The 56,303-nt window shown below is 70.0% G+C and carries 52 protein-coding genes and 1 pseudogene (1 of these 53 running past the window's edge); 30 read left to right on the top strand and 23 right to left on the bottom strand.

What is annotated here, in order from left to right:
• On the bottom strand, positions 1 to 205 hold a 205-nt coding region (locus VXC91_RS07310), incomplete at its 3' end, for an NAD(P)H-dependent oxidoreductase (protein ID WP_329506024.1).
• Positions 206 to 327: 122 nt separating this feature from the next.
• On the opposite strand from VXC91_RS07310, the gene VXC91_RS07315 reads away from it, so the two are divergent.
• On the top strand, positions 328 to 720 hold the full coding sequence (locus VXC91_RS07315; RefSeq protein WP_329506026.1) for a winged helix-turn-helix transcriptional regulator: 393 nt from the start codon (positions 328 to 330) through the stop codon (positions 718 to 720).
• A 118-nt stretch (positions 721 to 838) separates the two neighbouring features.
• Here the strand turns inward: VXC91_RS07315 and VXC91_RS07320 are convergent, their stop codons facing one another.
• On the bottom strand, positions 839 to 2,146 hold the full coding sequence (locus VXC91_RS07320) for an FAD-binding oxidoreductase (protein WP_329506029.1): 1,308 nt from the start codon (positions 2,144 to 2,146) through the stop codon (positions 839 to 841).
• Entirely contained in the window at positions 2,143 to 3,042 is a 900-nt protein-coding gene (locus VXC91_RS07325) for an LLM class flavin-dependent oxidoreductase (protein ID WP_329506030.1), read from the bottom strand. Before VXC91_RS07325 ends, VXC91_RS07320 begins: the two co-directional genes overlap by 4 nt.
• 65 nt (positions 3,043 to 3,107) lie before the next feature.
• Here VXC91_RS07325 and VXC91_RS07330 point away from each other — a divergent pair, with 65 nt between their 5' ends.
• Positions 3,108 to 3,497, top strand: coding sequence for a winged helix-turn-helix transcriptional regulator (locus tag VXC91_RS07330; RefSeq protein ID WP_329506031.1), 390 nt, complete (start codon positions 3,108 to 3,110; stop codon positions 3,495 to 3,497).
• A gap of 54 nt (positions 3,498 to 3,551) precedes the next feature.
• Here the strand turns inward: VXC91_RS07330 and VXC91_RS07335 are convergent, their stop codons facing one another.
• Both VXC91_RS07335 and VXC91_RS07340 read right to left on the bottom strand, forming a co-directional pair.
• On the bottom strand, positions 3,552 to 4,430 hold the full coding sequence (locus VXC91_RS07335) for a YegS/Rv2252/BmrU family lipid kinase (RefSeq protein WP_329506032.1): 879 nt from the start codon (positions 4,428 to 4,430) through the stop codon (positions 3,552 to 3,554).
• Between the two features lie 65 nt (positions 4,431 to 4,495).
• Positions 4,496 to 6,091, bottom strand: a complete 1,596-nt coding sequence (locus VXC91_RS07340; protein WP_329506033.1) for an FAD-binding oxidoreductase — start codon at positions 6,089 to 6,091, stop codon at positions 4,496 to 4,498.
• Positions 6,092 to 6,165: 74 nt separating this feature from the next.
• Here VXC91_RS07340 and VXC91_RS07345 point away from each other — a divergent pair, with 74 nt between their 5' ends.
• Together VXC91_RS07345 and VXC91_RS07350 are read left to right on the top strand one after the other, a co-directional pair.
• Positions 6,166 to 6,765 carry a TetR/AcrR family transcriptional regulator gene (locus VXC91_RS07345; RefSeq protein ID WP_329506035.1) on the top strand — a complete coding sequence of 200 codons (600 nt, stop codon included), beginning with the start codon at positions 6,166 to 6,168 and terminating at the stop codon, positions 6,763 to 6,765.
• Entirely contained in the window at positions 6,762 to 8,363 is a 1,602-nt protein-coding gene (locus tag VXC91_RS07350; RefSeq protein ID WP_329506036.1) for a glycerol-3-phosphate dehydrogenase/oxidase, read from the top strand. The genes VXC91_RS07345 and VXC91_RS07350 overlap by 4 nt, the downstream gene beginning before the upstream one ends.
• Before the next feature lies 1 nt (position 8,364).
• Here the strand turns inward: VXC91_RS07350 and VXC91_RS07355 are convergent, their stop codons facing one another.
• Positions 8,365 to 8,538 carry a hypothetical protein gene (locus tag VXC91_RS07355; RefSeq protein WP_329506037.1) on the bottom strand — a complete coding sequence of 58 codons (174 nt, stop codon included), beginning with the start codon at positions 8,536 to 8,538 and terminating at the stop codon, positions 8,365 to 8,367.
• A gap of 249 nt (positions 8,539 to 8,787) precedes the next feature.
• Between VXC91_RS07355 and VXC91_RS07360 the strand changes: the two genes are divergently transcribed.
• Together VXC91_RS07360 and VXC91_RS07365 are read left to right on the top strand one after the other, a co-directional pair.
• Positions 8,788 to 9,312, top strand: a complete 525-nt coding sequence (locus tag VXC91_RS07360; RefSeq protein ID WP_329506038.1) for a hypothetical protein — start codon at positions 8,788 to 8,790, stop codon at positions 9,310 to 9,312.
• 168 nt (positions 9,313 to 9,480) lie between these two features.
• A complete protein-coding gene (locus tag VXC91_RS07365; RefSeq protein WP_329506039.1) occupies positions 9,481 to 11,715 on the top strand; it encodes an FUSC family protein in 2,235 nt (744 codons plus the stop codon).
• A gap of 558 nt (positions 11,716 to 12,273) precedes the next feature.
• Here VXC91_RS07365 and VXC91_RS07370 read toward each other — a convergent pair.
• Positions 12,274 to 12,945, bottom strand: coding sequence for an enoyl-CoA hydratase-related protein (locus tag VXC91_RS07370; protein WP_329506040.1), 672 nt, complete (start codon positions 12,943 to 12,945; stop codon positions 12,274 to 12,276).
• A 552-nt stretch (positions 12,946 to 13,497) separates the two neighbouring features.
• Between VXC91_RS07370 and mgrA the strand changes: the two genes are divergently transcribed.
• Positions 13,498 to 14,541 carry an L-glyceraldehyde 3-phosphate reductase gene (gene mgrA / locus VXC91_RS07375; protein ID WP_329506041.1) on the top strand — a complete coding sequence of 348 codons (1,044 nt, stop codon included), beginning with the start codon at positions 13,498 to 13,500 and terminating at the stop codon, positions 14,539 to 14,541.
• A gap of 89 nt (positions 14,542 to 14,630) precedes the next feature.
• Here mgrA and VXC91_RS07380 read toward each other — a convergent pair whose 3' ends face one another.
• The 3 genes from VXC91_RS07380 to VXC91_RS07390 all read right to left on the bottom strand — a co-directional run bounded on the left by VXC91_RS07380 (position 14,631) and on the right by VXC91_RS07390 (position 16,264).
• Complete coding sequence (locus VXC91_RS07380; protein WP_329506042.1) at positions 14,631 to 15,464, bottom strand: maleylpyruvate isomerase family mycothiol-dependent enzyme; 834 nt, start codon at positions 15,462 to 15,464, stop codon at positions 14,631 to 14,633.
• 223 nt (positions 15,465 to 15,687) lie between these two features.
• The gene (locus tag VXC91_RS07385; protein ID WP_329506043.1) at positions 15,688 to 15,978 is read right to left on the bottom strand and encodes a hypothetical protein; all 291 of its coding nucleotides are present in this window, start codon (positions 15,976 to 15,978) and stop codon (positions 15,688 to 15,690) included.
• Between the two features lie 28 nt (positions 15,979 to 16,006).
• Complete coding sequence (locus VXC91_RS07390) at positions 16,007 to 16,264, bottom strand: hypothetical protein (protein WP_329506045.1); 258 nt, start codon at positions 16,262 to 16,264, stop codon at positions 16,007 to 16,009.
• Positions 16,265 to 16,567: 303 nt separating this feature from the next.
• On the opposite strand from VXC91_RS07390, the gene VXC91_RS07395 reads away from it, so the two are divergent.
• Positions 16,568 to 17,437: an AraC family transcriptional regulator gene (locus VXC91_RS07395; protein ID WP_329506046.1), complete on the top strand. Its 870-nt coding sequence runs from the start codon at positions 16,568 to 16,570 to the stop codon at positions 17,435 to 17,437.
• A 32-nt stretch (positions 17,438 to 17,469) separates the two neighbouring features.
• On the opposite strand, the gene VXC91_RS07400 is transcribed toward VXC91_RS07395, so the two are convergent.
• Genes VXC91_RS07400 through VXC91_RS07420 form a run of 5 tightly spaced genes read right to left on the bottom strand, consistent with a single transcriptional unit; the run spans position 17,470 to position 23,832 of the window.
• Positions 17,470 to 18,660, bottom strand: a complete 1,191-nt coding sequence (locus VXC91_RS07400; protein WP_329506048.1) for a thiolase family protein — start codon at positions 18,658 to 18,660, stop codon at positions 17,470 to 17,472.
• A gap of 18 nt (positions 18,661 to 18,678) precedes the next feature.
• A complete protein-coding gene (locus VXC91_RS07405; RefSeq protein WP_329506049.1) occupies positions 18,679 to 19,308 on the bottom strand; it encodes a CoA transferase subunit B in 630 nt (209 codons plus the stop codon).
• A gap of 49 nt (positions 19,309 to 19,357) precedes the next feature.
• Positions 19,358 to 20,110, bottom strand: a complete 753-nt coding sequence (locus VXC91_RS07410) for a CoA transferase subunit A (RefSeq protein WP_329506051.1) — start codon at positions 20,108 to 20,110, stop codon at positions 19,358 to 19,360.
• 9 nt (positions 20,111 to 20,119) lie between these two features.
• Positions 20,120 to 21,883 (bottom strand): FAD-dependent oxidoreductase, encoded by a 1,764-nt coding sequence (locus VXC91_RS07415; protein WP_329506052.1) that lies wholly within the window; start codon positions 21,881 to 21,883, stop codon positions 20,120 to 20,122.
• A gap of 17 nt (positions 21,884 to 21,900) precedes the next feature.
• The gene (locus VXC91_RS07420; RefSeq protein ID WP_329506054.1) at positions 21,901 to 23,832 is read right to left on the bottom strand and encodes a maleylacetate reductase and hydroxyquinol 1,2-dioxygenase domain-containing protein; all 1,932 of its coding nucleotides are present in this window, start codon (positions 23,830 to 23,832) and stop codon (positions 21,901 to 21,903) included.
• 832 nt (positions 23,833 to 24,664) lie between these two features.
• Here VXC91_RS07420 and VXC91_RS07425 point away from each other — a divergent pair.
• From VXC91_RS07425 to VXC91_RS07445, 5 genes are all read left to right on the top strand, one after another.
• Positions 24,665 to 24,859, top strand: coding sequence for a hypothetical protein (locus VXC91_RS07425; protein WP_329506055.1), 195 nt, complete (start codon positions 24,665 to 24,667; stop codon positions 24,857 to 24,859).
• 212 nt (positions 24,860 to 25,071) lie between these two features.
• Complete coding sequence (locus VXC91_RS07430) at positions 25,072 to 26,565, top strand: alpha/beta hydrolase (protein WP_329506056.1); 1,494 nt, start codon at positions 25,072 to 25,074, stop codon at positions 26,563 to 26,565.
• Positions 26,566 to 26,817: 252 nt separating this feature from the next.
• Entirely contained in the window at positions 26,818 to 27,171 is a 354-nt protein-coding gene (locus tag VXC91_RS07435) for a VOC family protein (protein WP_329506057.1), read from the top strand.
• 504 nt (positions 27,172 to 27,675) lie between these two features.
• A complete protein-coding gene (locus VXC91_RS07440; protein WP_408057344.1) occupies positions 27,676 to 28,680 on the top strand; it encodes a Dyp-type peroxidase in 1,005 nt (334 codons plus the stop codon).
• A 5-nt stretch (positions 28,681 to 28,685) separates the two neighbouring features.
• Entirely contained in the window at positions 28,686 to 29,525 is an 840-nt protein-coding gene (locus VXC91_RS07445; protein ID WP_329506059.1) for a family 1 encapsulin nanocompartment shell protein, read from the top strand.
• 5 nt (positions 29,526 to 29,530) lie between these two features.
• Here the strand turns inward: VXC91_RS07445 and VXC91_RS07450 are convergent, their stop codons facing one another.
• Positions 29,531 to 29,770, bottom strand: coding sequence for a hypothetical protein (locus tag VXC91_RS07450; RefSeq protein WP_329506061.1), 240 nt, complete (start codon positions 29,768 to 29,770; stop codon positions 29,531 to 29,533).
• Positions 29,771 to 29,779: 9 nt separating this feature from the next.
• Here VXC91_RS07450 and VXC91_RS07455 point away from each other — a divergent pair, with 9 nt between their 5' ends.
• The gene (locus VXC91_RS07455) at positions 29,780 to 29,974 is read left to right on the top strand and encodes a hypothetical protein (protein ID WP_329506063.1); all 195 of its coding nucleotides are present in this window, start codon (positions 29,780 to 29,782) and stop codon (positions 29,972 to 29,974) included.
• Here VXC91_RS07455 and VXC91_RS07460 read toward each other — a convergent pair.
• Entirely contained in the window at positions 29,961 to 30,674 is a 714-nt protein-coding gene (locus VXC91_RS07460) for a DUF1275 family protein (protein WP_329506064.1), read from the bottom strand. The two genes, VXC91_RS07455 and VXC91_RS07460, sit on opposite strands and share 14 nt — an antisense overlap.
• Positions 30,675 to 30,885: 211 nt before the next feature.
• Here VXC91_RS07460 and VXC91_RS07465 point away from each other — a divergent pair, with 211 nt between their 5' ends.
• Complete coding sequence (locus tag VXC91_RS07465; RefSeq protein WP_329506066.1) at positions 30,886 to 31,299, top strand: ATP-binding protein; 414 nt, start codon at positions 30,886 to 30,888, stop codon at positions 31,297 to 31,299.
• 251 nt (positions 31,300 to 31,550) lie between these two features.
• On the top strand, positions 31,551 to 32,453 hold the full coding sequence (locus VXC91_RS07470; RefSeq protein ID WP_329506068.1) for a serine hydrolase: 903 nt from the start codon (positions 31,551 to 31,553) through the stop codon (positions 32,451 to 32,453).
• Positions 32,454 to 32,580: 127 nt separating this feature from the next.
• Here VXC91_RS07470 and VXC91_RS07475 read toward each other — a convergent pair whose 3' ends face one another.
• Positions 32,581 to 33,675: an alpha/beta hydrolase gene (locus tag VXC91_RS07475; RefSeq protein ID WP_329506070.1), complete on the bottom strand. Its 1,095-nt coding sequence runs from the start codon at positions 33,673 to 33,675 to the stop codon at positions 32,581 to 32,583.
• A 413-nt stretch (positions 33,676 to 34,088) separates the two neighbouring features.
• Here VXC91_RS07475 and VXC91_RS07480 point away from each other — a divergent pair, with 413 nt between their 5' ends.
• Positions 34,089 to 34,478, top strand: coding sequence for a hypothetical protein (locus VXC91_RS07480; RefSeq protein ID WP_329506072.1), 390 nt, complete (start codon positions 34,089 to 34,091; stop codon positions 34,476 to 34,478).
• A 42-nt stretch (positions 34,479 to 34,520) separates the two neighbouring features.
• On the opposite strand, the gene VXC91_RS07485 is transcribed toward VXC91_RS07480, so the two are convergent.
• The 3 genes from VXC91_RS07485 to VXC91_RS07495 form a co-directional block, all read right to left on the bottom strand.
• Positions 34,521 to 35,093, bottom strand: coding sequence for a hypothetical protein (locus VXC91_RS07485; protein WP_329506073.1), 573 nt, complete (start codon positions 35,091 to 35,093; stop codon positions 34,521 to 34,523).
• A 104-nt stretch (positions 35,094 to 35,197) separates the two neighbouring features.
• Entirely contained in the window at positions 35,198 to 36,349 is a 1,152-nt protein-coding gene (locus tag VXC91_RS07490; RefSeq protein WP_329506131.1) for a glutathione-independent formaldehyde dehydrogenase, read from the bottom strand.
• Positions 36,350 to 36,609: 260 nt separating this feature from the next.
• The gene (locus VXC91_RS07495; protein WP_329506074.1) at positions 36,610 to 37,050 is read right to left on the bottom strand and encodes an Lrp/AsnC family transcriptional regulator; all 441 of its coding nucleotides are present in this window, start codon (positions 37,048 to 37,050) and stop codon (positions 36,610 to 36,612) included.
• A gap of 80 nt (positions 37,051 to 37,130) precedes the next feature.
• Between VXC91_RS07495 and VXC91_RS07500 the strand changes: the two genes are divergently transcribed.
• From VXC91_RS07500 to sbnA, 8 genes and pseudogenes are all read left to right on the top strand, one after another.
• Positions 37,131 to 37,367 (top strand): hypothetical protein, encoded by a 237-nt coding sequence (locus tag VXC91_RS07500; RefSeq protein WP_329506075.1) that lies wholly within the window; start codon positions 37,131 to 37,133, stop codon positions 37,365 to 37,367.
• Positions 37,364 to 37,663, top strand: coding sequence for an AzlC family ABC transporter permease (locus tag VXC91_RS07505; RefSeq protein ID WP_329506076.1), 300 nt, complete (start codon positions 37,364 to 37,366; stop codon positions 37,661 to 37,663). Before VXC91_RS07500 ends, VXC91_RS07505 begins: the two co-directional genes overlap by 4 nt.
• 1 nt (position 37,664) lies before the next feature.
• A pseudogene (locus tag VXC91_RS07510) lies at positions 37,665 to 38,216 on the top strand (thioesterase family protein); the annotation flags it as partial.
• Positions 38,217 to 39,485: 1,269 nt separating this feature from the next.
• Entirely contained in the window at positions 39,486 to 42,110 is a 2,625-nt protein-coding gene (locus VXC91_RS07515) for a Pls/PosA family non-ribosomal peptide synthetase (protein WP_329506078.1), read from the top strand.
• A gap of 13 nt (positions 42,111 to 42,123) precedes the next feature.
• Positions 42,124 to 45,393 (top strand): non-ribosomal peptide synthetase, encoded by a 3,270-nt coding sequence (locus VXC91_RS07520; RefSeq protein ID WP_329506079.1) that lies wholly within the window; start codon positions 42,124 to 42,126, stop codon positions 45,391 to 45,393.
• Positions 45,394 to 45,436: 43 nt separating this feature from the next.
• A complete protein-coding gene (locus VXC91_RS07525) occupies positions 45,437 to 46,444 on the top strand; it encodes a TauD/TfdA family dioxygenase (RefSeq protein WP_329506080.1) in 1,008 nt (335 codons plus the stop codon).
• Positions 46,441 to 47,520 (top strand): 2,3-diaminopropionate biosynthesis protein SbnB, encoded by a 1,080-nt coding sequence (sbnB, locus tag VXC91_RS07530; protein WP_329506081.1) that lies wholly within the window; start codon positions 46,441 to 46,443, stop codon positions 47,518 to 47,520. Before VXC91_RS07525 ends, sbnB begins: the two co-directional genes overlap by 4 nt.
• A 28-nt stretch (positions 47,521 to 47,548) precedes the next feature.
• On the top strand, positions 47,549 to 48,574 hold the full coding sequence (sbnA, locus tag VXC91_RS07535) for a 2,3-diaminopropionate biosynthesis protein SbnA (RefSeq protein ID WP_329506082.1): 1,026 nt from the start codon (positions 47,549 to 47,551) through the stop codon (positions 48,572 to 48,574).
• Between the two features lie 144 nt (positions 48,575 to 48,718).
• Here sbnA and VXC91_RS07540 read toward each other — a convergent pair whose 3' ends face one another.
• A complete protein-coding gene (locus VXC91_RS07540) occupies positions 48,719 to 49,519 on the bottom strand; it encodes a DUF429 domain-containing protein (RefSeq protein ID WP_329506084.1) in 801 nt (266 codons plus the stop codon).
• Positions 49,520 to 50,026: 507 nt separating this feature from the next.
• Here VXC91_RS07540 and VXC91_RS07550 point away from each other — a divergent pair.
• Positions 50,027 to 50,815: a helix-turn-helix transcriptional regulator gene (locus VXC91_RS07550; RefSeq protein WP_329506132.1), complete on the top strand. Its 789-nt coding sequence runs from the start codon at positions 50,027 to 50,029 to the stop codon at positions 50,813 to 50,815.
• Between the two features lie 254 nt (positions 50,816 to 51,069).
• Here the strand turns inward: VXC91_RS07550 and VXC91_RS07555 are convergent, their stop codons facing one another.
• Positions 51,070 to 53,136, bottom strand: coding sequence for a SpoIIE family protein phosphatase (locus tag VXC91_RS07555; RefSeq protein ID WP_329506085.1), 2,067 nt, complete (start codon positions 53,134 to 53,136; stop codon positions 51,070 to 51,072).
• Between the two features lie 420 nt (positions 53,137 to 53,556).
• Here VXC91_RS07555 and VXC91_RS07560 point away from each other — a divergent pair, with 420 nt between their 5' ends.
• The 4 genes from VXC91_RS07560 to VXC91_RS07575 form a co-directional block, all read left to right on the top strand.
• Positions 53,557 to 54,603 carry a MauE/DoxX family redox-associated membrane protein gene (locus tag VXC91_RS07560; RefSeq protein WP_329506086.1) on the top strand — a complete coding sequence of 349 codons (1,047 nt, stop codon included), beginning with the start codon at positions 53,557 to 53,559 and terminating at the stop codon, positions 54,601 to 54,603.
• Between the two features lie 115 nt (positions 54,604 to 54,718).
• Positions 54,719 to 55,138, top strand: coding sequence for a hypothetical protein (locus VXC91_RS07565; protein WP_329506088.1), 420 nt, complete (start codon positions 54,719 to 54,721; stop codon positions 55,136 to 55,138).
• Positions 55,139 to 55,370: 232 nt separating this feature from the next.
• The gene (locus tag VXC91_RS07570; RefSeq protein WP_329506090.1) at positions 55,371 to 56,258 is read left to right on the top strand and encodes a PP2C family protein-serine/threonine phosphatase; all 888 of its coding nucleotides are present in this window, start codon (positions 55,371 to 55,373) and stop codon (positions 56,256 to 56,258) included.
• A protein-coding gene (locus tag VXC91_RS07575; protein WP_329506133.1) for a phosphoribosyltransferase crosses the window boundary here: on the top strand, positions 56,162 to 56,303 show its start. It continues 458 nt past the right edge of the window; 142 of the gene's 600 nt are visible here — the first part of the coding sequence; it begins with the start codon at positions 56,162 to 56,164; its stop codon lies off the right edge, out of view. Before VXC91_RS07570 ends, VXC91_RS07575 begins: the two co-directional genes overlap by 97 nt.

A 56,303-nucleotide genomic window follows, 5' to 3' on the forward strand; every position in this document is an offset into this window, starting at 1 on the left:
AGGTGTGGGTGGCGGGGTCGGCGAAGCCCGCGGTGTGCGCCTCGGCGGTGATGTGCGGCACGGGGTTCGCGGCCAGGTCCCGATAGACGACCGTGCCGTTGGGGTGCTGTTCCTGCCAGGTCTTGCGGAAGGCCTCCGACACAGTGCGGGAGGCGGACGCCTCGCCCCCGAAGACGGACGAGTCGATGTGGAGCAGGGTGGCCATGTGGGTCTCCAAAGAACGTGCCCGAGCCCGGACGAGTCGGGCTAAGAATTCGTACACAGCTATCTCTAGCATAGGAGCTTACTTTTTTTCATCCCCGTATGGCGAGGTAGTACGATGTCCCCATGGCGGCGGAGCAGGGCCACGACGTGGCGGCATGCAAGCAGGTGGACGGCGGCATCAGCCGCGTCTTCCAGTTGCTCGGAAAGCGCTGGAGCGGCCCGATCGTGGCGGTGCTCGTGGATCAGCCGGCGCACTTCGCCGACCTGCGGCGGGCGATCCCCGGCATCAGTGAGCGCATGCTTTCCGACCGGCTCGCCGAACTCGGCGCCGCGGGGTTGGTGGTACGCGAGGTCGACGAGGGGCCGCCGCTTCGGGTCTCCTACCGGCTGACGGAGTCGGGGGCCGCACTGGAGCCCGCGCTCAAGGCGCTCGGGCAGTGGGCGCAGACGCACCTGCCGGATGCGGAGCCCTGCGCGGGGTCGACCGAAACCTGCATGGAGACGGCCCCCAAGTGACCTCGCCGCCGAGCGGGACGCGCACCCGAGTCGGTATTTGCGTACTCGAAGGCACCCCTCGACAGACTCGACGGCTTCCGCATGCGCCTGCCTGCCCACTCCCGTGCCACGGCGACCTTCACCCGGGCCGGCCGCGCAGCATGCCGTCGGGGTCGTAGCGTTTCCAGAGCTCGGTGACACGGGCGCCGACCTGCCCCGGGTAGGCGCGTGCGAACGTCGCCTCGTCCGGGTTGCTCTCGAAGTTCACATAGGCGCCGTCGGTGTACGCGACAAGCGGTTCCCAGGCGGCGGCCAGCGTCGACCGGTCATCCGGTGGGAACACGGAGGCGATGCCCAGGGTCTTCTGGTGGCGGTGGGCATAGGCGGCGGCCGAGGGGGACTGATCGTGGACTGCGCCGCCGAGCGAGCGCAGCTGGACGAGCACCGGGCTCGGTCCGGCCGATGCCGCCACCAGGGCACGGGCCGCCTCCCGGCCCATCTCGGTGAACAGTCCGTTGGTCGTGGTGGAGGGCATCTGCCCGGTGTTCGGGTGCAGATGTGCGGGTGAGACCAGCTCCGTGTAAGGGACGAGATGGGCCTGTTGGACCATGACGCGGCCGATCCCGAGGAGAGGTTCGAGGGCCCGGCGGATCACGGGAGGACTGTCGGAGGCGACGACGGCGGTGATGAACGCGGTCGTCGAGGCGCCCTGCGACGAGAGGGTCACCGCCGTCGACAGCTCCCGCGGTGCCCGCGCCATGACGGCCTCCCAACGGCGCAGCGTCCCACCGGCCCGATCCACCGGCACGGCCAACTGCGCGAACCCCACGTCACGCAGCTCCACCGCCTCGATCTCGAAGGCCACCGCGATGCCCGCGCCGCTGCCCGCCCCGCGCATCACCCACAGCAGATCCGGATCGGTTCCGGGGTCGGCGCGGGTGGCCGTCCCGTCGGACAGGACCACCTCGACGGCGCGGATGCGGTCGACGGTCAGCCCGTAGTGCCGTACGAGCCATCCGATGCCGCCGCCCGTGGCCAGACCGCCGACGCCGACGTTGCCGTGATCGCCCGAGCTGATGGCCAGCCCGTGCGGGGCCAGGGCGCGGGCGACCTGCGCCCAGCGGGCACCCGCCTCCACCCGTACGAGACGCGAGGCGCGGTCGACGACCTCGACCCGCTTCATCGCGCTCAGGTCGATGACAAGACCGCCGTTGTTGGTGGACCTGCCGCTCAGCCCGTGTCCGCCGCTGCGCACCGCCAGGGGAAGCCGACGCTCGCGGGCCATCCGGAGCGCTGCGGCGACATCGTCCGCCGACTCCGGCAGAACGACGACGGCCGGGCGGCCCACGGTGGTGTAAGTGGAGCGGAGCAGGCGGTAGCGACGGTCGTCCGGGGTGACCAGCTTGCCGGTGAGTTCGACGGGTGCCGTGCCCAGGTCGCCGTTCATCGCACACTCCGCAGAGCGGCGACGCGCTCGCGTACGGCGGGCACGACCTCAGCGGCGAAGAGCGCGAGCTGCTGATCGGGGTCCGTGGCGGGCCAGAGGACGAAGGTGTCGAACCCGAGGTCGACCGCCCACTCGGAGAGGGTGTCCGCCCACCGGTGCACGTCGCCGACGAGGCCCGGGGCTCCCCGATGGCCGCCGATCGCGCCGATCACGTTGTAGACGCGGCGGATCGTCCGCGGATCGCGTCCCGCGGCCGAGGCCGCTTCGTCGATGATCTGCTGACGGGAGGGCACCTGTTGCGGCGGGACGTAGATGTTCAGGGGGGAGATCCAGCCGTCCGCCGATCTGCCGGTCACCGCGAGCATCTTGGACTTCTGTGCGCCGAGCCACAGTTCGACGGGCTTCGGGGGCACCGGGCCGGCCTGGTAGCCGCCGACGGCGTGGTGGGGGCTCTGCAGCCGAACGACACCTCCCGCCAGCGCCTGGCGCATGACGGTCAGGGACTCCTCAGTGAAGGCGACCATCGACTCGCCACGTCGCGCCGGGCCGCCCATCGACGCGATGGCGTCGGGGATGCCGCCTCCGCCGACGCCGAGCTGGAGCCGGCCCTCGGTGAGGAAGGCGAGCGACGCGGCCGCCTTGGCCAGCATGGTCGGCGGGCGGAGCTGCAGATCGGCGACGTCGGTGAGGAACGTGATGCGGTCGGTGGCCGCGGCCAGGTGCGTGATCAGGGTCCAGGTGTCGAGATGGCCGGGCTGGTAGGGGTGGTCCTGGACGGCGTGGTAGTCCAGACCGCGGTCCTCTGCCGAACGCGCGAGGCGCCGGGTCCGGTGCACGGTGTCAGCGGCAGGGTCAAGACTCACTCCGAAGGAGAGAGGGCGTCCGTAGTCGGTCATGCGTCCAAGGTGCGATGGAGCGTCCCACCCGGCCAAATCAGAGGTAAGGTGCTAATCTTTTGTAAGTGAGTATTCCGACGACCACCCGCAAACCCTCGTCCCTCGAGCGTCGTTCCATCCATGACGACGACTGCCCGAGCTTTCATGACGCCCTCGAACTGGTCGGACGCCGCTGGACGGGTTCGATCCTGAGCGCCGCCCGCCAGGGGGCCTCCCGGTTCGGCGACTTCCGGGCCGTCATCGACGGCATCTCCGACCGATTGCTCTCGCAGCGCCTGAAAGAACTCGAGGCGGAGGGTCTCATCGAACGCACCGTCACACCCACCACTCCCGTACAGATCCACTATCGGCTGTCCCCGGACGGCCGGGCCCTCGTGGATGCGTTGCAGCCGTTGGCGCGGTGGAGCCTGGGCCGCTCGGGCCTCAGACGCCGGAAGCCGGGACCGACGGTGTAGCCTCTCGGCACGCTCGTCGTCGTCCGGCCGTTGCGGCAGCGCGCCACCAGGCGTTCAGCACAGCACGGCGAGCGCTCCGGGCAGGACCCTGACCGTCACGGGGAGGACGGCGTCCACCTCGCCGTCAGCACCGTAGGGGATGTCGCGGTCGGCCTCTATGCGGACCTCCGTGCCACGTACGATCTGTACTTCGCGCCGGTGGACGTGCGCGCCGGTCTTGAGCTCGTTCATCAGCGCGAAGAAGAGCCGGCGAGGCGCATGGCGGATCATCACGACCTCCAGCAGACCGTCGTCGACGCGGGCCTCGGGGGCGATGATGCGGCCGGAACCGTAGTAGGCGGAGTTGGCGACCACCACGGTGTAACCGTGGTGCGTGAGCTCTTCGCCGTCGATGGTGATCCGATAGGTGGCGGGGCGCCAGGTGGCGACCGCCCGCAGGCCCCCTGCGTAGTAGGAGGCGGCTCCGCTCAGGAGTTTCGCGTGATTGGCATGGCGGTTGGCGAGCGCGTCGACACCGGCGTACACGCTGCCGAGCGCGACGGCGCGCCCCTGGGCAGACTCCACCTCGATGGTGTCGACGCGGCGCGGCTCGTGGTGGAGCAGTGCCTCGGCCAGCGCGCCCGGGTCTGCGGGCAGGCCAAGAGCCCGGGCGAAGTCGTTGCCGCGGCCGGCCGGGACGATGCCGAAGAGTATGTCGGTGCCGCTGAGGGCGCCGCCGATGCCGCCGACGATGCCGTCGCCTCCGACGGCCAGGACCACCCGCTGCCGCTCTCCGGCCCGCCGGGCCAGGTCCTGGGCGTGCGCCAGACTGCTGCTGTACTCCGTCTCCAGCTCGGCCCCGGCTTCCCGCAGCAGCCGGGCCACGCTCAGCAGCATCGCCACCCCGTTGGATCCGCCGGCGGTGGGGTTGACGATGGCGGTGAACTGTCGCATCGGTATGCCTCCGAAGGCGCCTGACGGATCGTGGACGGACGGTGGTCGGGAGGGGCCGAGCGGGCTCAGTCGGCCGGCAGCAGGATGCCCGGGTTGAGCAGCCCGGTGGGGTCGAGGCGTCGCTTGACCGCCTGAAGGGCGTCGATGGCGAGCGGCCCGACCTCCCGGACGTACCAGTCGCGATGATCGGTGCCCACACCGTGGTGGTGGCTGATCGTACCGCCCGCCACCATGATCGCCTCGTTGGCGGCATGCTTGGCGGGCGCCCAGTGCGCCACCGGATCGTCGCCCTGGGCGGAAACCACCGTGAAGTAGAGCGAGGCGCCGTTTTCGTAGACGTGCGAGATGTGGCACATCACCAGGGGCGGGGTGCCGGACTCGGTGAGCGTGCCGATGACGGCTGCGCGGACGGAGGAGTACAGCTCGGGGAGGCGTGACCAGAAGGCCGCGGTCTCCAGCGTCTCGGCGAACGCCCCCGCGTCCAGCAACGCGTCCCTCAGGTAGGGCGCCGAGTAACGACCGTGGGCCCAGCGCTCCCCGGGTTCGGGGCCCACATAGGTGCCGCCGCACTCGCGCAGCACGGCCGCTGCCCGCTCCCGGCGGAGCGTGGTGTCCTCCTCGGTGCCCTCGTAGCCGGCGATCGCGAGGCATCCGCCGAGCTGCTCCGCCCCGGCGGAACCGATGGCGCCGGGCTGGGCGAGGCCGATGAGCGTCTCGGTCTCGTCCGACAGGCGCAGTACGGTCGGCCGCGGCCCGTCCTGGGCCAGACGCCGCAGGGCGGCGGCGCCGGCCTCGAAGGAGTCGAAGCGCCAGCCTTCGTACCGGCGGATCTGCGGGACGGGGCGGATCCGTACGGTCACCGAGGTGATGACGCCGAACGCCCCCTCGGAGCCGAGGACGAGCTGTCGCAGGTCGGGGCCGGCGGCCGAGCGCGGAGCGCGGCCGACCTCGAGGGTGCCGGCGGGGGTGGCGAGGGTGAGGCCGAGCACCATCTCGTCGAACCGGCCGTAGCCGGCGGACGCCTGTCCGCTGGAGCGCGCGGCGGCGAAGCCGCCGATGGTCGCCCACTCGTAGGACTGGGGGAAGTGGCCGAGGGTGAAGCCGTGCTCTGCCAGGAGTGCTTCGGCGTGCGGAGCCCGCAGACCGGGTTGCAGGGTGGCGGTGCGGGAGATCGGGTCGAGGGCGAGCAACCCGTCCATGCGGCGCAGATCGAGCGCGATGAAGGGCCGCCGTCGCTCGGGTGCGAGGCCGCCGACGACCGAGGTTCCGCCGCCGAACGGGACGACGGCCACGTCGTGCACGACACAGGCCTTGAGCACGGCGAGGACCTCGTCGTGGCTCGCCGGGAGCGCCACGGCCGCGGGGAGATCGCTGGTGTCGCCCTCGCGCATGCGCAGCAGATCGGGGGTGGACTTGCCACGGGTGCGCCGGATGCGGGACTCCGCGTCGGTCCGCAGATGCTCCTCGCCGCCGACAGCGGCGAGGAGAGCCTGGCGCACGGTGGCGTCCAGGGGCGACTCGGGTACGTAGATCTCGTCCAGGTCGACCGGTTCGGCGCTCCGGGGCTTGACCCCGAGCATGTCGCGCAGCAGTCCTGTCACCGTGTCGGGCAGCGGCGTCGCCCTGGCCGGGTCTCCCCAGCCGCTCCACAGCATGTCCATGGCGCTTGTCCTCACCGGTCGTCTCGACAGCGTGTCACCCTGCACGGCCACATGGCACTGTTACACTGTGACACATGACGCCTATTCGTCACAACGCCTCGGACAGCGATCCGGTACTCGACGCGGTACGCGAATGCGTCCTGGCCGTCGGCGTCCGGCGCACCACCCTCACCGACGTGGCCCGGCGCGCCGGCGTCTCCCGTATGACCCTGTACCGCCGCTGGCCCGATGTGCGGTCGCTGGTCGGTGACTTGATGACCCGAGAGTGGATCGAGGCGGCCACCCGTGCGAGGCCCGAGCCCAAGCCGGGAACGAGCGCACGCACCCTGATCGTGGAGGGGCTGGTCCAAGGAGTCGACGCCGTTCGCAGCCACCCGCTCTTCCGCAAGATCGTCGACGTCGATCCCGAACTGCTCCTCCCCTACGTGCTGGACCGACGCGGGGCGAGCCAGGAGGCGCTTCTCGACCTGCTCGCCGACGGCATCACGCAGGGCCACACGGACGGGTCGGTACGCCCCGACCACCCCCAACGGCAGGGCCGGGCGCTCCTCCTGGTCGCCCAGTCCTTCACGCTGTCGCTGCGGACCATGACCGACCAGGACGACGCCGAGCTGAGCCCCGAGGCCTTCTACGGAGAACTGCGGACCATCCTCGAGAGGACCCTGACGCCATGAGCCCCAGCAGTACTCCGTCCACCCCCGCGGGCCCGGCTCCGGGCACGTCCCTGACCGCCGACCGCCGCCGACGCGAACTGGCCCTGTCCACCGACGGGTCGGCGGTGGACCTCCTTGTCGTCGGCCTCGGCGCGACCGGCGCCGGAGCCGCCCTGGACGCCGCAGCCCGCGGACTGACGGTCGCCGCGGTCGACGCCCACGACCTCGCCTCCGGAACCTCCCGCTGGAGTTCCAAGCTCATCCACGGCGGACTGCGCTATCTCGCCTCCGCCCAGTTCGGCGTCGCCCACGAAAGCGCGCGGGAACGCGGAATCCTGATGGAGCGCACCGCTCCCCACCTGGTGCGCGCCCAGCCGTTCGTACTTCCTCTCACCCCCTTGGTCTCCCGCCCCCAGGCCGCGCTGGCCTGGGCCGGATTCCGCGCCGGCGACACGCTGCGCCTGGTCGCGCGCACGGCCCGGACGACACTGCCCGCACCGCGTCGGCTCTCCGCGGCGGAGACCCGCCACCTCGCCCCGGCGCTGCGCAGCGCCGGGCTCCGCGGCGGCCTGCTGTCCTGGGACGGCCGCGTGACCGACGACGCCCGCCTGGTCACCGCGATCGCCCGCACGGCTGCAGAGCACGGCGCGCGCATCCTCACCCGCGTGCGTGCCCTCGAACTCACCCGCACCGGCGCTCGCGTACGCGACGAACTCACCGGCGATGAAGGCGAGATCCGGGCCCGGGCGGTGATCAACGCCTCCGGCGTCTGGGCAGGCGGTCTCGTGGACGGCGTCCACATACGCCCTTCGCGCGGCACCCACCTCGTACTGCGCGCGGATCGCCTCGGCTCCCTGCCGGCCGGCCTGCACATCCCGATCCCGGGCGAGACCAACCGCTTCGTCCTCGTCCTGCCACAGGAAGACGGCCGGGTCTACGTCGGGCTCACCGACGAACCCGTCGACGGCGACATCCCGGACGTCCCAAAGGTCCCGGAAACCGACATCGGCTTCCTGCTGGACGTCCTCGGCTCCGCCCTGGACGTGCCGGTCCACCGCGACGACGTGGTGGGCGCCTTCGCGGGACTGCGCCCTTTGCTCGACACCACGACGACCACGGGCTCGGACACGGTGACGAGCACCGCCGACATCTCCCGCAAACACGCGGTGCTCACCTCGTCGGAAGGCGTGATCACCGTGGTCGGCGGCAAGCTCACCACCTACCGGCGCATGGCCGAGGACGCCGTCGACGCCGCAGTCGCCGCCCACTGTCTCTCCGCAGGCCCCTCCCCCACCACCGCGGTCCCGCTGGTCGGCGCCGCCCCGCCGCATGTGCTGGCCGCCCTTCGCGCGCCGCAGCGCCTGATCAGCCGCTACGGCACCGAGGCCCGGGCCGTCCACGCCCTGACCACGCGCGACCCCGGGCTTGCCGAACCCGTCCTGGAAGGCCACCCGACCACCCGCGCCGAACTGCTGTGGGCCGTACGCCACGAGGGGGCGCTCGATGCCGCCGACCTACTGGACCGCCGAACACGCATCGGGCTGATCGCGGCCGACCGCGCCGTCGCGCTGAGCACGGCACACGATCTGCTGGGCGAGGCGCTGGACGAGGCAGGCTGACTCACCGGACTTCCCCGAAATTCACGCCGAGCTCCAGGTATGCGGCGACGATCTTCTCCGACTCCTCGACGCTGCACCCGGCCCCCGAATCCTGACCGAAGGTCATCGCGCCGAGGGTGAACGGGCTGACCTGCAGCCCCGACCGGCCGAGCGTGACGCGATGACCGAGCGGCATGAACAACTCCCGTGCGTGCGCGTGTGGTTGCGGCCCATGGCGAGGGCCCTGAACGGCACCCTCCGGAGTCCCGGATCGGATCACTGTCATCGAATCGCGCACGGGACGGTCCGCAATAGACCGATCCTCTCGGAGTCTTGCCCGATCCTGCCCTCTGGCGGACGCGCGTAGAACTCGGGCACCATCTGCGTGCACCACCTGCACAGCCGCCCCACAGGAGACACGGCCCACTCGCAGGAAGGTCCTCACATGAAGTTCCGGTCAGCCCTCACGGCCCTCGCGCTCACCGTCGCCTCCGGGCTCGCCGTATTCGGCGGCGCCGGGGATGCCCTCGCCGCCCAGGACAGTGCCCAGGCCGCCGCCGTCACCAAGATCTCCCACGCCACCGCCACCGCCATGTTCCGTGCGGTCGGCATCACCTGGTCGTCCTCCGGCAACTGCTCCGACCGCAACAACCCGACCTGTACGTCCTTCGCGCAGCTCAACCTCGCCACTGCTCAAGGCGCCCAGACCCTCAAGCGTGCCTCCGGATGCGCGCTCAACATCACCGGCGGCACCGAGACCGGCCACGCCAGCGGCACGTACTCGCACTGGAACGGCTACAAACTCGACTACGGCAAGAACACCTGCATCACCAACTACATCAAGGGCAACTTCGCCTACATCGGCCTGCGCGGCGACGGCGCGCCCCAGTACCGGTCGGGCTCCGGCAACATCTACGCCGACGAGGGCAACCACTGGGACGTCCTGTACTACAACTGCGGAGGCTGCTGACCCGCCGTCGGCCGAACACGCGGAAGCCGACCGCCGACCCGGCCGGCTTCCGCCCGCGACAGCGAGGACCGGTCCGCCGGACGGGCGGCGTCCGGGGGCGAACCATCCGCCACCTCGTGCGATCCTGGACAGGAGATCACGACGGGACGCGGGAAAGAACACGGCGGAGTGAGGGTGTCAGGTCGGTCGGTGCGGGCGGAGTTGTGGGATCGCATCGCGGCATCGGACCCCGGTTTGCTCCGCTTGACGGCCGGTCTCAGAACCGTGTGCGCCATCGCACTCACGCTGGCCGTCCTGGCCGTGCTGCGCACCGAAGTGTCCCATCTCGTGGCAGGGGCGATCGCGGCCATGGTCGCGACCTTTGCCATCCGCGAGAAGGAGCGGCTGCGGCAGGCCGTCACGCTCGCCCTGGGTCTGCCTGTCGCGCTGGCCTCCGTATCGCTCGGCGCGCTCCTGAGGTCACACGTGGTGGCGGGCGACATCTTCTTCGTCGCCCTCATCTTCTGTGCCGTCTACGGCCGGCGGTTCGGCGACCGCGGCACGGCACTGGGGCTGATCGGGTTCCAGGTCTACTTCCTCTCCCTGTTCGTGGGTGCGACGGTCTCGACACTTCCAGGGCTGTGCGGCACGATCGCCCTCGCCTTCGCCAGCAGTGCCGTGGTGCGCTTCGCCCTCGTGCCGGAGACACCGACGGGCATCCTGGACCGGCTGCGTCGTGCCTTCCGGGCCCGCCTCGCCCAACTGCTCTCGGCGCAGTTGGCGTTGCTCGAAGCCGACCCGGACGACCAGGAGAAGGCCCTGGAGGAGGTCCGCGACAGGACCGCGGCCCTCAACGAGACCGCCATGATGATCCAGGGGTGGCTGGAGCAGGGGACCTCTGACGAAGCGACGGCCCGATCGGTGCAGCGCCGTATCGCCGATGCCGAGATCACCGCCGAACGGCTCGGGCTTCTGCTGCTCACGGCGCGCAGCACCGAGCGCGCCGACACGCTCACCCTGCATCTGCCCGGGGCCACTCTCCCCGCGGGCGGCCCGCTGGCGGAGCACGACGAGACGACCGCCACGCTGCGCCGCGACTTCGAGGCATTGCGCCTCCTGCTCCTGCAGCCCGTCTCCGAGGCCAGAGGGGCCGGGCTGGCGCACGTGCGCAACAGGCTGCTCGACTACCGGGAGGAGGACAACCTGCCTGCTGGGCCGACCGCCGTCCAGGACGTCTTCCGGGGGCTCGGCGAGACCGCGCGTGCGGTGGTCGGACTGCGGATGGCCATCGAGGGGCCTCAGGACGAGTCGGACGACACCCCCGCCACCACCCGCTCGCGCGAGGAACTGCACGCGGAGGACGCCGCCATCAGCGGCAGCGAGGAAGCCCATGAGGAGGAGGAACGCACCGGACTCGAGCGCCCCACCACGCGCGCGGCCGTGCAGGTCGCCGTGGGGTCGGCGTTCGCGATCGTCGGTGGTGAGTTCATCTCCAGTCAGCGCTGGTACTGGGCCGTGCTGACCTGCTGGATCGTGTTCATCAACACCGCGTCCACCGGCGAGATCCTGGTCAAGGGGTACCGCCGGCTCCTGGGGACCGTCTTCGGTGTGGTGGCCGGCATCGCCCTCGCGGGGCTGGTCGGGAATCACACATGGACGGCGTTCGCGTTGGTGCTCGTGTTCATCTTCGCGATGTTCTACACGGCCCCGCTGTCGTTCACGCTGATGTCCTTCTTCGTCACCGCGATGCTGGGACTTCTCTACACACTCCTGCACACCTACAGCGCCTCCGTGCTCGTCATGCGTATCGAGGAGACGGCCCTGGGCGCGGCCTGCGGAATCGTTGCGGCAGCGCTGGTACTGCCGGTGCACACCGATCGCCGTACGGACGAACTCCTCGCCACCGTGCTGGCCCGGCTCGCCGACGTCACGGACGCCGCGGTCCAGCAGCTCAGCGGTGGGCCCGCGGTCGACCTCCTCGACAAGGCACGTGACCTGGACCAGGCCCTGGCGGATCTGCGTGCCTCCACGCAGCCGCTGACCCATCCGATCACTCCCCTGCGGGCACGTCGGGACACCGCCCGCTACATCGTCGCCATGCTGGAGACCTGCGCCTACCATGCCCGCTCCCTGGCGGCGACCGCGGAACTGCTGCCCGAGCACCCGTCGATCGCGGCGGATCCCCGACTGCGCGGGGCGGGCCGGCGCATCGTGGCCAACATCGAGGCGATCGCGGCACGCGTGGCGGACGAGCGCAGCGCCGCCCGCATCGAGACCGGCCCCAGCATCGCGTCCATGCTGAAGCCGGGAACCCTCAGCGCTCCGCGCTACGACCGCGTCACCGACCGGGTACTGCGACATCTGCAGCGTCTGGACGATGCGGTGGCCGGTCTGGCCCGGCCGCTCAAGGTCCCCCGTGAATAGTCCGGAGTGACGAGGGAGCCCGACGTCAGCCCCGGCGCCGCGGTCCGACCACGGTGCCCCGTCGAGGGCGGAGCACGGAGTCGGGCCCTCGACGACTCCAACCGGAAAGTCGACACATGTCGGCTCGTCTGCCCGGTGCGGATACTCACAGGCCTCCGCAAGTCCGTCCGTCGTGCTGTATCGCGCCGGCTGACGAGACGAAGCCGCCCGCCTCACGTCCCCGTGGCGGGCGGCTCGTACCGTAGATGTGCAGAGATCAAGGTCGGCGGCGGCCAACGTGTGGTGTCCTGGGCCGCTGGACGACACCGGCCGGGGGCCGGCGGCGGGATTCGAACCCGCGTCACCCGCTTTCGAGGCGAAGTAGCCACAGCCTGCGCACCTGCACGGAGAGGACCGTAGTACGCATGACTGCGGCACTGCATCCGAGTTTCAACTGCTCGCGACCACATCCATCTCCTCGGATCGCCCCCGGCCGAACTCCCTGGGAAACGTGGGGCCGCCGATGGCCTCCCGCGACCGCTCCGGGCCTGGGCGATGATGGTTGCCTGCACGACGACGTCAGCCGAGCGGATCGGCCGTGTTACGCAGGGTGGCCAGAACCGGGCCGTACATGCGTGCCTTGATGGTGCCGAGGGTGCCGCCGGCCCTGCCGAGCTGTGCCTCAGCGATCTCTACGGCCGTGGAACGCACGGCGGCCTCGTCCACCGCCCGGTCGACGATGCCGGCGGCCGCGGCATCCGACCCACCGTATCGGCGGGCGGTGACCATGGCCTCGTGCGCGATCTGCGGCGCCAGCCGGGACCGGATCAGGGCGGACATGCCGGGCGTGAAGGGGATGCCGATGTCGGCCTCGGGCAGACACCAGAAGCCGCGGTCCGCGCGCATGACACGGAAGTCGTGCGCGAGAGAGAACATCGCGCCGGCGGCGAAGGTATGCCCTTGCAGGGCCGCCACGGTGATCACCGGCAGGGACAGCACGCGGGCGAAGAGCTCGTGGACGGACCTGCGGTAGCTCTCCTGCTGATCCGCATGGGCGCCCAGCCACTCCAGGTCCAGGCCGTTGGAGTAGAACTTGCCCGTCGCGGCGGTCACCAGGGCTCGCGGCCCTTCTGCCTTCTCCACCTCGTTCAGGGCGACCTCGACGGCGTTGATCCAGTCGGGGTGAAAACGGTTCTCACCGTCTCCGAGATCGAGCACGAAGACGTTGTCCTGGCGGTCAAGGGTAGGCATGTGCGCTCCTGGGGGTTGTGCCAACCTCGTGTCTGGGTCGGACTACGATGCATCAAGCCTGCGTGTCACCGACACGGAACGGAATCATCGATTCGCCCCTATGGGTGTGACCGCAGCAGTCACACCCTTTCCGCCGCTCAACTTCCGCTTGCGGTGCGCCAGTTGCCACCCACGCTTGACACCTGCCGACGGACACATTTCACATGGGGCCAGCCCATTACAGTGAGGCTATGTATGAGGTGATTGCCTCGCACGTTGACCATGCGGCATTCCAGGCCTTCCCCGGCCCCCGATCGGCCATGCTCTGATCGCCGGGTGCGGAGTGGGACTGCCCTGGGCTTCTGTCGCACCAGGCGGAGCGATACGACCACGGTCCTGGGACCACATCGGGCCATCGGGCATATTCGGCTTCTGCACCGGCATCCGATTCAGCAGCGACACCGCTGAATCCGATGAAAAGGAACTGTTGGACTTCAGGATCACGCCCAGGCAGGGTGGGAACCTCCCCCTCGATCGGGGCACCCTTTCCCTGCACGACCCGGAGATCACCCGATGAACCACGTCGCTGACCCCGAGCGCTACGACGGCACCATGCGCTACCGGCGCACCGGGCGCTCAGGACTCGACCTTCCCGTCCTGTCCCTGGGCTACTGGCACAACTTCGGAGACGACAGGCCGTTCGAGTCGCAGCGCGAGATCGCCCTGCGGGCCTTCGACCTCGGAATCACCCACCACGACCTCGCGAACAACTACGGCCCGCCGTACGGCTCCGCGGAGATCAACTTCGGGCGCCTGATGAAGCACGACCTCGCGCCGTACCGGGACGAGATGGTGATCTCCACCAAGGCCGGCTGGGACATGTGGCCCGGCCCCTACGGCCAGGGCGGCGGCTCCCGCAAGTACGTCCTCGCCTCGCTCGACCAGTCCCTGCGCCGCATGGGACTGGACTACGTGGACATCTTCTACTCCCACCGCCTCGACGCCACCACACCGCTCGAGGAGACGATGGGTGCGCTCGACACCGCAGTCCGCCAGGGCAAGGCCCTCTATGTCGGCATCTCCTCCTACGACGCCGAGCGCACCCGCGAGGCGGCCGCCATCCTCCGCGACCTCGGTACCCCGCTGCTCATCCACCAGCCGTCGTACAACATGCTCAACCGGTGGATCGAGACGGAGGGCCTGCTCGACGTAGCCGAGCAGGAAGGCTTCGGTGTCATCGGTTTCACCGCGCTCGCCCAGGGGCTGCTGACCGGACGCTACCTCGACGGGATTCCTTCGGACTCCCGGGCCGCGCAGGACAAGTCCTTCGACACCGCCTGGCTGTCAAAGGACATGCTGCACCGGCTGCGAGCCCTCAACGACATCGCGGCCCGCCGCGGGCAGACGCTGGCTCAGATGGCTCTCGCCTGGGCCCTGCGGGACGAACGCGTCACCTCGCTCGTCATCGGCGCCTCCCGCGCCGAACAGCTCGAGCAGAACGTCGCCGCGCTGGAGAACCTCCACTTCAGCGCCGAGGAACTGGCCGAGATCGACAAATACGCCACCGACGCGGGCGTGGACCTGTGGCAGAGCGCCCGCCTCGGAAACCTCTCGTGATCAGCCTGCTCGACCCCGCGGTCGGCGCCCACCCGCACGGCCGGACCCCTGGGCGCGGGTGACGCGGGTGTCAGTGCGCCGGACGCGGGTCAGGGCGCGATGAACAGGGTCGGGAAGCGGGGTGCGAGCCACGGCTTGCGCCCCCAGGCCAGGACCCGGCCGCGGCTCATGGCCCGCCACGGGTTGCACCGTCCCAGCGCGATGAGCAGGAACGTGACGGGCTCGGTCAGGAGGGTGCAGTCCGAGCGGTCCGGCGGCTGCGGCGTCACGTCGACGCTTCCGCCGCTGAAGGTGACGCCGAACGCCGTCCCGCCCCACACACGGAGCGTGTAGCGGGCGGTCAGTCCGGCGATGGCGGAGGCATCGGCGACCCGCGGCATCGCCGTGAGCAGGAACGGCAGGCACAGTTCGACCCGGGCCCGATCGATCATGTGTGGCCGGCCCATCGCCCGCGCGAGGTCATATCCATGGCCCAGCATGTGCGTCAGCAGGTAGGAGGCGAGCACCGACTGGTCCATGGGGCCGAGCGGTGTGACGAGCGTCCGGCCCGCGGTCTTGTCCTTCGCAACCCGTGCCACCGCGTCCAGGAAGGCCTCCGCCTGCTGCACGATCATCGCCGCCAGGGGTTTCGCCCCGCGCTCCCCGAACGCAGCGAGCGCTCGCGCATTGGCCTCGGCCAGGCTCTGGGGCGTGCCGTCCCCGTAGGGGCGTTCGCTGCCTGCGACGAGATCGGCCATCAGCTCGTTGGCCTGCGCCAGGTGGGCCGCCGCCTCGCCCAAGGTCCACTCCGAGTCGGGCACGGGAACGTTCGTGTCGGACACCTCGGTCAACAGAGCGGCGATGTCACCGGCGGTCTCGCATATCGCCCGGCCCAACCCTGCGGGCAGGGTGCCCTCGGTGTCCACTCGCGTCCCCGCTGCCATGACGTTGCACTCCCTCGTCGTGCCTGCTTGCGCCGTCGCGCACGTAGCGCGTTACCCAATCAGGCACGGCAGCGTGGGGCAAGAGCCGGCGCACCACTGCTCAGGGCCCTTACCAAGTGGCCTGTTGCATGTGCGCCCCTCGACACTGGCCACGCACCGCTTTCAGCGCTCGGTGTCAGGGATGAACAGGGTCGTCCTGGTGCCGGTCCGCCCTGCATCAGGGCTACGGGGGAAGAGAATGTGTGCGGGCCAGCAGCAGGGTGGCGTCGTCGGACGGTGATCTGCTGCGCACGGTTCCTACGGCCAGGGCGCCGGTTGAGCCCAGCAGGCGGTGGGCGGTCGGCGTCCAGCCGACGACCGTCCCGTCGGCGTCGATCATCGCGGCCGCCGCGCCGTCCGTCTCGACGGCCCCGCCACTCGTACGGGCAGTGCCCGCCGGGTCCGCCGTCCTGCCCGGCCCTGCCGCCCGCCCATCCGCCTTGGAAGCCAGGTGGCCCCTTGCGTCACGGCGCAAGGGGCCACGCGCAAGGGACCACCTCACCTCATCCGGCCGCAGGCCGGCGCAGCTCCGGCGGCTCGTTGTCCAGTGCGAGATCGGTGTCGGCGTCGAATCCGACCGGGGCATGACCGACCGTGGGGTGGGCTATGTCGGTGCCCAGATCGAAGGCGGCGTCGTCCACCGCCTGCGCCAGCTCTCTTTCCTCCCGACGCCGGACAGCGTCGCGGTGGTGTTCACTCATCCGCTCGACAAGGCCGCGGACGCCGTCGTGGGCTTCCTCGTGGGCATCAGTTTCACTCATGGCAGTCATCGTCGGTGCGGTCACGGCGCCAGGACAACGGATCTTACAACTCCCCGGCCACGGCGCGGTCGTGGGCTGGCATGGACGACGTCGCGCACGCCGTACGGTGAAGGACCCCCCGCCATGCCTCTCACGGTGTGTCCCAGCTCCGCGCCAGGAAGGCGACCTCGTGGATCGCCGACGGACGTGACCCGACTCACACGCTCGCACGGGCTGGGCCCCCACCCTTCCCTTCCGTTGCCCGGCCCGTTCACAAACCGCGTCGTTTATTGTTCAATCAGGGGGCCAGTAGGAGGTCGCACCATGACAGAGCTCGGTTTGAGCGACACGGTGGGGATTCTGCAGCAGCCCGGCGTGCGCCCGCGGCGCAGCAGTGCCGGGCTCGGATGGGAGCGGCTGTACCTCTCGACACAGGAGGAGCAGCCGTATCACGCCGAATTCGATCCGGCACCCACGCATCTGCTGATCCTGCATCTCAGCGGGCCCGTCACCGTGCGGCGGGGGCGGGGTCAGAGGACTCGGGCACGGAAGATCCCCGCCGGAGGGCTGTTCCTGCAGCCCGCCGGCCGGACCCTGTCCGTCGAGCTCGGCGGGCGGCTCGACACGGTCCACGCCTATCTCACGGACGAGGCGCTGCGCGAAGCCAATGACGGGCGGCCCGTGGAGCTGTCCGAGGAGCTCGGCGCCGCCGATCCGCTCGTCGAGCAGCTCCTGCTGGCGCTGGAGGGCACGGCGCGGCGATGGGAGCCGTCGGCCAGGACGTATGCGGACCAGCTGACCGGGATGCTCGCAGCCCAGCTCGTCCGGCGGCACGGCACCACCCACGTCGAGCCGCGCCCGCTCCGGTCCGGCTTGTCCGACAAGCAGCTCGCCACCGTGCGCGAGCTCATGGAGGAGCGCCTCGCCGAACCACTTCCGATCGCCGACCTCGCCGCCGCGGTCTCGCTGAGCAGCAGCCAGTTCACACGGCAGTTCCGGGCGAGCACGGGGAAGTCTCCCCACCAGTACCTGCTGTCATTGCGGCTGGAGCAGGCCTGTCGGCTGCTGCGCACCGGGGCCCGGGGGATCGGGGAGGTCGCCGTCGAGTGCGGCTTCTCCCACCAGGAGCATCTGACCCGGGTGATGCGCGACCGGCTCGGTACGACCCCGGGGGCCCTGCGCCGCTCGAGCTGAGGCAGCCGCGCACGGCGGGAGGGCCTTGCGTCTCAGCGTTCCAGTACCAGCGCCAGCGCCTGACCCACCCCGATGCACAGCGCCGCCAGACCCTTGCCCGTGCCCGCCGCGGCAAGCTGGTGGGCGACCGCGCCGGTGATGCGGGCGCCCGAGGCGCCCAGCGGGTGGCCGATGGCGATGGCACCGCCGCGCGGATTGACGACGGCGGGATCGAGTTCCGGCAGTGCGGCCAGGCAGGCCAGCACCTGGGCGGCGTAGGCCTCGTTGAGCTCGATCGTGTGCAGATCGCCGGGAGCCACATCCGCCTTGGTCAGCACCTTGCGGATGGCGTCCACCGGGCCGAGTCCGAAGTAGCGCGGGTCGATTCCCGTGACCGCGGTCGCACGCACCCGCGCGAGGGGCTCCCGGCCGATCGCGGCGAGACCTTCCTCGTCGGCGAGCAGGAGGGCGGCCGCCCCGTCGTTCAGCGGGGAGGAGTTTCCGGCGGTGACGGTGCCGCCCGCGAGGAACGCCGGCTTCAGCGCGGCAAGGGCCTCCAGAGAGGTGTTGTCGCGGATGTTCTCGTCGCGCGGCAGCTCCACGCCCCCGGTGGGGACCACCTCACCGTCGTACAGCCCCTCACTCCAGGCGCGTGCGGCGTTGCGGTGGCTGGCGAGCGCGAACGCGTCCTGGTCCTCACGGGTGATGCCGTATTTGGCCCCGACGAGCTCCGCGCTCTCACCGAGCGGGATCGTCCACTCCTCGGGCATCTTCGGGTTGATCAGCCGCCAGCCGAGCGTCGTCGAGTGCAGCCGCTGGTCCTTCGCGGGAAAGGCCCGCTCCGGCTTGGGCAGCACCCAGGGAGCGCGGCTCATGGACTCGACGCCGCCGGCGACGGCGACGGAGGCGTCACCGAGAGCGATGGCGCGGGCCGCCTGGATGACGGCCTCCATGCTGGAGCCGCAGAGCCGGTTGACCGTGGCGCCGGGCACGGTGACCGGGAGCCCCGCCAGCAGCACGGCCATACGGGCCACGTCGCGGTTCTCCTCGCCTGCTCCGTTGGCGTTGCCGAACAGCACGTCGTCGATGCGGGCCGGGTCCAGGTCCGGACTGCGGTCCAGGAGGGCACGAAGCACGTCCGCCGCGAGGTCGTCCGGGCGTATGCCAGACAGGGCGCGACCGTAGCGGCCGAAGGGGGTACGGACGGCGTCGACGATGTACACGTCACGTGGTCGCTCGATCATCGAGGGCTCCTTTCAGGGTCAGCAGTTGACGACTACGGGGGTCCGCGCGACGACTTGGGAAGCCGTCACTCCGGGCGCGGTCTCCACCAGTTCCAGGCCCCACGGGGTGACATCCAGAACACACAGGTCGGTGATGATCCGGTCCACGCACGCCCGTCCCGTCAGCGGCAGGGTGCACTCTTCGACGATCTTGGGGGCTCCGTCCCTCGCGGTGTGCTCCATCAGCACCACCACCCGGCGGGCGCCGTGGACGAGGTCCATGGCACCACCCATGCCTTTGATCATCTTGCCGGGCACCGCCCAGTTGGCCAGATCGCCGCGCGCCGACACCTGCAGCGCGCCCAGGACGGCGGTGTCGATGTGCCCGCCGCGGATCATGCCGAAGGAGAGCGACGAGTCGAAGAAGGACGCCCCGGGCCGTGCGGTGACGGTCTCCTTGCCCGCGTTGATGAGGTCGGCGTCGACCTCATCGGGCGTCGGGTACGGTCCGACGCCGAGCAGTCCGTTCTCGGAGTGCAGGACGACGTCGACGTCCGGCGGCAGGTGGTCGGCCACCAGCGTGGGCAGTCCGATGCCGAGGTTGACGTAGTCGCCGTCGCGCAGCTCGCGCGCGGCCCGTGCCGCCATCTCAAGTCTGCTCCAGCTCACGGCGTACGCACCACCTTGCACGAGGACCAGGAAGGATGCCGTCTCATCGCTAGCGCACCGTCCTCTTCTCGATCCCCTTGTCGGCGGCCTGTTCGGGGGTGAGCGCCACGACGCGCTGCACGAACACGCCCGGCACGTGCACCTCGTCGGGGTCGAGCAGGCCCGGTTCGACCAGCTCCTCCACCTCGGCCACGGTGATGCGGCCGGCCATCGCCGCCAGCGGGTTGAAATTGCGGGCCGCGCGGTGGAAGACGAGGTTGCCGTGCCGGTCGCCGCGGGCGGCCCTGACCAAGGCGTAGTCGGTGGTGATGGCCCGCTCCAGGATGTACTCGGTGTCGTCGAAGACCCGCACTTCCTTGGGCGGGGAGGCGACGGCGACCGATCCGTCGGCGGCGTACCGCCACGGCAGACCGCCCTCTTGGACCTGTGTGCCGACGCCGGCCGGGGTGAAGAAGGCCGGGATGCCGCAACCGCCGGCACGCAGCCGTTCCGCGAGAGTGCCCTGCGGGATCAGCTCGACCTCCAGTTCGCCCCCGAGGTACTGGCGCGCGAACTCCTTGTTGTCACCCACGTACGAGCCGGTGACCCGGGCGATACGGCCCTCGGCCAGCAGCACACCGAGGCCACGGCCGTCCACGCCGCAGTTGTTCGACACCACCTGAAGGTCGCACGCCCCGCTCGCGTAGAGGGCGCCGATGAGGACCTCCGGCACCCCGCTCAGACCAAAGCCTCCGACAGCGAACGACTGCCCGTCCGCCACGTCCGCCAACGCCTCCTCGGCCGTGGCCACCTGTTTGTCCATGACCGCCGCCTACCGCCCGAGTACCTGACGCAGGGCGTCGAGCAGTTCCTCGCGGGCCGATGCCGGCGTCTCGGGGGCACCGGTGCGCCGCCATGCGATGTGACCGTCCGGCCGCACCAGCAGCACACCGTCCTCGGCGATCTCCGAGACGCGGCTCCATTCGCCGTACGCGTCACGGGAGTCGGCGTCACCGATGCGCACGGACCGCAGCGGGACGCCGAGTTCGTCCCGGCATGCGTCCGCGGCCGTGTCCCACATCCCGCCCGACAGGCCGGTGAGGACGGTGAAGACGCCCTTGCCGACGATGTCGAGGGTGGAGACCCGCTCGCCTCCGGCGCCGACCAGCCAGGCGTGCGGGAGCTTGGCGCCCGGCCGGGTCGTCGGCCTCGCGACCAGCTCCGCGTCCGTCTGCCAGTCTTCGTCGGGACCGCCGCCCGGGACGACCGCACCGGAGACATAGCGCTGGTTCATCTCGACGCCGTGCGCGTTGAATTCGTAGTTCTTCAGCTGGATCGCGTCCTCGAGGAGGCGCCGCTTCTTGGCACCGTCGGCCGTCGAGGCCTGCAGCGCCGCCAGGCCCTCGGCGATGGTCTCCTCGTCGCTTCCGGCGCCGACGCCGAGCACGTCGAAGATGGGACCGAACTGGTCGCGGCTGAGGTTGGCCCGCTCCACGATCTGCCGCCCGACGGGGGCGCGTTCGGCCGTGTAGCTGTCGAGCAGCGCGGGTCCCGCCTCGCCGCGGACCACCATGGCGAGCTTCCAGGCGAGGTTGTAGGAGTCCTGAATCGAGGTGTTGGAGCCGAGGCCGTTGGACGGCGGGTGCCGGTGCACGGCGTCGCCCGCACAGAACACCCGCCCGGAGCCGTAGGTCGCGGCATAGCTGTGGTTGACGGTCCACAGTGAGGTCGAGGTGATCTCCACGGGCAGCTCGGGGTCACCGATGAGGTCGCGCACGATGCGCCGTGCCTCTTCCTCGTCCATGGCCGGTGGCGGCTGCTCGATGTCGTAGCCCCATACCAGCAGCCACTCGTTCCATGGGCGGACCATGCGGACCAGGCCCATGCCGATGCCACCCGTCTCCGCCCCGGGTCGCAGCACCCAGTACAGGACGCTCGGACGGTGGGCGCAGTACTGCTCGAGGTCGGCCTTGAAGACGATGTTCATGCTGCCGGCCTTGCCCATCTGCCCGTCGAAGGGCAGGCCGAGCTGTTCCGCCACGGTGCTGCGTCCACCGTCCGCGCCGATCAGATAGCGGGCGCGCACGGTGAATTCGTCGCCGCGGACCCGGTCGCGCAACAGCGCCGTGACGCCCTCCTCGTCCTGGGTGAAGCTGAGGAACTCGGTGTCGAAGCGGACCTTCGCGCCGCGCGCGGCCGCCTTGCTCACCAGGATCGGCTCCAGGTAGGTCTGCGGCAGGTCGATCATCTCGCAGGGGCTCTTGGAGGTGTACTCGGTCAGTGTGGCCGGGCCCGTGCCCCAGCTGCGGATCCGGCCGATCTCCTCACCGGCGAGGGCGGTGCACAGGACCGTGTCGCCCATGAGGTGGGAAGGGCTGCCGACCGCGAGGGCCTCGCCCTCGACGCCGAGATCGCGCAGCACCTCCATCGTGCGCTGGTTGGTGATGTGGGCTCGCGGGGTGTTGGCCAGCCAGCCGTACTTCGTCACCAGCAGGGTGCGTATCCCGTACGTGGCGAGCAGCAGAGCGGCCGAACCTCCGGCGGGGCCGCTGCCGACGACCAGGACGTCGGTGTCGTAGGTGTCCGTGCGAGTCATGGGTGGGCGCTCCTGGGTCAGCCGGCCAGCGGGGCGATGTGGAAGGTGTACTCGAGACGGCGCCACTCCCCGTCGATGGGGCGGCCGTCGGGGGTGGGGCCTGTGTGCGGGGTGTAGTCCACGACGAGCGCGTCCTTGACGCCGAACACGGTGTCGCTGTCGAGGTAGGCGCCGCCCCCCACGAACAGCTGGGTGATGAGCCGCCGGTGACCGGGCGCGTCGATCATGAAATGGAGGTGGGGTGCCCGGAAGGGGTGGCGGCCGACGGCGGCGAGCATCTGCCCGACCGGCCCGTCGTCGGGGATCGGGTACGCGGCCGGCAGGAGCGACCAGAAGGTCATCCGGCCCTCGGCGTCGGTGCGCAGCCGGGCACGGAGCACCGGTCCGTCCAGGTCGGGGAGCTGGACGTCGTAGAAGCCGTCCTCGTTGGACTGCCAGACGTCCACGACCGCGTCCTTGAGGGGCTCACCGGCCGTGTCCAGGACCCGTACGTCCACCCACAGCGGCGTGCCGGGCAGGCCACCGGAGATGTCGCTGCCGTGCTCGGTCTCCGGCGGGCCCTCGACGTAGAAGGGGCCGAGCACCGCGGACGGAGTGGTGGCGGGTGTACGGGAGTTGGTGAGCAGGTCCACGGCGCTGGAGATGCCGAGCGTGTCCGACAGCAGCACGAACTCCTGCCGGGTCGGACCGGAGATCTGCCCGGTACGCGTGAGGAAGTCGATCGCGTACTGCCACTCGGAGTCGGTGAGGTCGTTGTCGGTCACGAAGCCGTGCAGACGCCGGACGAGATCGCTGAGGAGGGTGCGGACGCGCGGATCCGGCGCCTGCGCGAAGCTGGCCACGACCTCCTCGGTGAGGCGGGCCACCTGGGCCGCGGCAGTGGTGGGCCGGCTGATCGGGCGGCGCCCGGCCCAGGCGTCGGACAGAAGCGCCGCCACGCCCTCCGCGGTCACCTCGCGCGGGTTCGGATAGGGCGTCGCGGCGGCCAGCTCGGCCGCGCGGGCCAGGCCCGATTCCGGCATGCCGAGGCCGCGCAGCGAGGTGGGACCGCCCAGCGACGTGATCAGGTCATGGACGCCGGAAGGCGCGTCCGCCGTGCCGAGGGCCTCGGCGATGCGGCGCATGGCGTCGGGTGCGGCGGGCGCGTTGTAGGCCATGGCGTACGGGAGGACGACGGTGTGCGTCTCGGCGTGCGGCAGGTCGAAGGTGCCTCCGAGCGTGTGGCACAGCTTGTGGTGCAGGCCCATGCCGACGGTGGCCAGGCAGGTGCCGGCGAGCCAGGCCGCGTGCAGCAGATCGGCGCGCGCGCCGGGGTCGCCGGGGTCGGCGGCCAGCCGGGGCAGCGCCCGGGCGATACGGGAGATCGCGTCGAGAGCCTGCTGGTCGGTGACCGGGTTGGCGTCGGCGGAGTACAGCGCCTCCACGGCGTGCGCCATCGCGTTCACCCCGCTGGTCAGTGACATGCCGACGGGCAGGGTCGAGGTGAAGTCGATGTCGTAGACGACGGTCTCGGGCAGGATCGCGTCGGAAGACTGTGTGACCTTGCGTCCGTCGCGGGTCTCGCCGAGTACGGGGGTCACCTCGGAACCGGCGTATGTGGTCGGCAGGATCACCTGCGGCAGGTCCGTGCGCAGCGCCAGCGCCTTCGACAGGCCCGTCGTCGAGCCGCCGCCGACGGCCACCAGGCAGTCGACGGACGCCTCCCGCAGCACGGCGAGCGCCTGCTCGGTCACTTCCACGGGGGTGTGCATCACCGCGCCGTCGAACTCGGCGGCGACCAGGTCACCGAGTGCTTCGCGCACCCGCGCGGAGGCCTCCGCCAGCGGTGGGCTGGACAGCAGCAGCACCCGGGACCTGCCGAGCCGCTCCACCTCTTCGCGGAGCCGGCCGACGGTACCGGAACCGAAGACCACCCGTGAGGGACGGGATGTATAGACGAACGTCCGCATTGAATTCCGCCTCCGCATGTCGGTGGGCACGGACCGTGTGCTTGGCCACCGAGTCTGCGAGTTACGCTCATGTGAACGCCTGCACAATTCGAGCGTTGTCGCTGCACGAAACGCGCAGGAGGCGAGTGGGGAACAGGAAAATACCGCGCGGGCGGCGTGGCCGGTGCGGGCGGTGGGGGGAACCCGTAGGCCGGGAGAGGCCGGGTGCCCCTCCGTGGCTTGGCGGCATCACATCGTTTCCCCCGGTGGCCCCTGTGATCGGCGCGCAGTGCCTGTGCAGCCGGTCGGGAGGGAGCGCTCCACCGCACCGGCAGCCGCTCGTCCCATTGATCGCGCCGCACACCGCGACTCAACTGGGGTGCCGACCGAACGTATTGGATCTATGCCGAACGCATCGGATCTGTGCCGGACGACGGACAGTGGCAGTACCCCGGAAGAGCCCAGCCGCATCCCCGTGGGCAGCCGCACGGCCGGATCGCAGGCCGTCTCCCGGTCGTCCCGGCCCGCAACCGGACCCACTTCCTGGCCCCGGCCCTTGCCGTCCCGTACCGCCGTCGGCCGCCGATCGTCACCGCCGGGGCCAAGTCGCCGACGGCTCTCCCAACGACTGTCGCCGCGCCGAGTGGCTTCGCATGCCGTGGGGTCCGGTGGGACGAGACTGACAGGTCCGGCACACATTGTCCGTGCAGTATGAACATCTGATGGTCCGTCTGGTGGTTTTGCCGTCCCAACCCGGCATGGCCCTCCGGGATCACGCGCGTCGTGTGCGTATTTGTTGAGCAGACACCCCCTCCTCCGACCTTGCGGGAGATCTCCGATGAGACGTCTGTGCATGACCGTGGCCGTTGTCGGTGCGGCCGGTGTGCTGACCGTCGCCATTCCGGCGAAGGCCAAGGCCGCGACCGCCCTGTACCCGCACGCGCCGTCCTGCGTGCAGCCAGCCATCCATGGTATGGGCCCGGCTGACGGCGCATGGATTCGAACGAACGCCGACAACACACCGCGAACGGCACCGGCGGCGGCCTGACACCCTGCCGTGTCGAGGCCCGTCCGCCGCGGACAACGGCCGATCGGCGCGGCGAACGGGCTCGCCACGGCGAATGACGCCCTCGTGTGACGCACTCGGTTCCGGATCCTCGCGCTGGGCGGACCCGAAGCCTGAAGCGGGGGTAAACCCCCGTATAAACAGGCACGTTGACCGTATGTGAGGGCCGGGCGTGATCCGCGAGGCTCCTGTGCATGAAGCAGACCAACCGCACGAGAGCCTCCTGGATCGCCGCCGGCACTGTCCTCCTCGGTCTCACCGCGCCACTGACCACGTCCGCAACCGCGGCCGCGCACTCCACGGCGCACTCCCTCCACTGGGGTGCATGCGAGGGCGGCGGGCTTGATCCGCGCCAGCAGTGTGCATCCGTCAAGGTGCCGATGGACTACGCCGACCCAGGTGGCCCGAAGGTCGATGTCGTCATCTCCCGCATCCGCAGCGAGAATCCCGTCGCCCGCCGCGGGGTGCTGCTCCTGATCCCCGGCGGGCCCGGATCCTCCAGCCTCGCAGACCCTTCGGGCAAGGGGCAGAAGCTGCCGCAGGACGTGCGCGACGCCTACGACCTGATCGGTTTCGCCCCGCGCGGACTCGCGCCCTCAACCTCCGTCAGCTGCGGTCTCGACCGCGCCGATCTCGCCACCTCGAAGCTTCGGCCCTGGCCGGCTCCGGACGGGTCCGTCACCGAGAACATGGTCACTGCCCGGCGGGTGGCGGACGCCTGCGCTCGTGACGGCGGTGCGCTCATCCAGCACATCGGCACGGTCGACGAGGCCCGCGACATCGACCGCATCCGCGCCGCGCTCGGGGAGCCCAGGCTCTCCGCCTGGGGTGTCTCGTACGGCACATACGTAGGTGCCGTCTACAGTCAACTGTTCCCGCACCGCACCGGCCGCATCGTGCTGGACAGCAACGACGACCCCGATCCCACCCGGGTCTCCCGTGCCTGGCTCGCCGGATACGAGACCGGTGTGGAGGACGTCTTCCCCGAGTTCGCCAGATGGGCCTCGGCACCCGGCAACCCGGACCGGGTGACTCGGACCCCGGCCGAGGTGCGGCCGCTGTTCCTGCGCCTGGCCGCACGGCTCGACCGTACGCCCATCCCCTGGCCGGGCGCGAACCCCGGGGAACTGAACGGCAACGTGCTGCGCCAGAACATGGTGGACAGCCTCTACGCACCCAGCCGGTTCCCCGCTCTGGCGCAGCTGATGCTGGCCGCCCTGCACGGCACGGTGCCGCCCGCGCCCGCCGAACCGCCGGAGCCGGTGCTGCAGAACGTCACGGCGGTCAGCGCCGCGACACTCTGCAACGACGCGGCGTGGCCGGCCTCGGCCATCGAATACCAGGAGGGCGTCGCCGAGAGCCGGCGGAGGCACCCGCTGACCGCGGGCATGCCCCGCAACGCCATGGTCTGTGCAGCGTGGCCGTATCCGCCACGGCAGGCACCGGTGCGGATCACCGACCACGGCCCGTCGGGCATCGTGCTGGTGCAGAACGAACGCGACGTCGCCACGCCGCTGAGCGGTGCCCTGAAGCTCCGCGAGGCCCTCGGCGACCGCGCCGTCATGGTGACCGTCGGCTCCACCGGCCACAACGCCTACCTCGCCAACGGAAACACCTGCGGTGACCGCACGGTGTCCCGCTTTCTCGCGACGGGGCAGCGGCCGGAGCACGACACGCACTGCGGCTAGGCGGTCTCGCCGGCGTGGTCGTCGGGTTCACAGGCCGGGGCTCTCTTTGCGGGCCCCGGCCGCGTGCGGGCTGAGGGAGGTAGCCGCGCCGTTCGTGGTGCCCGGCGGGGGTCGCGATCATCACTCACGCCTCGCCGGGGCGAGCGTTGCCTGATACGGCACTGACCGGTTCCCCCGCGATCGAGACGGTGGGTGAAGCGGGCGATGGTGTGGTGCCGGCCCGCCCGATCGCTGCCCTGGCAAGATGGCGGCATGGAACGTGTGCTTGGAATCGGTGGATACTTCATTCGGGCCGCCGACCCGGCGGCCCTGAGCGCGTGGTATCGCGATTGCCTGGGCCTGGACGCCGATGAGAACGGCCTGTGGCGTCAGGGAGCCGGGCTGACGGTGTTCGCGACGTTCGAGACCGAGACCGACTACTTCGGGTCCCGCGTCCAGCAAACCATGCTCAACTTCCGGGTCCGCGATCTGGATGCGATGCTCGCTCAATTGCGCGCCAAGGGAGCGGACGTGGCCGGAGAAACGCAGGACATGGAGGGTGTCGGTCGATTCGGCTGGGTCACCGATCCTGAGGGCAATCGGGTCGAGCTGTGGCAGCCCGCCTGACCGCGTCCTCACGCAGGCGGTGACGTGCTGGTGGCCCACTGGGGTGTCGAGGTGTGAACCTTGGTCAGGCCCACACGGCTTGTCCCTTCATGCCTTCTGCGGGCTGTCAGGGGAACACCCTGGCGAACTTGTCACGTGTCGCCCGCGAGGAAGACGGCCCCCTGCCGAAAGGCGGAGGCGCCGCGGTGGTGCACGCACATGCCGGGCGCCCGTGGCCGTCCGGCGGTGCAGAACCGAGTCGTCGACGCGATCTCCTCGAGGCGGTCGCCTCGGCGACCGGTGGCAGACCCGTTGGGGCCACCCTAGAGTGAAAGAACGTTTCCCGTCACCGCCGCACCATCGTCAACGGCCGATGTGCGGCCCGCAGGGGCGAGGCGGCGGCTCACGGATCCGCATGCCCCGCCCGTGACCTGGGAAGGGGTGTGGCCCGTGGCCGAGTGTTCCCCCGAGCCGGTCCCCCAGTCGGTGCTGTCCCCGTTGACGGCTGCCGCGATCTTCCTGGTGATGACCGTCGATCGAGACGGCGAGGAGCGCACCCGTGCGTTGCTGTCCGACCTGAACGGGCTGCAGCGGGCCGTCGGCTTCCGCGCCTCGTCCAGCGGACAGCTGAGCTGTGTCGCGGGCATCGGTTCCGCGGCGTGGGACCGCCTGTTCTCAGGGCCACGCCCGGCCGAGTTGCACCCTTTTCGCGAGCTGACCGGACCGGTGCACCGCGCTGTGTCGACACCAGGTGACCTGTTGTTCCACATCCGGGCCGCCCGACCGGACCTGTGCTTCGCGCTGGCCGCCGAAATCATGGAACGCCTGCGCGGGGCCGTGACGGTGCGGGACGAGGTGCATGGGTTCAAGTACTTCGACGTACGGGACCTGCTCGGCTTCGTCGACGGCACGGAGAACCCGGTGGGGCCGGTGGCGAGCGCGGCCGTGCTGATCGGTGACGAGGACCCGCCCTTCGCGGGCGGGAGCTACGTCATCGTGCAGAAGTACCTCCACGATCTCCAGGCCTGGAACGCCCTTCCGGTGGAGGCGCAGGAGAGGGTGATCGGGCGTCGGAAGCTGTCCGACGTCGAACTGGACGACGAGGTCAAACCGGTCGACTCCCATGTCGCGCTCACCACGGTCGTCGATCCCGACGGCACGGAACGCAAGATCCTGCGCGACAACATGCCGTTCGGCACTGTCGGCGAGGGCGAGTTCGGCACGTACTTCATCGGGTACGCCCGCACGCCCGCCGTGACCGAGACGATGCTGGAGCGCATGTTCCTGGGTGCGCCGCCGGCGGCGCACGATCGCATCCTGGACTTCTCCACCGCGGTCACCGGTTCCCTCTTCCATGTGCCCACCAGCGACTTCCTGGACGACCTTCCCGACCCGCCCGGCGAGGAAGAGTCGGAGACCGAATCCGAGACCGGCGCCGATTCCCCGCACGTCCACACCGACACGGTGCTCCTCGGGCAGACGCGAGCGCCGGACGACTCCCTCGGGATCGGCGACCTGAAGGGCAAGTGACGCCGATGAACAACCTTCACCGCGAACTGGCGCCCATCTCCGCCGCCGCCTGGGCGGACTTGGAGGACGAGGCCCAGCGTACGTTCAAGCGGCATGTGGCGGCCCGCCGGATCGTCGATGTGCCCGAACCCGGCGGTCTCGACCTGTCCGGCGTCGGCACCGGCCATCTGCAGACCATCGAGGCACCCGCCGCGGGGATCATCGCTCGTACCCGTCTCGTTCAGCCCGTGGTGGAGCTGCGAGTCCCCTTCGTCGTCGACCGCGGGCAGGTGGACGACGTCGCCCGCGGAGCCAAGGACGCCGACTGGCAACCGGTCAAGGACGCCGCCAGGCAACTCGCCTACGCCGAGGACCGAGCGGTGTTCGAGGGCTACGCGGCGGCCGGCGTCACGGGCCTGCGCGAGAGCTCGTCCAACCAGCCCCTGACACTGCCCTATGAGGTGCGGGAGTACCCCAATGCCGTCAGTCAGGCCATAACGGCTCTGCGGCTGGCGGGTGTTGGCGGGGCCTACACGCTGGCACTCAGCGCGGAGGCATACACCGCCGTCAGCGAGACCTCCGACTACGGCTACCCGGTCATCAGGCACATGGCCCGGCTCCTGGACGGCGACATCGTCTGGGCACCCGCCATCGACGGCGCCTTCCTGCTGTCCACGCGGGGCGGTGACTTCGAACTCCACATCGGTCAGGACGTGTCCATCGGCTATCTGTCGCACGACGACAGCAGCGTGCGGCTGTACTTCCAGGAGACGCTCACCTTCATGGTGTACACCAGCGAGGCCGTGGTGGCTCTCGAGGCACCCGCACCGAGGCCCGACGCCGGCGCAGGGCAGGGGGCGACATGAAGGTCTCAGTCGTCGGAGTGGGCGCGGTCGGATCCGCCTCCGTGCCGTCCTTGGTCGAACCAGGTCGTCGCCGTCGTACCGCAGGCGGTGCTGATGGTGGTCACCGACCCACCGGGCCCGTTGGCCGACCTCATCCGCCAACGCACCGGGCACGACCGGGTGTTCTCGATCGGAACCCTGATCGACAGTCTGCGCTTCCGCGTACGGTCGGCGACCGGCTCCACGTCCGGCCGCGTGATGTTCAAGCTCTGGTCGTGGGCGAACACGGCACCTCCGAGGTCCTCTTGTGCTCCTCGGCCACGGTCGGCGGCATTCCCGTGACCGGGCTGCTCAGCCAGGGTGACGCGTCTGTGGAGGATGTACGCGGAGAGGTCGAGAACGACCTCCGGTACGCCAACATCGAGGGCACGGGCGCCAGCCAGTACGGTCGCCCCCTCACTCCGGTGTGAGGAGCCCGCGACGGGCTTTGCTGAAGGGCCACCAGGCAAGCAGAACGGCTCCGGTGACCAGCACGGCGGGCAGCGCTCCTGCCCACGCCGGGGCCACCCTTCGCAATGCCATGGCCGCCGCCGCACCCACGATCAGCCCCCCGAGCCGGGCGGGCACCCACCCGTCCGCCCGCCCCGAACGACCGACGCCCCGCACGATGTATGTGGCCAGCGTGCCGGTCAGATAGGTGGTGGGGGCTGCCGCGCGCCCGGCCGCAACCATGGCGGCGGCCTGCGCCCCCATCGCCAGCGCGGCGCCGCACTGCAGGACGTCCCGCAGTGTCGGTCCGGGCGCACCCCCGACGGCGGCCCAGGCCCCTGCGCCCACGGCGAGCAGAACCGCCTCCGCGAGAAGGCTGGACATCACACGGGCGGGCCAGTGTGTGGCCACACCCTCGCGGCCCCGGGTGACCCAGGCGACCGCCGCGGCGCCCGCGCCGAACCCCACCAGGGCCAGCACGGCCGCGCTCACCCCTGCGCCACGGGACTGGCCGATCGCCATCCCGAGCAGCGCCAGATTGCTGGTCATGACACCGGCGAAGACCTGGTCCAGCGCGGTGAACGAGATCGCCTCCACAGCCCCGGACGCGGCCACGAGCATCACCACGGCGATCGGCATCGCCCGGTCCGTATTGCCACTCGGTACCGCATGGGTGTCCATTCCGGCTCCTCCCGACGGCAGTCACCAACAGTAATGATCCGCCCCGGGCCGCTCGGCCAACCGCGCCGGAGCAGCCGGCCGTGAGTCCCCTGCGCCATGCCGGTGTGCGGTCGCTTCGTCCGCCGGCCTGCACGACCGCGTCAACGCGTCCTGCGCGGGTCAGGGCACATGCAGGGCCCGGGCGGGGAGGGACACGGTGGGCGCATCGTGGATGAGGGCAGTGGGATGGGCACGCGGCCTGCCCCTGAACAGCGGGGGCAAGGTGGCTCGTGACCGGGCTCGCGAACATCTGGAGTCACTGGGCTGGACCGAGTGTGCGCCGCAGAGGGTGGACTCGGTCCTGGTGACCGTCTCGCAGCTGGTGACCAATGCCCATGTGCACGCCCACAGTTCCACACGACTGGTGCTGACCTGGGACACGCGCTGTCTGTACGTGGTCGTCCACGACGCCGCCAGCGACCTGCCCGCCCGTCGCCCACCCGGCACCGAGCGCCTCGGCGGGCGCGGACTGTCGCTCGTCGACGCGCTCGCCGACGACTGGTACGCCCGGCCCTGCCCCGGCGGCAAGATCGTCCACGCGTGCTTCAGGCCGCCCGCTTCGGCCCGGGACGCCGACGACTCCTGACCCGTGCAGCAAGCCGGCCCGATCCGGGCCGACGGCGGAACGATCCGAGCGAGGGCCGGCCGGGGCGCATCGACGGGAGTCGAGAGCAGCGCAGTGGTTGTGACGCGACGCACACCCTTGCCTGTGGTTCTCCCCACATTCCGGGCCGTATCGCCGGCCGTAGTGACGGCGGTCACCTCATAGGTCGGGTGTCTTGTCTACGTTCGCAGTTCAGTGCCCCTCCCCCACGAACTGCAGAGGCCACTTCCACCATGCGCTACCGACTGCTCCCCGTGCGGCACCCGGAGACCGCGGCCCGGCGCCGAGGCAGGCGCGTCGTCGCCTGCGCCGGTGTGCTCCTGGCGTCGGTGACGGCGCTGGTCTCCGCCGGCACGCTCGACCCGTCACCGGCGACCGCGGCCGCCCCGACGGCGCGACCGGACGGAACGGCCGGGTCCGCCGCACCGGTGCGGCCGTGCAGCAAGGCACGGGTGACGGCCGCGGTACTGAGCCTGGACGGCTCGAACCGCGCGACCACCGTGCACGGCGACGACACCGCCTACGACACCGCGAGCATCATCAAGGTCGACATTCTGGCGACGGCGCTGCTCCAGGCGCAGGACGCCGGAAGGACACTGGACGCACACGAGCGCGAGCTCGCCGAGGCGATGATCCTGCACAGCGACAACGCCTCCGCCAACGCCCTGTGGCGTGAGATCGGCCGGGCGCCCGGTCTGGAGGCGGCGAACAAGCGACTCGGACTGACCTCGACGAAGGGCGGTGACGGCTTCCTGTGGGGGCTCACGCAGACGACGGCGAGTGATCAGATACGGCTCCTGCGTGCGGTGTTCGACACCGGCTCCGCATCGAACGCAGGCCCCGCGCCGCTCGACGAGGCCTCCCGGGCGTACATCAGGACGCTCATGACCCACATCGAGAGCGACCAGGCGTGGGGCGTCTCGTCGGCCGCGGGCTCCGGATGGGCGCTGAAGAACGGCTGGCTGCAGCGCAGTACGACCGGGCTGTGGGACATCAACAGCATCGGGCAGGTGACGGTGAACGGTCACCGCTATCTGGTCGCGGTCCTCTCCGCCGGCAACACGTCGATGAACGACGGCATCGCGCTGGTGGAGCGCACGGCCCGGGCTGCCGTCGAGTCCGCAGCCGGCCGCTGACACGCCTTGGCCCGGGTGCGGGCTCGGCTCTCGTTCACCGGCCCCGCACCCGGGCGGTCAGGCGGGTCACTCGGCCGCGCGGTGCCCGACCCGGACGCGGGAACCGAACCGGCGGCAGCTCGGCACGTCAGTCGTGCAGCGCGTGGCGCAGAGCCGCGTTGGCCTTCGCTACCGCGGACTTGGCCGCCTCACTGTCGGCGAGGCCGTTGAGCATCACAAAGTCGTGGATGATCCGGGGATAGTTGACGTAAGTGAGCGGCACACCGGCAGCGCGCAGCTTCTCGGCGTACGCGCGGCCCTCGTCGTGCAGCACATCGCTGTCCGTGATGACCAGCGCCTTCGGCAGGCCGCTCAGCTCGGCCGTGCTGGCGCGCAGCGGGGAAGCGGTGATCTGGGAGCGGACCGAGGTGTCGGGAGCGTACTGGTCCCAGAACCACTTCATGCCCGCCGCGGTGAGCCAGCAGCCGGTGGCGAAGCGCGTGTGGGACTCGGTGTCGAACGAGGCGTCGGTGACGGGGTAGAACAGCACCTGCTGGGCAAGCTTCGGGCCGCCACGCTCCTTGGCCATCAGGGTGACGGCGGCGGTCATGTTGCCGCCGACGCTGTCGCCCGCCACGGCCAGCCGGGAACCGTCGACGTCGATCTCGGCGCCGTGCTCGGCGACCCACTTGGTGGCGGCGTAGGACTGCTCGTTGGCGACCGGGTATGTGGCCTCCGGCGACGAGGTGTAGTTGACGAAGACCACCGCGGCCCGGGCGCCGTTGGCTATCTGGCGCACGAGCCGGTCGTGGGTGGAGGCATCTCCGAGGACCCAGCCGCCGCCGTGGAAGTACATCACCGCGGGCAGCTTGCCGGTCACGCCGTGGGGCCGGACGATGCGGATGGAGACCGAGCCGGTGGGGCCGCCCGGTATGGTCCGGGTGGTGATGTCGGCGGGCAGCTTGGCCACCGGATACGCGGCCTGGAGGTCCAGGAGCGACTGACGGGCGGCGGCGGGCGTCAGGTCCTGGATCGGGGGGCCGTCCGCCGCGGCAAGTTTGTCGAGGAACGCTTGAGCGGTCGGTTCGAGGGTCACCGGGGGATCACCGCAGGTCGCCCGGGAGGCGGCGGCAGCCGGGGTGGCCAGGGCCGGGGCGGTGGCGGTCAGGGCGGCGGTGGCAAGCAGCGCCGTGAATCCGGCCAGGGGCTTGCGCAGTGTGCGGGAGCGTCGGGTGGCGCTCATGAACGTCCTCCTTCTGAGGGGAACTTCCTCCAGAAGCGTTCCTGCGCTCCCCCGGACGGGCCTGCCGGGCTGAGCCGAAGGAGTGGTGCCCTTCGCCCGCCCAGGTGGTCGGCACACGGTTCCGGTTTGCGGATGCTGTCGCCAGTGGATGTCGCGGGACGGCACCCGGCCATCGGCGGCCGCTCATCCCACGCGGACCGTGTGTCCGACTCCCGCGGCGCCCGCCACGACCTGGCGAGCCTCCGCCCCGGCTCGGGGTCCTCGGGGCGGAGACCCGTAACTCCTAATGTCCGGCTCAGATCGTGGGATCGCACCTCAGGCGCAGCACGGCGCCGTCCGACGGCGTATCGCTTGTTTCCGCGTCGACGCATCCGTCAATCCGTAATTCCCGAGCCATCGTCCCGGGAGTCTCGATGAGAAAACGGAAGAAGGGCGAGCGGCACTCCGCGGCGTCTCAGCTGGAGCTGTGCGACCTGTGCGCCGCGGCCTTCCCCAGGGACGAGGCAGTTCGGGGGCATGTTCCGGACTCCTCCTCCGCGCATCCCACCCAGGACTGGTTCGACGGACTGCGTCTCATCACGGCGTGCAGCGACACCCATTTCGGGGTCATCCGCGAAGCGTACCGGCGTCGGCCGTTCGTGGAGGAAGAGCTGTGGGCCGCGAAGATCGGACGCGCTCTCACCACCGGCTCGCCGGTTGTCAGCCTGTTGGAGCTGGCCTGCAGGACTGGGCTGGACGAGCAGCAGATCCGGCGCGCCGTCGCCTGGCACAACCGGCAGCGGCGGCAGCACAAGGACGGCTGAACGCGGCGCGGTCGGCCCGCGACGTCGCACGCCCATGGCCCCTCATGCGGTGTCCCGGGCCGCCCCGCCGTTCTCGCGCTCCAGGGACACCGTGACGGTGACGCGCACAACGGACGGCCTCCGGGGCGGCGAGCCGAACCCGAATCGCACGGGGGGCACGACCGGTGCGAGGTGGCCGAGGTCCTGGCCCTCGTAACCGGCGGAGGCGGCGACGACGGGCCACAGGTCCTTCGCCCCGTACCATTCGTACCGGCCTCGGCCGGCCCTGCCGCGGGTGCGGACCCCCAGCAGTACCCGAGCGGGCAGGGCCACCGACGCGGCCCAGGCGGGACGGGCGGCGAGCGGACCGGGCACGGCTCTGAGCAGGAGGCCCACGAGGCCCCTGCGGCCGGCGACGAAGCGCAGTCCGAGGGAGGACGCGCGGACCGTCCATTCCCTGCCCGCGACATCGGCCCTGACCGGTACCACGCGTACCTCGTCGAAGGTGTATGTGCCGGCGATGAAGTCCGCCGTCTCCCGGGAGGGAGCGAGCAGGACGCGGTGTCCGTCGTGCCGCTCGATCATCACATCGCTGAACGGCCCGAACGGCGACCGCGCCCAGTGCCCGACCACCACCCGCGCACCGGACGACGTGCCGATCCCGGCGATCCAGCCGTCGAACCGCAGCCGGTCGCGCCCGGCAGGGCCGCTGCGCGGTTTCCTGATCTCCGTCTCTGTCGCTATGCCGCCAGTGCGTGACCCGGGTGCAGTACCACCTTGGTGTAGCCCTCGACCCGCTTGTCGAATTTCTCGTACGCCTGCGGAGCCTGATCCAGCGGCAGCTCGTGCGAGACCACGAAGCTGGGCCTGGCACGACCCGCGATGATCAGATCGCGCAGCTGGCGGTTGTACCGCTTGACGTTGCACTGACCGGTGCCCACCTTCTGGCCCTTCTCGAACATTCTGCCGATGGAGACCAGGAGCTGGCCATGCTTGGCGTGTTCATCGGGTGCGCCCGGGTCGGAGGGCACGTACAGACCCGGGACGCCGAGCCTGCCGGTCGGCCGCACCGTCTCGACGAGCGCGTTGAGGACGACGGCGGGTTCCTCGTGACTCGCGTCGTGTGCCTGGGCCTGGTATCCGACGGCGTCCACGCCCTTGTCGGTTCCCTCTCCCTGTGTGTGTTCCTTGATCTGCTCGGCTGGGTCGCCCTTCGTGAAGTCGATGGAGATGGCTCCCGCCTGCTCCGCCTTGGCGAGACGCTCGGGCACCCGGTCCACGCAGAACACCTTGGACGCGCCGCGCAGCAGTGCGGAGTAGGCGGCCATCAGCCCGACCGGTCCGGCGCCGTAGACGGCCACGCTCTCACCGGGGGAGACCTGGGCGAGTTCGCAGCCGTGGTAGCCGGTCGGGAAGATGTCGGCGAGCAGCACGAAGTCGGTCTCGAACTGCTCCCCCGGCGGCAGCTTCAAGCAGTTGAAATCGGCGAACGGCACCCTCAGCAGCTCCGCCTGGCCACCCTTGTACGGACCCATCGCCACGTATCCGTAAGCTCCGCCCGCGAAGCCCGGATTGACCGTCAGACAGAAGCCGGTCTCCCCCGCCAGGCAGTTCTTGCAGAATCCGCAGGCGACATTGAAGGGCATCACCACACGGTCCCCCTTGGAGAGGGAGGTCACGCCCGAACCGGTCTCCTCGACTATGCCGAGGTTCTCGTGCCCGAAGACGATACCCGGCTCGGCAGCCGTGCGGCCTTCGTACATGTGCAGATCCGACCCGCAGATGGCGGTCGACGTGACCCGTACGAGGACGTCGTTCGGATGCTGTATCTGTGGATCGTCGACGTCCCTCACAGCCACACTGAAGGGCTTCTCATAGACGACGGCTTTCACCTGGGTCACCTCCGCGTCGAACGCTGGATGACGGCGGCGACAGCGGGCCGCTGACCCCGGAGCACACACGCGAAGAGACGGGCCGTCGGCCTGCGACCGTGGCCGCGAGTGCTCTCGTTCACCGCCGAATACTTCCAGGTAACGCCCGCACGGCTCGGGCTGCAACCGGCTGCCTGGGCGGTGGTCCCGGTCCCGTCGTCACGGTCCACCCGCCGGCTGCGGCGGGTGGACCACCGCGACCTGAGCCCGCGCTCCGCCGGCTACCGAGCGGCTTTCACGGTCTTCATCGTGAAGTGCGAGGTGACGTTCTTGATCCGCGGGATCGTCATGACCCGTCGGCTGAGGAAGGCCTCGTAGGTGGCCAGGTCGGCCACACCCACGCGCACGAAATAGTCGGGACTGCCGAACAGTCTGCGCAACTCGACGACCTCGTCGGCCTCTGCCAGGGCCTGCTCGAACCGCTCCACGGTCTCGGCGTCCTGTGCTTCGAGGGTGAGCCCGATGAGGACCTCGAAGGAGCGGTTCACGGCGGAGGGGTCGATGACGGCCCGGTAGCCGCGGATGACCCCGTCCGCCTCCAGACGCTGGACGCGCCGCAGGCACGGCCCGGTGGTGAGCCCCACCCGCTGTGCCAGCTCGACGTTGGTCAAGCGTCCGTTTCGTTCCAGCTCGGTGATGATTGCCCTGTCAATGGCATCCATAGACAGAAGATTGCACGATCGAGGGGATGGGGAGCAATATTCGCAACCACATGGCGCGCGTTGTACGAGACGATGACGGGGTGCGACACGACGTTCCGACCCCGATGGCAGCGCCCGATGCACCGCCCGCTCCGGCCACCCGGCGCCGGCAGATCTCCGCATGCGTGCGTGGTTCGTTCTCCGCGGGCCCCGGCATCTTTCCCCTGGGCATCGCGCTCGGCCTGCTGGTCCTCCAGGCCGGCCTCCCCTGGTGGCTCACCCCCGCCCTGTCCCGGTCCGCGATCGCCGGCTCCCTGGAACTGCTGCCTTGGGTATGACGGCCGCCGTCACACCGCTCGCCGCGGTCGCGCTGACCGTCCTCGTGGTCGATTTCCGGCATGTCTTCTACGCCTTCTCCTTCCCGCTCCACCTGGTCAGGCACCCGCCGGCGAAGGCGTACGCCGTCTACGCGATGATCGACGAGGCGTACGCCGTCAATGCCTCCCTGCCGGATCGGGAGCGTTCGGCGCCTCGGCTGCCGGCCCTCCGACCGCCTGCCAGACCTGTTGGGTCGGCGGCGGCCTGGTGGGCGTCGCCGGTGTCCACCCGGCCTTCGGCCGCCGCACCATCCTGAGCGTGGGCCTCGGGCCATCGAACTCCTCGAAGCGGTGGTGCGCATCGCCGGCCGCCCGGTGGTCCGGGCCCGCGCGTGGCTCCTCGCCACTGTGGACACCAGGGTCGTCGCCGGCGGCTCGGAAGACCGGCTCACCCACCCCGAGGGTCTCGCCTCCTGGCCCATGACATCGGTGTGGCCCTGTGGGTACATCGCCTCCCTGGACGTCCGCCCGCTCGCACCACCGCAGCCTGGCCGCACGACCGCCTGGGTCTCCACCCGTCTCGACCTCGTCGCCGACGAACCCAGCAGCGCGCTGGCGTCCTACCTCACCCTGGTCGACACCGCCAACGGCATCGCCGTACGACAACCCCCGACAGCCTGGATGTTCCCCAACGTCGACCTGACCGTCCACCTCCACAGGCAACCCGAAGGCGACTGGACCGGCCTGGACACCACCGTCGTCTTCGGCCCGGCCGGACAAGGTCCCACCGGCACGGTCCTGCACGACGTCAACGGGCCCGTCGGACACGCCCAGCAGATCCTCACCGTCCGGCCATCGCCGGGCCACTGACCGACGAAGAGCGGCCGGTGCCCATCCCAGCGCCGAGCGCCAGGCGGCCGAGCTGTCCGACCACGGATCGCGCGTCGCCCTGTTGACCGCCGACCGCACCCTCGACAGGTCATGGGCCGCAACATCGCGAACGACTCGCGCCGGCCGGCGGCCGCGCGCGGGCCACACCCAGGCCGTCGAGCTCGACGCCTCGTTGCGGATCTCTGGCACGGCTGAGCATCTCTCGTCTCCGGGGATCCGCCCCCGCCCGCTCTCGGTGCCCACCGATCGGCAAGCCCTGAGAAACCACGGCACTTACCGAGATCGCATGGCCGGTGACAGCCCGGGTAAAGGCATGCCGTGCTGCGTCACGGAGTGGTGGGTAAACTGGTCGGTGGACCGCGCGGTAAGCGGATCCGGCCAGGGGCCGGAGAAGCTTTCGAGGGCGGGAGATGACCGCGGGTCGTCTCTACCGAGCAGGCTTGCGCCCTCGGCCCGGACAGCGTCGCCAACGGGACAGGCGTCCTCCGGGTGTGCCGGCGGATAGAAATCGACAAACAACTGAGTCCCGGAGCACCGATTCTGTGGGCAGGTGAGCCGCCAGGACAGAGTCTCCCCAACCGCTTTCAGTGCCGACAACCAACTCCAGATCGCAGTCGGCGAACAATCGCATCGGTTCGTCGTAGTGCCCGTCGAGCAAGGACGGTCGCAGTCCGCAAGAGACCACCGAGTTTCTTTATGGCGGTCCGCCCCCACCAACGGGGCGTGCGTGACCGGCTCACCTGGCAGTACCGGTGAGGCGCAATTGTTCGAGGGACCCGCGAAAGTATCATCTTCGCCAGATACGCCGAACCGCTTCACTGGCATGACGGCCGCGAAAAGTGACTCCTTGGCGAGTCGGCTGAACAACATGCCAGGTGGGCGCCCATCGATGCGAGTCGGGCCAAGTTCCGCTTTCAGGAACGACCGAGGCACCGCGCCGGGGACTTAGCGCTCAGCCGCAAGGCTCACCGGGCGGGGCGATGCTCCGTCCGAGTGAACCGCGTTCTCCCCAGCGAAGTAAAGAGCCGAGAAATTCCAGCCGGTCGGGCGGTGTCGTCATGTCATTCCAAGCGAGTCCGAGTGGCAATCTGACAGTGGCCGACTAAAACTGAAGCCCGTGCTTTCGGGATCAGATGAGCGCGGCCTCGTGGCTTCCGTATTTCTCGGTTCGGTTCGGTCATTTCCGAACGCGAGGGCGCCGGAGCGGCCACTGGCCGTTGGTTGTCGAAATTACTTCGAGGAGCTCGAATGGTGGAGAAGTCTGCCGAGGTCTTGACAACCGGGTCCGGCGAGTCCGTGATCGCCCGGTCCGGCAGCGGCGGCTCGGCGGCGGACACCGAGACAAAATTCGCCGAAGTACTGGCTGACCTCGTGTGCGCCGAAGGGGTGTCGGCCGACAGCCATTTCTTCGACGACCTTGGCGCCAACTCCTTGGTGATGGCGCAGTTCTGCGCGCGGATCAGGAAGCGGCCGGACCTGCCGTCTGCCTCCATGAAGGACATCTATCGGCATCCGACGATCCGAAGCCTGGCAGCCGCTCTTTCCCAGACCACGCCCACTCCCGTCAACCTGCCGCGTCCTGCGTCGCCGCCGGAGCAGGTCACGACGCCGCAGGCGGCGCGGGCGAGCAGGCTGGACTACGTGATGTGCGGGACGCTCCAGTTGCTGGTGTTCCTGGCGTATTCCTTCGTCACCGGGGTCGTCGCGACCACGGGCTACGAGTGGGTCTCCACAGGTTCGGGTCTCCTCGACATCTATCTGCGGTCCATGGCGTTCGGCGGCATCGGATTCATCGTGATGTGCGCGTTCCCGGTCGTGGCCAAGTGGATCCTCATCGGTCGCTGGACCCCTCGGGAGATTCCGGTCTGGAGCCCGGCCTACCTGCGCTTCTGGGTCGTCAAGGTACTGCTCCATGCCAATCCGATGATCTTCTTTGTCGGAAATCCGCTGTATGTGCTGTATCTGCGGGCACTCGGCGCGCGGATCGGCAAGGGAGTAACGATCCTCTCCCGCCATGTGCCGGTCTGCACCGACCTGCTCACGATCGGCGACGGCACGGTCATCCGCAAGGACTCGTACTTCCTCTGCTATCGAGCGCATGGCGGATGCATCCAGACCGGCAGGGTCACCATCGGCCGGGACGCGTTCATCGGTGAGAAGGCCGTGCTGGACATCGGCACGTCGATGGGTGACGGCACCCAGCTCGGACACGCCTCCGCCCTGTACCGCGGTCAGACCATCCCGCAGGGCGAGCGCCACCACGGGTCTCCGGCGCAGCGCACGGACATCGACCATGTGCGGGTCGCGCCGGCCCGGTGCGGGACGCTTCGCCGCACATGCTTCGGGCTGACCACCCTGCTCCAGCTGTTCGTGCTGTACATTCCGCTGGCTGTCGGCGGTGTGTACATGCTGTTCATCGAGGTCCCCGCGCTGAGCGATCAGCTGGATCCGGACACGTCCGACGTCACGGTGTCGGAGTTCCTGACCAACGCGGTGGCGCTGTCCGCCGTACTGTTCTTCGGCTTCGTCGTCCTGGGTCTCCTCACCCTCTACACCGTTCCGCGCCTGCTGAGCCTCGCCATCAAGCCGGACAAGGCCTATCCGCTCTACGGCTTCCAGTACGCGGCGCACCGAATGATCGCCCAGATGACGAACATCAGGTTCTACGCCTGGCTCTTCGGTGACAGCTCCTTCATCGTCCACTACCTCCGCGGCCTCGGATACGACCTGTCCCATGTCGAGCAGACCGGGTCCAACTTCGGCTCGGAAATGAAGCACGAGTCCCCTTATCTGGCTTCCGTCGGCAGGGGGACGATGGTGGCCGACGGGCTGTCCATCATCAACGCCGATTTCTCGGGCACGTCGTTCAAGGTGTCCAGGGCCTCGATCGGGTCGCACAACTTCCTCGGCAACAACATCGCCTACCCCTCGGGCGGCAGGACGGGCGAGAACTGCCTGCTGGCCACGAAGGTGATGGTTCCCCTCGACGGTCCAGTCCGCGAAGGGGTCGGGCTGCTCGGCTCGCCCTGCTTCGAGATTCCGCGGTCCGTGGAGCGCGACTCCAAGTTCGACCACCTGAGGACCGGGGACGAACTACGGCGGAACCTCGGCATGAAGAATCGTTACAACCTGCGCACCATCGGCTTCCACCTGCTCGTGCGTTGGCTGCACACCTTCATGCTCACGGCCCTGGGTCTCATCTCCGTCGGCCTGTACGGCGCCTTGGGACATGCGGTGATCGCCGGCTATCTGGCGCTGACTCTCGGCTTCACCACCCTCTACTACGTCCTGGTGGAGCGCTGGCTCCACTCGTTCCGTGGGCTGCGCCCCCAGTTGTGCTCCATCTACGACCCGTACTTCTGGTGGCACGAGCGCCTGTGGAAGATGCCCTCCGAGTACCTCAACGTTTTCAACGGCACCCCCTTCAAGAACGTCATCTGGCGGCTGCTCGGTGTCCGCATCGGCAGCAGGGTCTTCGACGACGGCTGCTTCGTGACGGAGCGGACGCTCACCGCCATCGGGGACGGCTGCACACTCAACGCCGGTAGCAAGATTCAGTGCCACTCGCAGGAGGACGGCACCTTCAAGTCCGACTTCAGCACGCTCGGTGACCACTGCACCCTCGGTGTCGGCGCACATGTGCACTACGGCGTCACGGTGGGTGACGGGGTCGTGCTGGCACCCGACTCCTTCCTCATGAAAGGCGAGGAGGTACCCCCGAACGCAGGGTGGGGCGGAAACCCCGCGGTCGAGATGCCTGGTGTCCGCGAGGAGATCCTCGCCGGCATCGACTCGGCGACGGCGACCGCGGCGGCAACGACAGCGGCAGCAGTGACGGCCTCGACCGACGGCCGGACGCCGACGGCGAGCTGAGGAAGGCCATTCGATGGGAGCGCACGTGCAGACGGACCGGGAGTTCTGGAGCGGTGTCCTCACCGCCGGCGGTTCCACCGCTGTCCCCCGATGGGCGCGGGAGCCGGTGGCCGGCGTGGCCGAGTACGAGACGACGGTGCCGGACGACCTGTCGCAGAAGGTGCGAGGGCTGGCAGCGGCACTGGGCATGCCGGTCAGCGCGGTACTGCTGGCCGCCCATGCCAAGGTGCTGGCCGCGCTGTCGCGCGAGCCGGAGGTGGTGACCGGCTACGTCGCCGGGACCAAGCGCGGGCCGCTGCCGTGCCGGCTGACCACGGCACCCGGATCCTGGCGCCTGCTGATTTCGGAGGCTCATCGCACCGAGGCCGAGTTGCTGGCGCACCGGGAGTTCCCGGTGGACGAGCTGCGGCGCGACCTGGGGGCGACCGGCCCGTCGTACGAGGTCGTCTTCGACCCCGCGGGGGCCGAGAGCGGACTGGTCGACGACGCGGCGCTGGGCGTGGGCTGGCACGACGAGAGCGGGCGACTGGTGGTGCGACTGCGGTATCGCACCCAGGTGCTGGACTCCGAGTCCGCGGCGCGGCTCTGCGGCTACCACGTGACCGCACTGACCTCGATGACGGTCGACGTGGACGCCGAGCACGCTCGGCAGAACCTCCTGTCCGCCGAGGAGAGGCGTCATCAGCTCGAAGGACTCGCGGGCCCGCGCAGGGAGCTGCCGGATGCCCGGGCACATGAGCTGTTCGAGCAGCGGGTGCGGAAGCATCCGGATGCCGTGGCGGCCGTGCTCGGGGATCGAACGTGGACGTACGCGGAACTCGACTCCCGGGCCAACCGGCTTGCACGGGCGCTGCTGGCCCACGGGCTCGGCCGTGAGGACGTCGTGGCAGTGGTCACCGAACGCAATCTCGACTGGCTGGCCTCCGTGCTGGCGGTGTTCAAGGCCGGCGGCGTGTACCTGCCGATCGAGCCCCACTTCCCCGCCGGACGGATCGCGGTGACGTTGTCACGTGCCGGGTGCCGGCTGGTGCTCACCGAGCCCGGCAGCACGCACACCCTCGACCAGGCCCTGACCACGGTGCCGGGTGTCGAGAGGCTGCTGGTCGAGACCGCCTACGCGGAACAGGCCGCGGACAGTGACCCCGGGGTCGAGGTCACCGCCGATCAGCTCGCGTACATCTACTTCACCTCCGGTTCCACGGGCGAACCGAAGGGGGCGATGTGCGAGCACGCCGGCATGCTCAACCATCTCTTCGCCAAGATCGACGATCTACAGATCGACGAGGGCCAGGTGGTCGCCCAGACGGCTCCGCAGTGTTTCGACATCTCGCTGTGGCAGTTGCTCGCCGGGCTGCTGGTCGGCGGTCGGACACTGCTGGTCGAACAGGAAGCGATCCTGGACGTCGAGCGGTTCGTCGACACACTCGTCCGCGGCCGGGTCGCCGTGGCGCAGGTCGTGCCCTCCTACCTCGAGGTCGTGGCGTCGTACCTGGAGCAGCACCCGCGTGACCTGCCGGATCTGAGGTATGTCTCGGTGACCGGTGAGGCGTTGAAGCGGGAACTGGTCCAGCGCTGGTTCACGATCAAGCCCACGGTCAAGCTGGTCAACGCCTACGGGCTGACCGAGACCTCGGACGACACCAACCACGAGATCATGGAGAGGATGCCGGAAGGCGACCGGGTGTTGCTGGGGCGCGCGGTCAACAACGTGCACGTCTACGTCGTCGACGAGCATCTGGCACTGGTGCCCCTTGGTGCCCCCGGAGTGATCGCCTTCTCCGGTGTGTGCGTGGGGCGGGGATACGTCAACGATCCCGAGCGGACCCGCGCGGTCTATCTGGAGGATCCGTACCGGCCGGGCGAGCGGCTCTACCTGGGCGGCGACTGGGGGCGCTGGCACCCCGACGGCAAGCTGGAGTTCCTCGGCCGCCGGGACAACCAGGTCAAGATCCGTGGCTTCCGTATCGAGATCGGCGAGATCGAGAACACTCTGCTGCGGGTTCCCGGGGTACGCGACGGCGCGGTGGTCGTCGCCGAACGCGCCGGGGGCAGCAAGCACCTGATCGCCTTCTACACCGGCCGAGCCCAGCAGGTGGAGCTGCTCCGCCAAGCCCTCGGCGCCGCGCTGCCCGCCTACATGGTCCCGTCCGCCTTCCACCGGCAGGAGACCCTGCCGCTCACCGCCAATGGCAAGATCGACCGGAAGGCCCTGACCGCACTGGCCGAGCAGAGCGCTCCGGCCCCCGAGGGCGACGCCGCCGGGGAGGCCGACCGCCTTCCGCGCACACCGAGCGAGCGCAGGCTCGCGGCCACCTGGGCGGAGCTGCTGAGCATCCCCGCACACCAGATCGGCCGACAGGACCACTTCTTCGACTCCGGCGGCACTTCACTGACGGCGGTGAAGCTCACCATCGCCCTGAAGCGTGCGGTGTCTTTGAAGGACATCACCCGCCACCCGGTGCTCGCCGACCTCGCCGCACTCCTCGACGGCGCACGCCGGCAGCTCACCGAGCTGCTTCAACCGCTGTCGCAGTCCGACGGTGTCCCCGAATGTGCCCTGGTGTGTTTCCCCTACGCGGGCGGCAACGCGGTCAACTACCGGCCGATGGCCGGTGCGCTCGCGGCGAGCGGACCCGCTGTGTACGCCGTCGACCTGCCCGGTCACGACCTGGCCGCCCGGAGCGAACCGTTCGCACCGTTGGCGCAGGTGGCGGAGCAGATCGTCGCCGAGATCACCATGCGTGGCCTGACCAGGGTGATGCTGTGGGGGCACTCCTCGGGAGCCGCACCGGCCGTGGAGACGGCGAGGCGGCTGGAGAGGCGCGGAGTCGTCGTCCCGCGTGTGTTCCTCGCCGCTCAGCTGCCCGGCACCCCCGATGACCGGCGCGCGGCCATCGCCGAGCTGACGGGACTGACGAACGCCGAGATCGCCGCGGAACTCACCGCGGACAGCGGCTACACCGAACTCGGCGAGCTGAGCGCACCGCATGCCGAGCATGTCGGCGCCGCCTACCGGCACGACTGCGTGGCCGCACACGAATACTTCGCCGACGCCCTCGAGGCACCGCCGACCGTGAAGCTGTCCGCGCCGATCACCGTGGTCATCGCCGCGGACGACCCCAACACGGCCGGATTCCGAGACCGATACCGCGATTGGCAGCTACTGGCCGAGCACGTGGATCTGCACGAGCTCGCCGACGGCGGCCACTACTTCCTGCGCACCCGTCCAGTCGAAGCAGCACGAGCCGTCCTGGGTGCGGCCGAGCTGCTCGCCTCCCCATGATCCTCCTCGAGCCACCACCACGACGATCGAAAGGAAAAAGCAAATGTCGTCCTCCTCACCCCTGGCCTCGCTGCTCGAGGTGGAGCTGGATCCGGACAAGCCTCCGATCCTGCGTGTCCAGACCGCTGGAGACGTGACCGGCTGGGCGGCCGAACACCGCGAGGCCCTGCGTGCGCTCGTCTCCGAGCACGGCGTGGTGCTCGTCCGCGGCCTGGGACTGCGGGACACGGATCAGGTCCGTGCCGTCTTCACGGCCCTGGCCGGTGATCTGATGACGGAGAAGGAAGCTTTCGCCCCCCGCCAGACATTCAGCCCGGGGCTGTACTCCTCCGCCACCTGGCCGGCCAACCAGCCGATGTGTATGCACCATGAACTGAGTTACACCCTGGAGATTCCCGGCCTAATGCTGTTCGCGTGTCTGTCCGCTCCCAGTCAGGGCGGGGTGACCGCGGTGGCCGACGCGGAACGTGTGCTCCAGGCCCTGCCCAACGCACTGACCGATCGGTTCGAGCGTGAGGGATGGCTGCTCACCCGCAGCTACAACGACGAGATCGGGGCGTCGCTGGAGGAGTCGTTCGGCACCGAGAACCCCGTGGGCATCGAGCGCTACTGCCGCGACCACGCCATCGACTTCGACTGGCAGCCCGACGGGTCCCTGCGCACCCGGCAGCGCCGCAGTGCCGTGGTGCGGCACCCGGCCACCGGCCGGCGCTGCTGGTTCAACCAGATCGCCTTCCTCAACGAGTGGACGCTCGCAGCGGAGGTGCGCGAGTACCTGGTGGACATCTACGGCGCGGACGGGCTTCCCTTCAACACCCGCTTCGGAGACGGCAGCCCGATCGGCGAGGACGTCGTCCAGCTGCTCAACGCCACCTACGAGGACCACACCCGCCGCGAACCCTGGCAGGCCGGAGACCTGATGCTCGTCGACAACGTACGCACCGCCCACAGCAGAGAAGCCTTCAGCGGAGAGCGCCAGGTGCTGGTCGCCATGGCCGAACCTCAGCGTCTGGCGGACGGATTCCCGACCCCGGAGGCAAGCCAGCGATGACCCCCACAACCTCCTCTGCCACCCAGCCCACCGGTCGCCACCGGAGTCCGGCGCCGACCTTCGCCGTGATCTCCGGCGACCAGGTGCAGCAGGCACTGCGCGGGCGTGAGAAGCAGATCGTGGAACTGGTCGAGGCCACTTACCGGCTGCACGGCGCGGGGGACTCGGTCAACCCGCCGTCGTACTTCCTGCGCTTCCCGGACCGTCCGACGGCCAGAATCATCGCCCTGCCGGCCTCCATCGGCGGGTCGGTGAATGTGGACGGCCTGAAGTGGATCTCCAGTTTCCCGGCCAACGTGGAAGCCGGACTCCCCCGGGCCTCCGCGGTCCTCATCCTCAACGACCACGACACCGGCTACCCCTTCGCCTGCCTGGAGAGCTCCATCATCAGCGCCACCAGGACCGCGGCATCCGCCGCGCTGGCGGCCGACTGGCTCAGCCGCGGCAGGCCCAGGCCCAGCCGTGTCGGGTTCTTCGGTACGGGCCTCATCGCCCGCTACATCCACACCTTCCTCGCCGGCACCGGCTGGACCTTCGACAACATCGGGGTGTACGACGTGTCGGCCGACAACGCCGCGGGCTTCCACGGCTACCTCCAGGAGGCCGGCACCACGGGGCACGCCGGACAGGTGACTGTGCACAACAGTGCCGAAGACCTGATCCGCTCCAGCGATCTGATCGTCTTCGCCACCGTCGCCGGCAAACCCCATGTCACCGACCGGGCCTGGTTCGCACATCACCCTCTGGTCCTGCACGTCTCGCTGCGCGACCTGGCTCCCGAGATCCTGCTCGACTCCGCCAATTTCGTCGACGACGTCGAGCACTGTCTCAAGGCCGACACCTCCCCGCACCTGGCAGAGCAGCTCACCGGTAGCCGCGACTTCCTGGACGGGACCCTCAACGACGTCATGACCGGAGGAGTGACCCCACCGACAGACCGGCCAGTGATCTTCTCACCCTTCGGACTGGGCGTCCTCGACCTCGCAGTCGGCAACTACGTCTACGACGAAGTCGCGCTGGCCGGACACCTCCACCTCATCGACCACTTCTTCCACGAGCTGCGCCGATACGGCTGAACTTCGGCTCTGGCACCAGGAGGCCACCGTGCCCGTCATCTCCACTCCCTACGCCTTCAACGAAAGCCAGCTGTATGTCGACCTCAAGTCGATTTTCGGGCGCTCTCTCTACTTGAAGTGCGAGGGCTTCAACTTCGCCGGCTCGATCAAGCTGAAGGCCGCGATCGAGATGGTGGAGACCGCCGAGCGGGACGGGCTCCTGAAGCCGGATTCGGTGCTGGTGGAGTCCTCGTCCGGAAATCTGGGCGTTGCCCTCAGCATGATCGCCGCGAGCAAGGGCTACCGGTTCCTGTGCGTGACGGACTCCCGCTGCAACCTCTCGACCAGACTCCTGATGGAGGCGCTGGGCAGCGAGGTGCACATCATCGCCGACCTGGATGCCAACGGCGGTTTCCTCGGGGCGCGCATCGAGTACGTACGCGCGCTGTGCGCCTCCGACGACCGGTATGTGTGGCTCAGCCAGTACACGAATCCGGGCAACTGGCGGGCGCACTACCGCAAGACGGCGCCGGAGATCGCCCGCGAGTTCCCCGGGCTGGAAGTGCTGTTCATCGGCGCGGGCACCACCGGCACCCTCATGGGCTGCGCGCGCTACTTCCGTGACTGGCACCACCCCGTGCAGATCGTCGCGGTGGACAGCGTCGGCTCGGTGAGCTTCGGCGGCAAGCCGGGCCGCCGGATGATTCCGGGTCTGGGCATGAGCATGCGCCCGCCCCTGCTCGACGAGTCCTATGTGGACGATGTCATCAAGGTCGAGGAGGCGGACACCATCCGTGCCTGCCACCGGCTCGCCAGACACGGGTTCCTGTTCGGCGGTTCCACCGGAACCGTGGTCAGCGGCGCGATGCAGTGGCTGGCCCAGAAGGAGCCGCGCGACCTCACCGCGGTCGCCATCGCGCCGGACCTCGGAGAGCGGTACCTCGACACCATCTACCAGATCAACTGGCTGCAGGACCTGTACGGTGACGACATACTCGACTTCGACGAGGTGAGCGCCGGTACCCGAAGGGCCGAGCCCAGACGCCGGACGTCGGGCCGGCGGCCGAAGCCGTAGAGCACGTCATCACGCGGCGTGAGGCGGCCCGGGCGCAGCGGCGGGTGTGCGCCGCCTGCGCCCGTGGCGGCCGTCCGCGCCCACCCGCCTGACGCTCGCTGGACTCCATGGAGAGGTGACGGGCGCCGTGCCGGCGGAGTTCCGTCATTCCGGCGCACATCCGAGTGTGCCGAGATCCGTACCCGGCAGATGGATCCAGCCCTCCTGCCGGGCAGCCTCGCGCTCTCCGGCTGTGCGCGGCCACACCGTGTCCCCGACCTGGACCGCACGAGCGACCAACGCACAGACCAAGGCGTCGAGATGGTCGTGGCTTTCGGCGCACCTCGCACGCACCGGCTCGGCCAGGGACGCGCCCAATCCCGCCTCGATCGCCCGGACAACGTGCTCGCGTACGGCGCGTGCCTCGGGCGTGGCGCTTTTGTAGCTGTGGGTGAGACGGATCCCCCAACACCGCAGTGCGGCGGCCGGGTAGACCTCGGCGATCGGCCCGGAGCCGTCCCTGGGCACGGCGACACCGGCCGCGGTCAGTTCATCCAGGAGATAGGCGGCCCGCAGTGCCACGACCCCCAACAGGTCGGTGGACACCGACAGCGGCGGCCGCATCGCGGTCGCCTTCCAGGTGAGGTCGTCGGTGAGCCGAAAGCGGAGTGCGTCCAACCCGGGCCTTCCGTCGGCCCGCTGATCGAACCTCACGGGAGGCGGCAGCCGTGCGCCCTGGTGGTGGGCCAGAACTGTCGCCACGAAGTTCGTCGGCCAGCCCAGTGGACAGTCGAGGCCCGTCTTGTCGGCCGCCCGGACGATGGCCAGCAGTTCCTCGTCCCCTTCGGGCACCACGAACTCCGCGGTGACGCCGCCTCCGGAACCCCAGACCGTCCGGCACACAGCGGTACGCCGTGCGCTCGCAGCGAGGTCGACGCCCACCGTCACCGCCTGTCGTCGCATCATGCCGAGATCATCGCGCACCCCGGCCCTGCGTGCGGCCGCCGTCTACAGGCCCGACCGGGCCAAGAAGGTTGACAACACATCGCGTTCGTTCGCCGCCACCCCGTTCGGGCCGTGGCTGCTCGTGCCGGTGACACTCAAAGTCGTGCTCTTCGGCCTGTTCCCTTCGCGCCGGCACGCCGGCGCAGGGTCGGAACCCGGCCGACGTTACGGCTGTGGTGACGAAGCCGTGCGGGCCGCCGGTCCCCTGTGCCGGCGGCCCGCACGGGACCTGCCGGGCCCGGAGCGACCGAGCGTCGATCGTGGTCTGCTCGCATCGGCGGCGACACCGCGGACGGTGAACTGCGGCGCCCGCGCGCAGCCATGCGCTCCGAAGTATGTCCGAGAACGTCACCGTTGCTCGGTTGAAGTCTGTACCGACATCACGCTTGGCTGGTATGGGTAGAACTGCGTACGCGAACGGGCGGAGAGGGATACGTGGCATCCGGTCAGGGCCAGGCCTACGAACGCATGCTGTCGGTGGCCGTGGCAGCGCTCCACGAACGGGAACCGGAGCATCTGTGGCCCCTGATCGCATCCGTCCTGCCGGACGTGTGCGGCGGCGAGGCCCTGATCTACAAACTCGACGAGTGGAACGAGAGCAGCGGCACGGTGGGGCTGTCCCCGGGCGTCGCCGCGACGTTCGACCTGCTCGAGGAGGGGGCCATGGGTCTTCTGCGGGCGGGCTACCCCTTCGCGCACCACTACGCCGGCGGACACGACCTGGTGCCGGTGACGGCGCGGCAGGCGGCCGGCCCCGAGTGGTCCGCGAGCCCCACGGCACGTCTGCTCAGCAAGACGATGGACGTGGACCATGCACTCGCCGTTCCGCTGCCCAGGACGACCACCCCGATCACGGGATGTCTCGTCTACCGTTCCGGCAGGGACTTCGATGACGACGACATACGGATCGGACGGCAATTGCAGCCTCTTCTGGCAGCCGTCGAGCAGCAGCGGCAACTCCTGGAGCGCTGGCGGCGCGTCGTCGTGGCGGGTGCTGCGGGCTCCCCTCGGGAGACGGCCGCCGACTGCGATCTGACCCCGCGCGAAACGACCGTGCTGCTCCTGCTCGGCGATGCCCTGACCGCCGCAGCCATGGGCCGCCGTCTCGGTATATCGGACCGCACGGTACACAAGCACATCGAGAACATCTATCGCAAACTGGGCACCCGAGACCGGATCAGCACGGTGCTCCGCGCCCAACGGCTGGGCCTTCTGCCCCTGCCCGCCTCCCCCGTCCCGGGGACCGGCAGGGCCTGACGGCCGCTCCCCCGGCACGTCGGCGTGGTCCTTCCGCGAGACGACGACCTCGGTGCTCGGGATGCGTTCGAAGAACAGTGCCGCCCCGTGCTCACATGCGGGTCAGAGCAGTTCTGAGATGGCCTTCACCCCCGGTATGAACGCCGGAGCACTGGCCGGGATCAAAGGTAGACGCCCCTGCCGGCGAACAGCGTCTCGTCCCACTCCCGGTCCGCGGCCACGTCCCCCACCACCTCGCGATCCCTCGCTCCGACTCACTGCGCACGGGCCACGAGGAGGGCCACGTCGTCGTGATCGTCGGGATGCCGCAAACCGTACAGCAGGAGGTCGCAGGTCTCCTCCAAAGCGCGGCCGGGCTGGTCGAGAAGTCCGAGGAGAAGGTCGAGGCGGTCGTCGATGGAATGGTGGCGGGTCTCCACGAGGCCGTCCGTGTACAGGACGAGCAGGTCGCCGGGGCCCAGGTCGACGATGGTGGTCTCGAAGGCGACGCCCCCGACCCCCAGTGGGACTCCGGAGGGGAGGTCGAGCAACGTGGGCGCGCCGCCGGGACGGGCCAGTGCGGGCGGCATGTGTCCTGCGTTGGCGATACGGCATCGCCTCTCGTGCGGGTCGTACACGGCGTAGACGCAGGTGACGATGTAGTGCTCCAAGCCGCATGTGATCTTGTCGAGGTGCTGGAGCACCGCGTCCGGGGCGAGGTCGAGATCGGCATAGGCGCAGGTGGCGGTGCGGAGGCGACCCATGGTGGCGGCGGCGTCGATGCCGTTGCCCATGACGTCGCCGACGACGAGCGCGGTCTTCTCCCCGGTCAGGCTGATCACGTCGTACCAGTCTCCGCCGACCTCGCAGGTGGCCTGGGCCGGCTGGTAGCGGGTGGCGAGTTCCAGGCCGGTCCGGTGCGGTGGGTGTTCGGGCAGCAGGCTGCGCTGGAGCGTGAGGGCGGTGTTGCGCACGCTCTGGTACCAGCGGGCGTTGTCGATGGCCACGGCTGCGCGGCCGGCCAGTTCGCCGGCCAGTACGACGTCGTCCTGGTCGAACGGGGCGGGGTTGGTGGTGCGTTTGAGGTCCAGGGCGCCGAGCACCTCGCCGTGGGCGATCAGAGGTACCGCGAGATAGGAGTGGACACCGGCGCGGGCCAGCAATGAGGTGGCCTCCGGGTCGCGGCCGATGCGCTCGAGGTCGTCGGCGGCCACGTGACGGACCAGCACCGGTCGGCCGGCGTGGACACACAGCGTGACCAGGCGATCGCCCTCGTAGGTGGCGAGGTCACCGGGAGGGTCTGCGGCCCGCAGCGCCACGGTGGGTTTGGCCGCCTTGAGCGCCAGGGCACGGAACAGCTCCGAACCGCTGTCGGGTTTGCTGATGCGGCGGCAGGCGAGCACGGAGTCGAGAATGTCCACGGCCACCACGTCGGCGAGCTCGGGCGTCGCGATCTCGGCCAGTTCCCGGGCTGTCTGCTCCACATCCAGGGTGGTGCCGACGCGCACGGACGCGTCGGCGATGAGCGTGAGACGACGCCGTGCCCGGTCGGCCTCCGTGGCCGCGCGGTGCCGTTCGGTGACGTCCACGACCGAGGTGGCCGCACCGAGGACTCGGCCACCGGGGTCCTCCAGCCGGTAGAAGGACAGGGACCATGCGTGGTCGTGATCGGGGTCGGCAGGGGTGCGGCCGACGGCGTACTGGTCGAGCACGGGGGTGCCGGTGGCCAGCACCTGGCGCAGCGCCGACTCGATGGTTTCCATGTCGGGGAGGCTCAGCGTCTCCCTCAGATGGCGGCCGATGTGTTCTCGGGCGGGGATGCCGTCGATGTGCTCCAGGGCGGGGTTGACCAGGAGGAAGCACAGGTCGGGGTCCATGAGCGCCAGGCCGATCGGTGACTGGTTGATCAGCCGTTCGCACAGGGCCAGGTCGGTTTCGACGCGCTGAACGGCGGTGTGGTCGGCCGCGATACCCAGGGCGTAGGCCTCCCCGGCGTCGTTGAGCAACCGCATGTTGCGGAACTCCATCAGGCGCGTGTGGCCGTCCTTGTGCCGGATGGGGAAGGCGCCGGCCCAGCTGCGGCCGGTCTCCAGTACCTCGATGAAGAGACCGACGACCGACTGCAGGTGCTCCGGCTGGATCAGCAGATGTGCCGCATAGGTACCGAGGGCCTCTTTTGCGGTGTAGCCGAAGAGTTCCTCGGCCTGGGGACTCCAGAACACGATGCGCCCGGTGGAGTCCAGCACCACCGCGGCGACACTGAGCATGTCGAGAAGCCCGCGCTCGCGGGGCTGTCCCGGGCCCGACTGGTCTTCGTCGCCCTGGAAGGATTCGTCTGTCATCCCAGGTCTCCCTCCACGTGCCGCGGCGCGACCTGCTGCCCATTTCCGCACGGTTCCATGCCGGGGCCTGGCTTCGGGTACTTCCATGCTGCCTCCGGCCGAGTACCCTGCACAGCCCAGGACGTGCTGCGCGGGCACGCACAGTGGAGCTCGGTGACGCAGCGGATCCATCAGCGGCAGGGTCCCTCCGGCCGACGGCGCTCGGGCGAGTGCAGGCACGTGCCCGCACCACGCCTCGCGCCGAAAATCGCCTTCGCCAACCATTTCGCCGATCCCCGCGCGCCGTCCGGGTGTTGTTGCGCTCCCTGAGGGCTGCACCTCGGGCGAACTCGGTAGGAGTCAGTCGCCGGCGCTGCGCCTCGGGCCATCGCCCGCTCTCTGCGTCCCCGCGCCGGGGAGCCGAAAGCGAGGTGTTGTGGGATGGGCGAGATGATCCTTCCGGTGGCGATCGCGCTCGCCACGGTCTTCGGGGTCGCGGCGGCCGCCAAATCGACCGACCTGGAGGGACTGCGCCGTGCCCTGGTCGACTTCGGACTGCCTTCCCGGACGGCGGCGCCTCTCGGCCGGCTTCTCGTCACATGCGAGTGCGGCATCGCCGTGGGCCTCGTCGTGCAGCCGTGGGCGCGTGGCGGGGGGCTGGGGGCGCTCCTGCTGTTGACCGTGGTCAGCGCCGTGATCGCGTCGAACCTGTCACGTGGGCGAGCCCCCGCCTGCCACTGTTTCGGAGGGCTGCAGGCAACCCCCGTCGGCTGGTCGACCATCGCCCGCAACGCGCTCCTCGCCACCCTTGCGGGCTTTGTCGCCGCCGACGGGCACCCGCACTGGCTCTTTGCGGGACTCGCGGTCGTCACGTCGGCGCTGTGGGCCGGGCTGTGGGCGAAAGAAACCGGGAAGGTGCGAGCGGGCATGCCCGCACCCCCGTTCTCACTGCCGGACGAGTCGGGGCAGGACCGGACCCTGGAGGACTTGCTGACTCCGGGCCGCCCGCTTCTCCTCGTCTTCAGCGATCGCCGCTGCGGCGCCTGCACCGCACTGCTCCCCCAGGTGGCCCGTTGGCAGCGGACGCACGACGGAAGCGTGACGATCGCCGTCGTGAGCGGAGGCCCGCACCCGGAGCCACTCGCCGCGGCAAAGGACGACAGACCGCGACGGCTGCTGGCGGACCCCGACCGCCGGGTGCTCGCCGCCTACGGGATCACGACCACGCCCGGCGCGGTCCTGATCGACGCCGAGGGGATCGTCGCGGCCGCGTCGGCGGTCGGCGCGCCGGAGGTCGGAAACCTGGTCGCCATGGCGCTCCGCCTTCGCGGCAGGCCGACTGCCGCGGGTCGGGTGGTGCTGTTCGCGTCGGCCGCGCTGGTCCCCGCGTTCACCACGGTCTGCGCCGTGGGCCACGACATCGCCTCGCCCGAGCGGCCGCCGGTCCAGGACGACCAGGCGGTTCCCTTCGGATCAGCAGGCCGGTGACGCCTTCGAACCGGCCGCCGGACGTCGTACGTTCGCCTTGAGCTCGCCGTAGATCCCGCCCAGGCGGGTGAGCGCAGGCCCTCGCCACCGACGAGCGCATCGCGCCCCCAGGGAGATGCACGTCTACGCAAACGAGTTCCACCCGCTGGGCGGAGTGGCCGCCGAGATCTTCCGCTTCGGCGTCGAGTGGCTCGAACGCGCCCTGAACGGCGCCCGGGACACCCCCGGGGCCGACCGGCTGCGGGTCCCCGAGGACGGCGCCGCCGTCGCCTTCCGCGCGGCACTGTGGTCCGACGCTCCGACCGAACCTGCACGGCGTCCGATGGGGAATCGGCTCGACCGCATCACCGGCTCGGCATCGACCAGCCCCGATCGGCACCGCGTCCGTGCCCTGACACCCGAAGGCCGCTCAAGGTGCATCCAGGGGGATGCCCGGCGCCCCGCACGCCAGAACACACAGCCGAGCACCCCTCAGGGTGATCCTTATGCCGAAGATCGCCTGAAAGGTCGGGACATGCACTTCTCGGAGCAATGATCAGGTGGCCTGTCGACCCGCGAAAGTCCGGTTGTCCTGATCAAGCCCTGCCAGGAGTTCTTGTGCACAGGCCGAGTGAATGGATCCGCCAGGACCTCGGTCCGGTGCCGGGCCACCCAGCCGTGGGCCCGCCGGGTCCCTCGAGGTCTTTGCCGACATCGGCGCGCCCACGGCGGAGCGAGCCGTGAGGTGGCCCGGCCGGCGGACCGCCGAAAGCCGCGGTGCAGGGCAGTTGAGCGACGCAGGTCTGCCGGTGCCCGTCCCTCCCTCATGGATGCGCTGGCTGCCCGCCATGTACGTCCTGGCGGTCCTGGCACTCGAGCCGATCACTCCCGTCCAGTGGCCGGTGAGCTTCCTGCTCATCGCCCTCCCCGTGGTCGCCGCCTTCGCGTACGGTCCCGTCACCGTCGCCGCCCTCACGGTCTTCGCCGCGGTGTTCGAGGGCGTTCTCGCCGGAACTCCGTGTTGCGCGGGCCGCTCCGTGGGCTATCTGTGGGAGCGCCACTATGTGGCCGCCTACATCTCCACCGCTTTGGTCGGCCTCCTCGGCACGATCCTGGCCGCCCACCGGACCCGCCGCGAGCGCACGCTCGCCACCGTGCGGTCCGTGGCCGAGACCGCGCAGCGCGTACTGCTGCGCCCGGTGCCCCACCGCCTCGGCCGGGTCTGCGTGGAGACCCTCTACCTGTCCGCCGCGGCCGAGGCCCGCATCGGCGGCGACCTGTACGAGGCGGTGCCCACCGTGCACGGAGTCCGCCTGCTCATCGGGGATGTCCGGGGCAAGGGCCTGATCGCGGTGGAAACTGCAGCGACCATGCTCGGCGCCTTCCGCGAGGCCGCCCACGACGAGGCCGATCTTTCCAGGGTGGCGCACCGGGTCGAGATCAGCATGAGCCGTCGAGCCGTGGAGCTGCCCGGCGACGAGATGGCGGAGCGCTTCGTCACCGCCGTGTTCGCCGAGATTCCCGACCACGAGGAGGTCGTCCGCATCGTCAACTGCGGTCACCCGCGGCCGAACGGCTTCTGGAGTGGGCCGGCAGCGGCGATTTCACCGATGCGATCGTGCTCGCCCTGCCGCGCGGCGGTGTTCCGATCGGAGTGGAGGTGGCCCGCGCCCTGAAGGTTCCCCTGGACGTGCTGGTCGTCCGCACGATCGTTGTGCCGG

It is taken from the genome of Streptomyces chiangmaiensis (genome assembly GCF_036281785.1).
Taxonomy (GTDB): Bacteria; Actinomycetota; Actinomycetes; order Streptomycetales; family Streptomycetaceae; genus Streptomyces; species Streptomyces chiangmaiensis.

What these genes read in the sequence shown, in the direction of transcription:
- VXC91_RS07390 (WP_329506045.1), bottom strand. Translation starts at nt 16,264, where the DNA reads ATGAGTGAAACTGATGCCCACGAGGAAGCCCACGACGGCGTCCGCGGC.
- VXC91_RS07350 (WP_329506036.1), top strand. Translation starts at nt 6,762, where the DNA reads ATGAGCCCCAGCAGTACTCCGTCCACCCCCGCGGGCCCGGCTCCGGGC.
- VXC91_RS07555 (WP_329506085.1), bottom strand. Translation starts at nt 53,136, where the DNA reads ATGACAGACGAATCCTTCCAGGGCGACGAAGACCAGTCGGGCCCGGGA.
- VXC91_RS07540 (WP_329506084.1), bottom strand. Translation starts at nt 49,519, where the DNA reads ATGATGCGACGACAGGCGGTGACGGTGGGCGTCGACCTCGCTGCGAGC.
- VXC91_RS07470 (WP_329506068.1), top strand. Translation starts at nt 31,551, where the DNA reads ATGCGCTACCGACTGCTCCCCGTGCGGCACCCGGAGACCGCGGCCCGG.
- VXC91_RS07515 (WP_329506078.1), top strand. Translation starts at nt 39,486, where the DNA reads ATGGTGGAGAAGTCTGCCGAGGTCTTGACAACCGGGTCCGGCGAGTCC.
- VXC91_RS07360 (WP_329506038.1), top strand. Translation starts at nt 8,788, where the DNA reads ATGAAGTTCCGGTCAGCCCTCACGGCCCTCGCGCTCACCGTCGCCTCC.
- VXC91_RS07565 (WP_329506088.1), top strand. Translation starts at nt 54,719, where the DNA reads ATGCACGTCTACGCAAACGAGTTCCACCCGCTGGGCGGAGTGGCCGCC.
- VXC91_RS07520 (WP_329506079.1), top strand. Translation starts at nt 42,124, where the DNA reads ATGGGAGCGCACGTGCAGACGGACCGGGAGTTCTGGAGCGGTGTCCTC.
- VXC91_RS07460 (WP_329506064.1), bottom strand. Translation starts at nt 30,674, where the DNA reads ATGGACACCCATGCGGTACCGAGTGGCAATACGGACCGGGCGATGCCG.
- VXC91_RS07335 (WP_329506032.1), bottom strand. Translation starts at nt 4,430, where the DNA reads ATGCGACAGTTCACCGCCATCGTCAACCCCACCGCCGGCGGATCCAAC.
- VXC91_RS07440 (WP_408057344.1), top strand. Translation starts at nt 27,676, where the DNA reads ATGACCGTCGATCGAGACGGCGAGGAGCGCACCCGTGCGTTGCTGTCC.
- VXC91_RS07400 (WP_329506048.1), bottom strand. Translation starts at nt 18,660, where the DNA reads ATGATCGAGCGACCACGTGACGTGTACATCGTCGACGCCGTCCGTACC.
- VXC91_RS07435 (WP_329506057.1), top strand. Translation starts at nt 26,818, where the DNA reads ATGGAACGTGTGCTTGGAATCGGTGGATACTTCATTCGGGCCGCCGAC.
- VXC91_RS07425 (WP_329506055.1), top strand. Translation starts at nt 24,665, where the DNA reads ATGACCGTGGCCGTTGTCGGTGCGGCCGGTGTGCTGACCGTCGCCATT.
- VXC91_RS07525 (WP_329506080.1), top strand. Translation starts at nt 45,437, where the DNA reads ATGTCGTCCTCCTCACCCCTGGCCTCGCTGCTCGAGGTGGAGCTGGAT.
- VXC91_RS07445 (WP_329506059.1), top strand. Translation starts at nt 28,686, where the DNA reads ATGAACAACCTTCACCGCGAACTGGCGCCCATCTCCGCCGCCGCCTGG.
- VXC91_RS07415 (WP_329506052.1), bottom strand. Translation starts at nt 21,883, where the DNA reads ATGACTCGCACGGACACCTACGACACCGACGTCCTGGTCGTCGGCAGC.
- VXC91_RS07505 (WP_329506076.1), top strand. Translation starts at nt 37,364, where the DNA reads ATGACGGCCGCCGTCACACCGCTCGCCGCGGTCGCGCTGACCGTCCTC.
- VXC91_RS07380 (WP_329506042.1), bottom strand. Translation starts at nt 15,464, where the DNA reads ATGGCAGCGGGGACGCGAGTGGACACCGAGGGCACCCTGCCCGCAGGG.
- VXC91_RS07355 (WP_329506037.1), bottom strand. Translation starts at nt 8,538, where the DNA reads ATGCCGCTCGGTCATCGCGTCACGCTCGGCCGGTCGGGGCTGCAGGTC.
- sbnB (WP_329506081.1), top strand. Translation starts at nt 46,441, where the DNA reads ATGACCCCCACAACCTCCTCTGCCACCCAGCCCACCGGTCGCCACCGG.
- VXC91_RS07430 (WP_329506056.1), top strand. Translation starts at nt 25,072, where the DNA reads ATGAAGCAGACCAACCGCACGAGAGCCTCCTGGATCGCCGCCGGCACT.
- mgrA (WP_329506041.1), top strand. Translation starts at nt 13,498, where the DNA reads ATGAACCACGTCGCTGACCCCGAGCGCTACGACGGCACCATGCGCTAC.
- VXC91_RS07320 (WP_329506029.1), bottom strand. Translation starts at nt 2,146, where the DNA reads ATGAACGGCGACCTGGGCACGGCACCCGTCGAACTCACCGGCAAGCTG.
- VXC91_RS07480 (WP_329506072.1), top strand. Translation starts at nt 34,089, where the DNA reads ATGAGAAAACGGAAGAAGGGCGAGCGGCACTCCGCGGCGTCTCAGCTG.
- VXC91_RS07340 (WP_329506033.1), bottom strand. Translation starts at nt 6,091, where the DNA reads ATGGACATGCTGTGGAGCGGCTGGGGAGACCCGGCCAGGGCGACGCCG.
- VXC91_RS07560 (WP_329506086.1), top strand. Translation starts at nt 53,557, where the DNA reads ATGGGCGAGATGATCCTTCCGGTGGCGATCGCGCTCGCCACGGTCTTC.
- VXC91_RS07465 (WP_329506066.1), top strand. Translation starts at nt 30,886, where the DNA reads ATGAGGGCAGTGGGATGGGCACGCGGCCTGCCCCTGAACAGCGGGGGC.
- VXC91_RS07495 (WP_329506074.1), bottom strand. Translation starts at nt 37,050, where the DNA reads ATGGATGCCATTGACAGGGCAATCATCACCGAGCTGGAACGAAACGGA.
- VXC91_RS07345 (WP_329506035.1), top strand. Translation starts at nt 6,166, where the DNA reads ATGACGCCTATTCGTCACAACGCCTCGGACAGCGATCCGGTACTCGAC.
- VXC91_RS07325 (WP_329506030.1), bottom strand. Translation starts at nt 3,042, where the DNA reads ATGACCGACTACGGACGCCCTCTCTCCTTCGGAGTGAGTCTTGACCCT.
- VXC91_RS07395 (WP_329506046.1), top strand. Translation starts at nt 16,568, where the DNA reads ATGACAGAGCTCGGTTTGAGCGACACGGTGGGGATTCTGCAGCAGCCC.
- VXC91_RS07315 (WP_329506026.1), top strand. Translation starts at nt 328, where the DNA reads ATGGCGGCGGAGCAGGGCCACGACGTGGCGGCATGCAAGCAGGTGGAC.
- VXC91_RS07410 (WP_329506051.1), bottom strand. Translation starts at nt 20,110, where the DNA reads ATGGACAAACAGGTGGCCACGGCCGAGGAGGCGTTGGCGGACGTGGCG.
- VXC91_RS07420 (WP_329506054.1), bottom strand. Translation starts at nt 23,832, where the DNA reads ATGCGGACGTTCGTCTATACATCCCGTCCCTCACGGGTGGTCTTCGGT.
- VXC91_RS07550 (WP_329506132.1), top strand. Translation starts at nt 50,027, where the DNA reads ATGCTGTCGGTGGCCGTGGCAGCGCTCCACGAACGGGAACCGGAGCAT.
- VXC91_RS07370 (WP_329506040.1), bottom strand. Translation starts at nt 12,945, where the DNA reads ATGCCTACCCTTGACCGCCAGGACAACGTCTTCGTGCTCGATCTCGGA.
- VXC91_RS07475 (WP_329506070.1), bottom strand. Translation starts at nt 33,675, where the DNA reads ATGAGCGCCACCCGACGCTCCCGCACACTGCGCAAGCCCCTGGCCGGA.